General features: G+C 67.7%; 42 protein-coding genes and 1 pseudogene (1 of these 43 running past the window's edge). 17 read left to right on the top strand and 26 right to left on the bottom strand.

Features of this window, described 5'->3' with window-relative positions; all coding sequences use genetic code 11:
* Both CFB35_RS17215 and CFB35_RS34405 read left to right on the top strand, forming a co-directional pair.
* Window positions 1-1,446: the 3' portion of a fimbria/pilus outer membrane usher protein gene (locus CFB35_RS17215; protein WP_059576245.1), read on the top strand. The gene continues 1,158 nt to the left of window position 1, outside the view; 1,446 of the gene's 2,604 nt are visible here — the last part of the coding sequence; its start codon lies beyond the left edge, outside the window; its stop codon occupies window positions 1,444-1,446.
* Window positions 1,447-1,575: 129 nt separating this feature from the next.
* On the top strand, window positions 1,576-2,652 hold the full coding sequence (locus CFB35_RS34405) for a fimbrial protein (protein ID WP_143328734.1): 1,077 nt from the start codon (window positions 1,576-1,578) through the stop codon (window positions 2,650-2,652).
* Window positions 2,653-2,694: 42 nt separating this feature from the next.
* Here the strand turns inward: CFB35_RS34405 and CFB35_RS17205 are convergent, their stop codons facing one another.
* Complete coding sequence (locus tag CFB35_RS17205; RefSeq protein ID WP_059576251.1) at window positions 2,695-5,712, bottom strand: hybrid sensor histidine kinase/response regulator; 3,018 nt, start codon at window positions 5,710-5,712, stop codon at window positions 2,695-2,697.
* Between the two features lie 173 nt (window positions 5,713-5,885).
* Complete coding sequence (locus tag CFB35_RS17200; protein ID WP_059576254.1) at window positions 5,886-6,554, bottom strand: response regulator; 669 nt, start codon at window positions 6,552-6,554, stop codon at window positions 5,886-5,888.
* Window positions 6,555-7,080: 526 nt separating this feature from the next.
* Here CFB35_RS17200 and surE point away from each other — a divergent pair.
* On the top strand, window positions 7,081-7,860 hold the full coding sequence (gene surE, locus CFB35_RS17195) for a 5'/3'-nucleotidase SurE (RefSeq protein WP_059576257.1): 780 nt from the start codon (window positions 7,081-7,083) through the stop codon (window positions 7,858-7,860).
* A gap of 75 nt (window positions 7,861-7,935) precedes the next feature.
* Here the strand turns inward: surE and CFB35_RS17190 are convergent, their stop codons facing one another.
* From CFB35_RS17190 to CFB35_RS17170, 5 genes are all read right to left on the bottom strand, one after another.
* Complete coding sequence (locus tag CFB35_RS17190) at window positions 7,936-8,763, bottom strand: SDR family NAD(P)-dependent oxidoreductase (protein ID WP_060010367.1); 828 nt, start codon at window positions 8,761-8,763, stop codon at window positions 7,936-7,938.
* A gap of 113 nt (window positions 8,764-8,876) precedes the next feature.
* Window positions 8,877-9,344, bottom strand: coding sequence for a cupin domain-containing protein (locus tag CFB35_RS17185; RefSeq protein WP_059576260.1), 468 nt, complete (start codon window positions 9,342-9,344; stop codon window positions 8,877-8,879).
* A 183-nt stretch (window positions 9,345-9,527) separates the two neighbouring features.
* Complete coding sequence (locus tag CFB35_RS17180) at window positions 9,528-10,880, bottom strand: pyridoxal-dependent decarboxylase (RefSeq protein WP_089465314.1); 1,353 nt, start codon at window positions 10,878-10,880, stop codon at window positions 9,528-9,530.
* A gap of 20 nt (window positions 10,881-10,900) precedes the next feature.
* Window positions 10,901-11,200, bottom strand: a complete 300-nt coding sequence (locus CFB35_RS17175) for a helix-turn-helix transcriptional regulator (protein ID WP_059576266.1) — start codon at window positions 11,198-11,200, stop codon at window positions 10,901-10,903.
* 189 nt (window positions 11,201-11,389) lie between these two features.
* Window positions 11,390-12,271: a LysR family transcriptional regulator gene (locus CFB35_RS17170; RefSeq protein WP_059576269.1), complete on the bottom strand. Its 882-nt coding sequence runs from the start codon at window positions 12,269-12,271 to the stop codon at window positions 11,390-11,392.
* A gap of 127 nt (window positions 12,272-12,398) precedes the next feature.
* On the opposite strand from CFB35_RS17170, the gene CFB35_RS17165 reads away from it, so the two are divergent.
* The gene (locus tag CFB35_RS17165; protein WP_059576272.1) at window positions 12,399-13,436 is read left to right on the top strand and encodes an aldo/keto reductase; all 1,038 of its coding nucleotides are present in this window, start codon (window positions 12,399-12,401) and stop codon (window positions 13,434-13,436) included.
* A 119-nt stretch (window positions 13,437-13,555) separates the two neighbouring features.
* On the opposite strand, the gene CFB35_RS17160 is transcribed toward CFB35_RS17165, so the two are convergent.
* Window positions 13,556-13,975, bottom strand: a complete 420-nt coding sequence (locus CFB35_RS17160; protein WP_179231754.1) for a type II toxin-antitoxin system VapC family toxin — start codon at window positions 13,973-13,975, stop codon at window positions 13,556-13,558.
* Window positions 13,975-14,226, bottom strand: coding sequence for a type II toxin-antitoxin system Phd/YefM family antitoxin (locus CFB35_RS17155; RefSeq protein WP_059576355.1), 252 nt, complete (start codon window positions 14,224-14,226; stop codon window positions 13,975-13,977). The genes CFB35_RS17160 and CFB35_RS17155 overlap by 1 nt, the downstream gene beginning before the upstream one ends.
* Before the next feature lie 177 nt (window positions 14,227-14,403).
* Here CFB35_RS17155 and CFB35_RS17150 point away from each other — a divergent pair, with 177 nt between their 5' ends.
* The 5 genes from CFB35_RS17150 to CFB35_RS17130 all read left to right on the top strand — a co-directional run bounded on the left by CFB35_RS17150 (window position 14,404) and on the right by CFB35_RS17130 (window position 19,739).
* Window positions 14,404-15,414 (top strand): hypothetical protein, encoded by a 1,011-nt coding sequence (locus CFB35_RS17150; protein ID WP_059576275.1) that lies wholly within the window; start codon window positions 14,404-14,406, stop codon window positions 15,412-15,414.
* Window positions 15,415-15,794: 380 nt separating this feature from the next.
* Window positions 15,795-16,499, top strand: coding sequence for a cysteine hydrolase family protein (locus CFB35_RS17145; protein ID WP_081066609.1), 705 nt, complete (start codon window positions 15,795-15,797; stop codon window positions 16,497-16,499).
* Between the two features lie 75 nt (window positions 16,500-16,574).
* The gene (locus CFB35_RS17140; protein ID WP_059576278.1) at window positions 16,575-17,486 is read left to right on the top strand and encodes a LysR family transcriptional regulator; all 912 of its coding nucleotides are present in this window, start codon (window positions 16,575-16,577) and stop codon (window positions 17,484-17,486) included.
* 526 nt (window positions 17,487-18,012) lie between these two features.
* Complete coding sequence (locus tag CFB35_RS17135) at window positions 18,013-18,822, top strand: TlpA disulfide reductase family protein (RefSeq protein WP_059576281.1); 810 nt, start codon at window positions 18,013-18,015, stop codon at window positions 18,820-18,822.
* Window positions 18,823-18,887: 65 nt separating this feature from the next.
* Complete coding sequence (locus CFB35_RS17130) at window positions 18,888-19,739, top strand: ion transporter (RefSeq protein ID WP_059576284.1); 852 nt, start codon at window positions 18,888-18,890, stop codon at window positions 19,737-19,739.
* Between the two features lie 54 nt (window positions 19,740-19,793).
* On the opposite strand, the gene CFB35_RS17125 is transcribed toward CFB35_RS17130, so the two are convergent.
* The 10 genes from CFB35_RS17125 to CFB35_RS17080 form a co-directional block, all read right to left on the bottom strand.
* Complete coding sequence (locus CFB35_RS17125; protein WP_059576287.1) at window positions 19,794-20,456, bottom strand: MarC family protein; 663 nt, start codon at window positions 20,454-20,456, stop codon at window positions 19,794-19,796.
* 148 nt (window positions 20,457-20,604) lie between these two features.
* The gene (arsN2, locus tag CFB35_RS17120) at window positions 20,605-21,057 is read right to left on the bottom strand and encodes an arsenic resistance N-acetyltransferase ArsN2 (RefSeq protein ID WP_230951141.1); all 453 of its coding nucleotides are present in this window, start codon (window positions 21,055-21,057) and stop codon (window positions 20,605-20,607) included.
* 220 nt (window positions 21,058-21,277) lie between these two features.
* Complete coding sequence (gene arsH, locus CFB35_RS17115) at window positions 21,278-22,000, bottom strand: arsenical resistance protein ArsH (RefSeq protein WP_059576289.1); 723 nt, start codon at window positions 21,998-22,000, stop codon at window positions 21,278-21,280.
* Window positions 21,997-23,094, bottom strand: coding sequence for an ACR3 family arsenite efflux transporter (arsB, locus tag CFB35_RS17110; protein ID WP_059576292.1), 1,098 nt, complete (start codon window positions 23,092-23,094; stop codon window positions 21,997-21,999). Before arsB ends, arsH begins: the two co-directional genes overlap by 4 nt.
* A gap of 63 nt (window positions 23,095-23,157) precedes the next feature.
* Window positions 23,158-23,652: an arsenate reductase ArsC gene (locus CFB35_RS17105; protein WP_059576295.1), complete on the bottom strand. Its 495-nt coding sequence runs from the start codon at window positions 23,650-23,652 to the stop codon at window positions 23,158-23,160.
* Between the two features lie 22 nt (window positions 23,653-23,674).
* Window positions 23,675-24,022 carry a helix-turn-helix transcriptional regulator gene (locus tag CFB35_RS17100; RefSeq protein ID WP_059576298.1) on the bottom strand — a complete coding sequence of 116 codons (348 nt, stop codon included), beginning with the start codon at window positions 24,020-24,022 and terminating at the stop codon, window positions 23,675-23,677.
* 112 nt (window positions 24,023-24,134) lie between these two features.
* Window positions 24,135-25,145: a serine protease gene (locus CFB35_RS17095; protein WP_230971893.1), complete on the bottom strand. Its 1,011-nt coding sequence runs from the start codon at window positions 25,143-25,145 to the stop codon at window positions 24,135-24,137.
* 181 nt (window positions 25,146-25,326) lie between these two features.
* Window positions 25,327-26,043 (bottom strand): outer membrane protein, encoded by a 717-nt coding sequence (locus CFB35_RS17090; RefSeq protein ID WP_060010375.1) that lies wholly within the window; start codon window positions 26,041-26,043, stop codon window positions 25,327-25,329.
* A 107-nt stretch (window positions 26,044-26,150) separates the two neighbouring features.
* Window positions 26,151-26,810: a response regulator transcription factor gene (locus CFB35_RS17085; protein WP_060010379.1), complete on the bottom strand. Its 660-nt coding sequence runs from the start codon at window positions 26,808-26,810 to the stop codon at window positions 26,151-26,153.
* Window positions 26,807-28,249, bottom strand: a complete 1,443-nt coding sequence (locus tag CFB35_RS17080; RefSeq protein ID WP_060010383.1) for a sensor histidine kinase — start codon at window positions 28,247-28,249, stop codon at window positions 26,807-26,809. The genes CFB35_RS17085 and CFB35_RS17080 overlap by 4 nt, the downstream gene beginning before the upstream one ends.
* Window positions 28,250-28,694: 445 nt before the next feature.
* Between CFB35_RS17080 and CFB35_RS17075 the strand changes: the two genes are divergently transcribed.
* From CFB35_RS17075 to CFB35_RS17060, 4 genes are all read left to right on the top strand, one after another.
* Window positions 28,695-29,507: a response regulator transcription factor gene (locus CFB35_RS17075; RefSeq protein WP_059576313.1), complete on the top strand. Its 813-nt coding sequence runs from the start codon at window positions 28,695-28,697 to the stop codon at window positions 29,505-29,507.
* Window positions 29,508-29,574: 67 nt separating this feature from the next.
* Window positions 29,575-32,571, top strand: a complete 2,997-nt coding sequence (locus CFB35_RS17070; protein ID WP_060010386.1) for a sensor histidine kinase — start codon at window positions 29,575-29,577, stop codon at window positions 32,569-32,571.
* Between the two features lie 201 nt (window positions 32,572-32,772).
* Window positions 32,773-36,402 (top strand): YadA family autotransporter adhesin, encoded by a 3,630-nt coding sequence (locus CFB35_RS17065; protein ID WP_059576319.1) that lies wholly within the window; start codon window positions 32,773-32,775, stop codon window positions 36,400-36,402.
* A gap of 217 nt (window positions 36,403-36,619) precedes the next feature.
* Window positions 36,620-37,315 carry a response regulator transcription factor gene (locus tag CFB35_RS17060; RefSeq protein ID WP_059576322.1) on the top strand — a complete coding sequence of 232 codons (696 nt, stop codon included), beginning with the start codon at window positions 36,620-36,622 and terminating at the stop codon, window positions 37,313-37,315.
* Between the two features lie 90 nt (window positions 37,316-37,405).
* On the opposite strand, the gene CFB35_RS17055 is transcribed toward CFB35_RS17060, so the two are convergent.
* The 4 genes and pseudogenes from CFB35_RS17055 to CFB35_RS35675 all read right to left on the bottom strand — a co-directional run.
* Entirely contained in the window at window positions 37,406-38,131 is a 726-nt protein-coding gene (locus CFB35_RS17055) for a response regulator transcription factor (RefSeq protein ID WP_059576325.1), read from the bottom strand.
* Window positions 38,132-38,458: 327 nt separating this feature from the next.
* Window positions 38,459-39,166, bottom strand: coding sequence for an OmpA family protein (locus CFB35_RS17050; RefSeq protein ID WP_059576328.1), 708 nt, complete (start codon window positions 39,164-39,166; stop codon window positions 38,459-38,461).
* A 102-nt stretch (window positions 39,167-39,268) separates the two neighbouring features.
* Window positions 39,269-48,151 (bottom strand): YadA-like family protein, encoded by an 8,883-nt coding sequence (locus CFB35_RS17045; RefSeq protein WP_373453014.1) that lies wholly within the window; start codon window positions 48,149-48,151, stop codon window positions 39,269-39,271.
* A 405-nt stretch (window positions 48,152-48,556) separates the two neighbouring features.
* Window positions 48,557-48,634 (bottom strand): annotated as a pseudogene (locus tag CFB35_RS35675) (ESPR domain-containing protein); the annotation flags it as partial.
* A gap of 470 nt (window positions 48,635-49,104) precedes the next feature.
* Between CFB35_RS35675 and CFB35_RS17040 the strand changes: the two are divergent.
* Window positions 49,105-52,140, top strand: coding sequence for an ATP-binding protein (locus tag CFB35_RS17040; RefSeq protein WP_089465313.1), 3,036 nt, complete (start codon window positions 49,105-49,107; stop codon window positions 52,138-52,140).
* 746 nt (window positions 52,141-52,886) lie between these two features.
* The gene (locus CFB35_RS17035) at window positions 52,887-53,207 is read left to right on the top strand and encodes a helix-turn-helix domain-containing protein (protein WP_059576333.1); all 321 of its coding nucleotides are present in this window, start codon (window positions 52,887-52,889) and stop codon (window positions 53,205-53,207) included.
* A 108-nt stretch (window positions 53,208-53,315) separates the two neighbouring features.
* Here the strand turns inward: CFB35_RS17035 and CFB35_RS17030 are convergent, their stop codons facing one another.
* Both CFB35_RS17030 and CFB35_RS17025 read right to left on the bottom strand, forming a co-directional pair.
* Entirely contained in the window at window positions 53,316-54,086 is a 771-nt protein-coding gene (locus tag CFB35_RS17030) for a glycosyltransferase family 25 protein (RefSeq protein WP_059576337.1), read from the bottom strand.
* Window positions 54,083-54,400 (bottom strand): hypothetical protein, encoded by a 318-nt coding sequence (locus CFB35_RS17025; RefSeq protein WP_059576341.1) that lies wholly within the window; start codon window positions 54,398-54,400, stop codon window positions 54,083-54,085. Before CFB35_RS17025 ends, CFB35_RS17030 begins: the two co-directional genes overlap by 4 nt.
* 407 nt (window positions 54,401-54,807) lie before the next feature.
* On the opposite strand from CFB35_RS17025, the gene CFB35_RS17020 reads away from it, so the two are divergent.
* Window positions 54,808-55,227: an NUDIX hydrolase gene (locus CFB35_RS17020; RefSeq protein WP_059576363.1), complete on the top strand. Its 420-nt coding sequence runs from the start codon at window positions 54,808-54,810 to the stop codon at window positions 55,225-55,227.
* Between the two features lie 133 nt (window positions 55,228-55,360).
* Here CFB35_RS17020 and CFB35_RS17015 read toward each other — a convergent pair whose 3' ends face one another.
* Window positions 55,361-56,197: a peptidyl-prolyl cis-trans isomerase gene (locus tag CFB35_RS17015; RefSeq protein WP_059576345.1), complete on the bottom strand. Its 837-nt coding sequence runs from the start codon at window positions 56,195-56,197 to the stop codon at window positions 55,361-55,363.
* A 518-nt stretch (window positions 56,198-56,715) separates the two neighbouring features.
* Here CFB35_RS17015 and CFB35_RS17010 point away from each other — a divergent pair.
* A complete protein-coding gene (locus tag CFB35_RS17010; RefSeq protein ID WP_081066550.1) occupies window positions 56,716-57,498 on the top strand; it encodes a carbonic anhydrase in 783 nt (260 codons plus the stop codon).
* Window positions 57,499-57,671: the final 173 nt, after the last annotated feature.

Below are 57,671 nucleotides of genomic sequence, written 5' to 3'. Positions count from 1 at the left end.
TTTTCCGTCGGCTCGCTGCGCAATCCGCAGGGCAGCAGCCATCCGTTGTTCGCGCAGGCCACGTACCAGCGCGGCCTGACAAACCTCATCACGGGCTATGGCGGCGTGACGGCCGCGACCGGCTATGTGTCCGCGATGGTCGGCGCCGCGCTCAATACGTCGATCGGCGCGTTCGGTGCGGACATCACGCATGCGACCACATCGATCCCGGGCGTGAAGCGCTTCAACGGCTCGAGCATGCGGGTCAGCTATTCGAAAACGATCGCGCGGACGAATACCGATATCGCGATCGCGGCGTACCGCTACTCGACGAGCGGCTACTTCGGCCTGAACGACGCGATGCGCACACGCGACACCGTGCGCGAGGGCGGGCTTGTCGACTCGATCTGGCGTCAGCGCAATCGCGCGTCGCTGACCCTCAGTCAGCGCCTCGGCGACAAGGGCGGCCAGCTCGGCGTCACCGCGTCGGCCTCCGACTACTGGAATCGCCAGGGCTCCGACACCAGCTATTCGGTCAGCTACAACAACGCGTACCGCAATATTTCGTACAACCTGTCGGCCGCGCGGCAGCGCAGCCAGGGCGGCGAAATGAGCACGCTGTACTACGTCAGCGTCACGATTCCGCTCGGCCGATCGCGGCCCACGACGGTGTCGGGCAGCGTCACGCACGATACCCGCGGCCGTACGCAGGTTCAGACGACGCTGTCGGATTCGCTCGGCGTCGACAATGCGCTGTCGTACAGCGTCAACGTGAACCACGCGTCCGATACCGGCAGTTCGAGCACCGACGGCGGCGGCAGCGCCACGTACCGTGCACGCTTCGCCGAACTCAGCGCGAGCGCCAGCGCGAGCGGCGATTATCAGCAGGGGTCGATCGGCATCCGCGGCGCGGCGGTCGCGCATGGCGGCGGCATCACGCTGTCGCAGCCGCTGTCCGAAACGTTCGGGATCGTCGAGGCGCCGGGCGCTGCCGGCGCGCGCATCACGAATGCGTCGGGCGTGCGCGTCGACGGTCGCGGTTATGCGATCGTGCCGTATCTGACGCCTTACAACCTGAACACGGTCGAGCTCGACCCGAAGGGCATCTCGATGGATGTCGAGCTGAAGGAGACGAGCCAGCAGGTCGCGCCGCGCGCCGGCGCCGTGCCGCTGCTGAAGTTCGCGACCGATACGGGGCGCGCGATCGTCATCAAGGCGCGGCAGGCGAACGGCGCGCCGTTGCCGTTCGGCGCGACCGTGTACGACCAATCGGGCAAGGAACTCGGCGTCGTCGGGCAGGCAAGCAAGATCTTTGCGCGCGGGCTCGACGCCCACGGCGAACTCACCGTCAAGTGGGCCGACGACGCGAATTCGTCCTGCCGCATCTCGTACGACCTTCCGGTTCGACAGGGCAAGCACGGTTCGAACGGATATAGCCAGATCGCCGGCGTCTGCGCTAAACCCTGACCGGCGTGGTGTGGCCGCGCGTGGTCCGGCGCGGCTGATCGCCCGCGAGCATGCCGTGCACGACATGAACCACGACCCATTCATTTACGAAGCAAGCGTACGCCTTGCTTCTTTTCAAAGGAGCAACGGGTGAAACCATCCACGAAACCTCGCTTATCCGCTTCGCGCGGTTGGAATGTCCTACTGTCGCTTCTTGCATTGGGATGTGCACCGTTCATCCTGTCGGACGCCGCTCGCGCATGTTCGTTTCCCGGCGATGCGCCTCCACCATTGTCTCCGACGCTCCAGACGAGCATTACGAGCAACCGGGACGCGAAAAATCCCGGCACGCTCGTGAATTCGGGCGCACTCAGTGAACAGCAAAGAACCACCTACTTCATAGGCCCGGACTGCGACGGCAAACAGTATAGAGTCCGGTCACCGGGAAAACTGGTTCCCGGCATCACCTTTTCCTATGGAGGAAAATCGCACCCGGTATATGAAACCGGCATTCCCGGAATCGGCTACGCACTCATGGCAGCGGTACAGAACGGCGCCAGCCCGCTATCACCGTGGTCCCCCGTTACTTCGGACTGGACACAGATTCCGGTGTACCCCTCCAGCTCGGACCTCTACGCTCGCGTTGCGCTTGTATTCAGCGGAGCACTCGTTTCGGGCTCCTATTCCATCCCCTATACCAAAATCGGAGACGTTTACTTGGACCAGGGCTCTGGAGGTCGTGCTTCCGCGATTTATATGAACCCGCTCAGGATCAACATCACCGCCACCAGCTGCTCACTGACGTCGGCCACGCAGAGCAGCGTCGCGCTACCGGAGCTGTTTGCCCCCAGGCTGGCTTCGGTGGGCGACGTGTCCACCGAATCCGGCACCACATCGCTCATGGTCAATTGCAAGCAATCGACCGGCGTCTACGTCACGTTGACCGATGTCGTCACGCCAACGAACACTGGAAACGTTCTCAGTCTCGCTCCCGAGGCGACGGCAACGGGTATCGGCATCCAGCTCTTCAAGGAGGGAAGTTCGACGCCGCTCGGTTTCGGCCCCGATTCCTCATTGAAAGGCAACACCAATCAGTGGCTCGCAGGCAGAGTGACGGGAAGCGGCACCCTGACCATTCCGATCGTCGCGAAATACGTGAAGACCGCACCTAAAATCACACCGGGGCAAGTCAACGCGCGGGCGTCCTTTACGCTTTCGTATCAATAGAGCCGAAGCGGATCGGGACAACCAGCCGTGCGCCGCCATCGGTCAGTTCGAGGTACGCGGCGCTCGCGTTTCGGCGCCGGACAACCGCTCCAGCGCGGCCGCGATCGTCGCGCGGCAGGCCGGCCATGCCGGCGCGAGCCCTTCCACGCCTTCATCCATCGCGATACGTTCCGCGCGCGCGCATGCGTCCCGTGTCCGCGTGTCGCCGGCCAGCGCGAAACCGCCTCGCAGCGAGTGCAATTCGGTCTTCAGCGTGCCGATATCGCCGCTCGCCAGCGCCGCGTCGATTGCCGCGAGCGAGCGAAGCGTCGCCTCGCACAGTTTCAGCCGGATCTCGTCGGTCATCGCCGGCTGCTTGCCGTGATCACCATGCTCCACGGCGGGCGAGCCGGAAGCCGCATGCCGCCTCAGCGCGGCATCGAGCGCCGACATCGACAGCGGCTTGAGTACGACTTCCGCGGCACCCACCCGTGCGCAGCGTCGGTAGTCTTCCTCCGTCGCATGCGCGGTCATCGCGATCACGGGCACCGTTGCCCCCTGTTCCCGCAGGAAATTCGTCAGCGCGTAGCCGTCGAGCTCCGGCATGCCCAGATCGGTCAACACGACATCGAACGGATGCTCGAAGAACGCCCGCATCGCCTCCACGCCGTTGCTGACGATTATCGCGTCGTACCCCAGCGCATCGAGCTGGTCGCGCAGCAACGCGCGGCTCGCGGGATGGTCCTCGGCAACGAGCACCCGCAACGGCGCGCGCGTTGGGTCATCCGGTTCCGGCCTGGCGTCGGCCGCCGCGTCGTGCTCGAACGTATCCGCACGCCATCCGGCCGGGGCGGCCGGCAGCGGCAGTGTCGCGGTGAACGTCGTGCCTTCGTCGACGCGGCTGTCGACGGTCAGTTCGCCGTGCATCAGCGTGGCGATATGGCGGCATAGCGGCAGCCCGAGGCCGGTGCCGCCAAAGCGGCGATAGGTCGATGCATCGGCCTGGATGTAGACGTCGAACAAAGCCGGCATGCGGTCGGCGGGTATGCCGATGCCGGTGTCCGCGACGCGTATTTCGAGGCCGCGCCTGTGGGCGCCGATGCGCGCCGGCCCTGCCGAGAGCGTCACGCTGCCGCGTTCGGTGAACTTGATCGCGTTGCTGACGAGGTTCGACACGAGTTGCCGCAGGCGGGTCGGGTCGCCGACATAACCATCGGCCAACTCCGCCGACACGGCGCACTCGAGCGCCAGTCCCTTTGCATCGGCGAGCGGACGGAAAAACGCCGCGATGTCGAGCAGCAGACGGCGGGGGTCGAACGGCATGACTTCCAGCGTCATCTGATTCGATTCCGCCTTCGACAGGTCCAGCACGTCGTTGATCACGCGCAGCAGCGCATCGGACGACGACACGATCGTGCCGAGCCGGCGCCGCAGCGGCGGCGCCATCTGCGCGTGCGCCATCAACTCCAGGTTGCCGATGATCGCGTTGAGCGGCGTGCGGATCTCGTGGCTCATCGTCGCGAGGAACGTCGACTTCGCCTTGTTCGCGAGTTCGGCCGCTTCGCGCGCCTCGCGCAGCTTTTCCTCCGCCTGCTTGCGCACCGTGATGTCGAGCAGCGTGCACAGCAGCACGTCGATGCCGCGGTACTTGGTGCGCGCGATGTGCGCGTCGAAATAGACGATGCCGGCCCCCGCGCGCTCGACGGCCAGCTCTCGCGTCACGCGCTTGCGCGCGTTGCCGGCCGGGGCGCCGTCCCGGTACGCGCGCCACAGCAGTGTGCCGAGCGGCTCGCCCGCCACCTCCCGCTCGTACGCGATCATCGCTTCGTTGCGCATGATCGCCTCGCCATCGGCAAAGGACAACAGCACGAGCCCGGCCGGCGCGGTCCGGATCAGTGTACGGTTGAGCGCCTCGCTTTCGATCAGGCGAATTGCACGGCGATTCGCCGGACGCAGCGCGCGCCGGTCGAAAGACACGATGGCGCCCCACAGCAGCCCAATGGCGAACACGGCGGCCCCGAGCGTCACGCCGAGGGCGGCGGCAATATCGTACAGAACGCCGCGCCACGAGAGCGTCGCCATCAGCACCGCATCCGATTCCCGTATCTGGCTGCCGATGACGAAGTGCGTGCCGACACGACGAACGACCGTTTGCGTGCGGCGCGCGTCGGCGAGCGCCAGGGCGGCTGTCACATCATCGGGTTGACGGCCGACCAGCAGATTGCCGCCGACGTCGACGAGCGCGTAGTCCGCGCCGATGCTCGACGGACGCACGATCTCGTCCATCTGCGGCCGGCTGTTGGTGATGAACCAGGCGACCGGCTTGCCGTTCGCGCCGCGCACCGGTTGCACCAGCCGCAACACGGCGCGCCCGAGCACCGGGTCGAATCGACGGTCGAGCGTGATCGCGTTCGCCGCGGAAGCCGCCGGGGCGGACGCGCCGTCGTTCAGCGGCCGCAGTTGCCGAACGAGTGCCCGCACGTCGAAACCGGCCGGCCACGAGAGCGCTCGCTTGACCACCGGATACCCCATCGCGACAAGATAATCGCCGTTCGAATCGATCAGATAGGACGCGAATACCGAAATCGCCGGTTTCGGCGGCAGCACGCCGGTCGTCTCCACCTGTCCGAGAAAGTTTTCGAGATAGGGCAGGCGCGTATTCGCCGGATCGGCTGACGGGACATCGACGAAGGCCGCGACCGCAACCGGCCCGATCCGGCCGACCAGGGTTTGTTTACCGCGCTTGCCGTCGAACAGCCCGGGCGAGCCCGGCGCAATGACGGGGCCGTGCGCCCAACGCTGCTCCATGTTGTCGACATAGCGATTCTGCAGCGCCTTCATCACCTCCAGCTCGGCAAAGAACTCCGCCTTGCGCTCGGTGAAGTCAACGCGGGCGCGCTCGAGGGATTCCTTCACATCGAGCAGCACGACGAGCGCCGCACACACCAGAATGAACACCGAGATCGCGGCGCCGCTTGCATACAGCAGGAACTGCTGCTGTCGCCTCACGCGAGCCGGTTCGAATGACTTGCGACCCGTCGGCGTGGCGGACGAAAGAAGTCTTTTCAGTTTTGCAGGCATGTCGTGTCGATCTCGTCACACGCGGCCGCGGATGCCGCATCGTTTACCGACCTCCACGCGTCGGCGCCCCGAAAACAGCGTTGTCGCGCGGCGCGCACCGCCGACACGCACATGCATCGTTTCAGCGGCACTGGCCCGCAGCGGAGTCGGAGCACAGCCGGCCCGCGGGCGCGTCACGTCCGCGACGCCTCGTCGTCGGGTGCGCCGTCGAGATCCTGTTCGCCGTTGTAGCGGATCAGATCCGCGTCGCGCACGATACCGAGTTTCTTCATTGCGCTCGACTTTTGGGAACTGACGGTCTGCTTGCTCCGATGAAGCTGCGTGGCGATCTCGCCCACCGTGTAGCCCGCACCGAACAATCGCACCACCTCGATTTCGCGCGTGGTCAATGCGCGCGCGGTGGGCTCGGGTTTGGCGTCGTGCAGGAGTTGCTTGATGTATGGCGACGTGTAGCTCGCACCGACGTACGCGGCATGCACGGCGCCGATCAGGTGCGAGATCGCATCGGACTTGCTGAGAATGCAGCTCACGCCCCGCTTGTGGATCGCGCGCAGCACGCTCGGATTGTCGATCATCGTGATCGTCACGATGCGCAGCGCCGGATAGCGCCGCTGCAGGAACGACAGCAGCACGAGCCCGTCGCCGTACTTGCCGCCCGGCATCACATAGTCGAGCACGAGCACGTCGCTCTGCTGCACGTCGAGCGCTGCAACCAGGTCCGTCGAATTCGAAACGGTGCCCACGAGCCCGATCGTGCTGTTGCCTTGCAGCGCCTGCGACATGCCCAGCGCGGACGCGGGATGATCGTCGGCTACCATCACGCGCACAAAAAATTCTTCCATGTTCCTGTTTCCGCCGAGGCTTTCGGTGATGCGCCGCTTCCCCGCCGCGATGGGAAGCATGCTCCCACCATCGTGTTGCAGGCCGTACTCGGCATACCGGGCAATAGCGGCTCAATTTTAGAATAATTTCCGGTTCGTCCGGAAATCGGCGTGCGGCCGAGCAGCGGACGGTACGCGCACTGCGCCGGCAGTGCACAGGATATGGCCGCACGTCCCCGTCGTGCGGATTTTTCGAAGTTATCGACGACTCGCCGCTTTTTACACGATACCGGAGCCGGCCACGCGCCCGCGAGGCATGGTCGCCACGCTACGTGGCGCGCTTTGGACAGCTCGGCTCGCCGGGCAGTTGCGAATTGCCAGGATGTCGGTGAGGCACCGCATAACGGCATTACCTGAAGGCGAATCGCTGAAATTCTGGCAACATGACTCGAGAAACCGATCCCCGGTCGACGCCGGGAGTCATATCAGCCTCGTGGCTTGCGCCACGCCGCACTTCCCCTCATTGCCTTCCGCGAGGATCGTCCCGATGCAAGAAACCCGCCCGCTGTTCGATCGCGTCCTGCTCACCAACGACGACGGATTCGACGCTCCCGGCCTTGAAATACTCGAACAGGTCGCCACGCAACTCGCCCGCGAAGTGTGGATCGTCGCGCCCGCCGAAGACCAGAGCGGCACGTCGCATTCGCTGAGCCTGCACGAACCGCTGCGCGTGCATCGCAAGGGCGAGCGCCGCTTCGCGGTGCGCGGCACGCCCGGCGACTGCGTCGCGATCGCGGTCAGCCACCTGATGAAGGGCGCGCGGCCGGACGTCGTGCTGTCGGGCGTGAATCGCGGCGCGAACCTCGGCACCGAAACGGTGTTTTCCGGCACGGTCGGCGCCGCGATGACGAGCATGCTGGTCGGCGTGCCGGCCATCGCGCTGAGCCAGGCGTTCACGGATCGCAACGCGGTGCCGTGGGGCACCGCGCTCGCGCACGCGCCGGACGTCATTCGCCGGCTCGCCGCCGCCGGCTGGGACAGCGATGCGTGCCTCAACGTCAATTTCCCGCCGCGGCCGGCCGACGACGTGCGCGGCCTGAAGGTGACGAACCAGGGCGCCGGCACGCTGCAGGGCGTCGAAATCGTGTCGGGACGCGATCCGCGCGAGATCGACTATCACTGGCTGAAGCTCGCGCGTGCGCCGCGCGATGACGATGCGGATTCGGAAACGGTCGCGCTCGGCGAAGGGTATATCGCGGTCACGCCGCTGAAGTTCGAACGCACGCACGACCAGGCGCTCGCGCGGCTGCGGTCGAACCTCGGCTGATCGATCCCCCTGCGAACGAACCCGGCGGTTGCGTACACGATGCGCGCACCGCCGCCGGTTCTCCGCGTCACCCCGTCACGTCAGGTTCAACCCGCCATCGAGCATCACGATCTCGCCCGTCACGTAATCGGACGCGACGAGCATCGCGACCGTCTGCGCGATATCGTCCGGCGTCGCCGCGCGACGCATCGGCGCGCGCTCGCGCCACAGCTGCTGCGCTTGCGTCCAGTCGGCGGTCAACGGCGTATCGACAAGCCCCGGCGCGACCGCATTGACGCGAATCGCCGGCGCAAGCGTGCGCGCGAGCAGCCGCGTCGTGTGATTGAGCGCGGCCTTCGCGGCCGCATACGGAATCGACGCGCCCTTCGGCCGCACGCCCGCATGCGAACTGACGTTCACGACGCACCCGGCACGCCCGTGCGACGCCGCCTCGCGCAGGGCGGCCTGCGCTTCGGCGACGAGCCGGAACGGCGCGATCACGTTGATCTCGTGCATTTCGCGCCACACGTCGGGCGTGGCCGCCGCGAGGTCGTCGTGCGCAATCACGCGGCTGACGCCCGCGTTGTTGACGAGCACGTCGAGCCGCCCGTGCACGGCGAGTGCGTCGCGGATCAATCTCACGCGCTCGGCGTCGTCGGCGAGATCGGCCTGCACATAGGCGCCGCCAAGTTCGCGCGCCATCGCACGCCCGGCGTCGGCCGAGGTGCGCGAATGCAGGATCACCGCGTAGCCGTCGGCCGCGAGGCGCCGCGCGACGGCCGCCCCGATTCCCGACGTCGAGCCGGTCACGAGCGCGACCGGCCGATGCACGCGCGACGCGCGCGGTTCGCCGGCAGCTTCGGCTTCGGTTTCAGGAGCCGTTTCGGAAATCGGGGCAGACATCGGCGGGAGCGGCGCGTCCATGGCGTGGAACCTTTCAGTGGCGTTCCCGCATCATAAGCGCGACAGGGTCGCGAGAAGCGAATTCATCGTGATTGACCGAACGGCCCGCTCCGTCGATGACGTTCGATCCGCCGTCACGGCGCCTTCGGCAGCTCGACATACTCCTCGAGCTGGCCGGCGATATACAGCCGCTTGCCGATACGCGGGTATTCGCACACGTCGTGTTCGAGCCGCTGCCCGCCAACGAGCAGCTCCAGCGGCGCCTCGCCGGTGTTCTGCACCGTATGCGCGTCGCCGCCGCGCGGAAAACCCAAAAAATCGCCGGGCCCGATTTCGCTGGCGTGCCCGCCGATCGTCACCGTGCCGGTGCCGGACAGCACGTACACGAATTCCTCTTCGTACAGATGGCGGTGATATTCGGCCGATTCGTGACCGGGCATCAGCGTGAGCAGATGAACGCCGAATTGCGTCAGGCCGGTCAGGTCGCCGAGTTGCCGCTTCAGACGAACGGCATTGGGATTGAGCGAATGCACCTCGCGCGTCGGTTCCATCTTCGCGATATCGGCGGCCTTCAGCAGTTCCCGGGGAAAGGAAGTCGACATGGGGATCTCGCAAGCGTGAATGCTTCGGTTGAACGCGCGGTGCCGGCGCGGCCCGCGCGATGACTATTGTCCGACATTTTCACGCCTGCGGATGTGTCGCGCGCCCCGCATGCCGCGCGGCACTTCATCGAACGCCAGAAAGTTGCGTACGCAACCGTTACGACGTCGGACGACGCGTGACGCTCAACCCGCGTGCACGCCGCGCAACCTCGTCAGCAATGCGACGAGCCGATCGATGTGCGCATCCTCCGTGCGCCACGACGACACGCTGATCCGGAACGCCGGCCGCCCCTGCCATACGGTCGCGCCGAACCACACGTCGCCCGACGCCTGCGCGGCTTCGAGAATCGCCGCCGTTTCCTCGTCGGTGCCGGCGCGCACGAGCACCTGGTTCAGCACGACGCGATTGATCACGTCGTAGCCGGCCGCACGCAGGCCATCCGCCACGCGCGCCGCCTGCGCGCAATGCCGCTCGACCATCGTCGCGACGCCCGCGCGGCCGAGCGAGCGCAGCGCGGCCCACACGGGAATGCCGCGCGCACGCCGCGAGAATTCGAGGTTCAGATTCTTCTGCGCATCCTGCGCGCCGCTCAGGTACACGGCGTCGCTGTTCATCGCGGTGGCGAGCGCGGCCGCGTCGCGGCAGATCACCATCGCGCCGTCGTACGGCGTGTTGAGCCACTTGTGACCATCGGTCGTCCAGCTGTCCGCGCCGTCGACGCCGTCCGTCAATGCGCGCTTCGACGAGGCCCGCGCCCACAGGCCGAACGCGCCGTCCACGTGGACCCACGCGCCGGCCGCCTTCGCGGGCGGAATCAGCGCCGCGAACGGATCGAATTCGCCGGTGTTCACTTCGCCGGCCTGCACGCAGAAGATCGTCATGTCGTCGAGCGGCGGCAACTGCGCCGGGTCGATCCGGCCGTGCGTATCGACCGGCGCGACGACGATGCGCTTCATCCCGAAGCCGAGTACGCGCAGCGCCTTCTTCACCGTGATGTGCGCGAGCGCGGAGATCACGACTTTCACCTCGGGGGCGCCGATCAGCCCGTCTTCGTCGATATCCCAGCCCTGGCGCGCGAGCAGCGCGCGCCGCGCGGCCACCAGCGCGACGAGCGTGCAGGCCGTCGCGCTCGTGCCGAAACCGACCGCGCTGCCTCCGGGCAACCCGAGCGCCTCGACGACCCAGCGCGCGGCCTGGCGCTCGAGCGTCGCGGCCACCGGCGAATTCGCATACGACGACGCGCACTGGTCCCACGCGAGCATCAGCCGCTCGGCCGCCGCCGCGGCCGGCAGCGTCGCGCCGATCACGAAGCCGAAGTAGTTCGGGCCATTCGATGCGACCGTCGCGGGCGTGCCGCGCTCGTCGAGCAGGCGCAGCACGTCGTCGGCCGGGCGGCCCGTATCGGGCAGCGGCTCGTCGAACGCCGCAAGGCCGGCGAGCGCCCCCGCATCGGGAAACGCGCGCCGTTCGTTCGTCGCGGCCAGATACGCGTGCGCGCGCCGGTCGGCATCGGCCAGCAGTGCAAGTTCATCCATGTCGGTTGCCTCGGTCGGAGTCAGAGTTGCGAGAGATCGCGGCCGAGCTGCCGCAGCGCGCCGTCGATCCGCTTGTAGTACGTGAACTTGCCGACGCGGGTCGCCTGCACGAGCCCGGCATCCGCGAGGATGCGCATGTGGCGCGTGGTCGTGGCCGGCGCGATGCCCAGTTTCTCGGTGATGTACGTGCAGCACACGCCGAGCGCGTCGACATCGCCGTGCGGCTGCGGCGGGAAATGCTTGCGCGGCTGCTTGAGCCAGCGCATCACGGCCAGACGGCTTTCGTTGGCCAGGGCGCTGAGGCGGGTGACGTCGTCCATAGGGTTCGGCTTCGTTTGTCGTTTTGAATATTAGCTAAATGACGAAATGTGGGCAATGAATCCGAGGCGCGCTTTTGGCGCGTGGTGTGGCTCGCCACGCGCCGGCATCGGGCGCCAGCACCGATGCAATCGCAGCGATATCGCCGCCGCAACCGCTCGCCGCTCGTACGCGGCGCAAGCAACGTGCCGCTACGCCAGCGCCTGCGCGAGCCTGTCGATCAACGCCCGCACGCGCCGCGGCTGCGCGACGCCGCCCGGATAGACGATCTGCAGATCTACGTCGCCCGGCGAGAACGCGCCGAGCACCTCGACGAGCGCGCCCGACGCCAGATCCCGCTCGATATCGACCAGCGACTTCAGCGCGATACCGTGCCCCGCGACGCACCACGCACGTACGAGCGCGCCGTCGTTGGCGACGCGCCGGCCGCGCACCACCACGCGCTTCAATGTGCCGTCGATGCTGAACGGCCATTCGGCATACAGATCCTGGCCGAAGCGCATCACGATGCAGTCGTGTTCGGCGAGTTCGTCCGGATGCCGTGGCGTGCCATGCGCGGCGAGATACGCGGGCGACGCGCACACCGCGCGCCGCGCCCGGCCGAGCGAGCGGCTGCGCAACGAGCTGTCGGCCAGCGTGCCGCGGCGGATCGCGAAATCGAGCCCGAGTCCGACGAGATCGACATATCCGTCGCCGAGATGCAGGTCGACCGTCACGCCCGGATGCTCGGCCAGGAATGCGTCGACGATCGGCACGACCCGCTCGCGCCCGAGATCGGCCGGCGCGCTGAGCCGCACGGGCCCCGACAGCGTCTGCATGCCCAGCCGCACACGGCTTTCCAGTTCGTCGGCCTCGGCCAGCAGGCGTCGCGCGCCGTCCACCAGCGTGCGCCCCTCGTCGGTCAGGCTGATCGCGCGCGTCGTGCGCGTGAGCAGCGCGGCGCCGTAGTGGCGCTCGAGCGCCGTCAGCCGTTCGGACACCGTGGCCGGCGACAGGCCGACCTCGCGGCCGGCCGCGGCCAGCCCGCCCTTCTCCACGATGCGCAGGAACAGCGCGAGGTTGTCGAGCAGCATTGTTCGCTCCATCCGAAGGATATTTTCGCCATCTTCCGGATTATCTGGAAAAGCCGCAAACGGTACAGTGATCGCGTGACGATCGACGCGCGGCCGCGCCGCGCTCACACGACGAAAGGAAATGCACATGGAATACCGTACGCTCGGCCGCTCCGGCCTCAAGGTCCCCGCCCTGAGCTTCGGCGCCGGCACCTTCGGCGGCACCGGCCCGCTGTTCAGCGCATGGGGCAATACCGGCGTCGACGAAGCGCGCCGCCTGGTCGACATCTGCCTCGAAGCCGGCGTCAACCTGTTCGACACGGCCGACGTGTATTCCGACGGCGCGTCCGAACGCGTGCTCGGCGCCGCGCTCAAGGGGCGCCGCGACCAGGCGTTGATCTCGACCAAGACGGGCCTGCCGACCGGCGACGGCCCGAACGACGCGGGCACGTCGCGCGCACGGCTGGTGCGCGCCGTCGACGACGCGCTGCGCCGCCTCGACACCGACTACATCGACCTGCTGCAACTGCACGCGTTCGATGCGAGCACGCCGGTCGAGGAAGTGATGTCGACGCTCGACGATCTCGTGCGCGCGGGCAAGCTCCGTTATATCGGCGTGTCGAACTTCGCCGGCTGGCAGATCATGAAGTCGCTCGCGGCGGCCGACCGGCACGGCTGGTCGCGCTACGTCGCGAACCAGGTGTACTACTCGCTCGTCGGCCGCGACTACGAATGGGACCTGATGCCGCTCGGCGCCGATCAGGGCCTCGGCGCGCTGGTGTGGAGCCCGCTCGGCTGGGGCCGGCTCACCGGCAAGATCCGGCGCAACGCGCCGCTGCCCGAACGCAGCCGCCTGCATGAAACGGCCAGCTACGGGCCGCCGGTCGACGACGCGCGCCTGTACGACGTGGTCGACGCGCTCGACGCGATCGCGGAGGAAACCGGCAAGACGGTGCCGCAGATCGCGCTGAACTGGCTGCTGCAGCGGCCGACCGTGTCGTCGGTGATCGTCGGCGCGCGCGACGAGGAACAGTTGCGGCAGAACCTCGGCGCGGTCGGCTGGGCGCTGACCGATGCGCAGATGGCGACGCTCGATGCGGCGAGCGCGGTGGAAGCGCCGTATCCGCATTTCCCGTATCGCCGGCAGGCAGCGTTCGCGCGGCTCGATCCGCCGATGCGCGGGTAAAGGGCAACGCTGACGCGGCGGCGCGACTCGTCGGTCGCGCCGATGTTCGATGCCCGCGAAGACGACTGCGACCAGCGGCAGAATCCGATTTCGCCTCGGGAGCAAGTTGATCTATTCGCTCAATCCCACGGATTCAGAATCGCGACACCGGTTTCAACAAAACCGGCAACGTTGCGCGTCACGACCGTCATGCCATGCACGATCGCCGTCGCAGCAATGAGCGCGTCCCGCTCGGATCGCCGGTCCGGCACATGGAGCCGTGCGCATCGTTGGGCGACGGCGGTATCGACCGGTAACACGCGCCCAGCGAACTCGGGCAGCACGTGCCCGTCAAGCCATGCCCTGAGAAGCGCCCCCTGTTCCGTGCCTCTGCGCTCGACCTGCAAGACACCGGTCTCCAGCTCCATGATCGTGATGGCCGAGACAAACAGCACCGACGCATCGACGGTCGAACACCAGGCCGCCACGTTCCTGTCCGCCTTGCCCGCCCGCACTTTCCGGAGTTCCGAAACCACATTGGTATCAAGAACGAACATCATCAGAAGCCGACCTCCTTGATTTTGACGTTTGCGGGCGGCGGGTCGAACTCAATGTCCTCGACACCCGGCATAGCGAGCGAGTCGGCAATGTTGCGCCGCTGCCGGGTGAGACGCTGGTATTCCTCGAAACTCAGCAGCACATGGGCCGGCCTGCCGCGGTCGGTGATGAACACGGGGCCATCCTTCGTCGCCTTCTTTGCCTTGGTCACGTCCTGGTTGAGCTCACGACTCGAGAGGGTGGTGATGGTCACGATGGACTCCTGCAAGCCATATATGTAGGTATGTTGCTACAAAATGTGAATCCGTGTCACTCCTGGCCCTGTGCGCCGGGATTCCTCGCGATATCTGTAGCAACGTCCTACAGTTACGAGAAACAACCGCACCGCATCCCCTGCTCGGCGATGCGCACCCGAATCCGAGGACTGCCCATGCCGAGTATCTTCGCCGCACCCGCCAATGCCCCGCCGGGCCCCGTCGCGGCGGAAACGCGCATGGTGCACGACGTGGCGACGCTGAAGCCGTCCGACTACCGCTCGGCGGACGGCGCGTCGTGGGTCATCTCGACCATCACGCCGGCCGCTGACAGCGGCGCGAACGTCACGGGCAACACGTATTTCGACACCGCGAAAGGCCGCACCGTCCCGGTACCCGACGCGCGCCGCCGCTATGCGAATCGCGGCACGTGGCAGGTCGTCGCGAGCGCGAGCCCCGCCGTGCCCGCGGCGGGCCGCTACGACTGGCTCACGCTCGCGTGGCTGCCGATCAACCGGCGGCCGCCGCCGCAAACGCCCGAGCATCTGTATTCGCCGTTCATTCGCGGCGGCACGATCGTCTATCGGTGGAATCCGGCCGCCGAAGGCGGCGAGCAGTTCGGCAACGTGCGGATGATCTTTCCGGAGTGGGCGCGGCAGGTGGCCGACGCGTTGCGGTCCGCACCGGCCGCGACGCAAGACGGTGTGTCGTCGGCGTCGCAACCGGCACTCGAGCGCCTGAAAGCGGACACGAATCCGATGACCGCCGTACTCGACTTCGGCGATGCGCTGCGCGAGGAACCCGCGGAGCGGATCGTTGCCCGACTGCCTGCGCTGCTGAGGGTGGAAGACCGGCGTGAACTATCGGCGATCGTGTTCCTGTGCCTGTCCGCCGCGCGCGATGAAGACCGGCCACGCTTCGTCGACACGATCAACGCGACGATCGCGGGAACCGACGACCGCGCGCGCCTGCTGGCGATCGCGTACGGCGCGTTCGCCGCAGGACGAACGCAACCGGTTCCATTCGGCGACAAAGCGCTGAATGCGTTCGTCAACGATGTGTTCGGTGCGCTGAAACAGCGGACGGCGGCGCTCGGCATACCGGTCACGCAAGGGTCGCCGTGGTACGCGTTCTTTACCGCGTATCGGCTCGGTGAGGCGGAATCGGGCAACGGCTCCCGACGCTGACGGCATCACGCTTCGCACTTCCCGCTTCCCGCAAGCCTGCCTGTCTATCAAAAAGCCGCCGCTGCTTGCGGCCGCAACGACGGCCGGCGCTTACGCCGCCTTTCGCTTGCGCGTGTCTCCTGCGTTCGATAAGACCCGCCTCACGGGAATTCCCGCCTGAATCAGCCGGGACCGAGTGATCGATGCGCGCCCGTTTTTTATCCTTGCATGACGCACCGACGGACAGACAACGGCCAGCCGTTCGCACAACGCATCGCCAGGCCGCGGTCCCGCGCGATTCGTTCGCCGTCCGCACAGGTGATGTTTTCCCGGCGGTGGCGCGTATTCGCGGCGACGTCCCTATAGTTCGAGGCACTCGACATTTCCACAGGAGCCCCGTCATGTTTGCATTCTCGATCCGCAACCTCGCCCGCTACGCCGTCCTCGCGTCGGCCGCCACCATGCTGCCGACCGCCGAAGCCGCATCCAGCCTGCCCGCCACGCCGACGATTCGCGCGATGGCCGGCGCGCAACCGATCGACCATCTCGACCCGAAGACGACCGCGCTCGTCGTCATCGATTTCCAGAACGAATACCTGAACGGCAGGATGCCGATCGCCGACGTCCAACAGGCGATGGCCAACGCGAAGCGCCTGATCGACTTCGCGGACCGCAACGGCATGCGCGTCTACCAGGTCCAGCACGTCGCGCCGGCAGGCTCGGCGTTGTTCGCACTCGGCGGCAAGACCGTCGAGTTCATTCCGGAAATGAAGCCGCGCGCGCAGGACGTGGTCGTGCGGAAGGAAACGGTCAGCGTGTTCGCGAGCACCGATATCGACAAGCGCCTGAAGGCGGACGGTATCAAGACGCTGGTGATCGCGGGCCTGATGACGCACGCATGCGTCGCCGGCGCCGCCCGGGATGCCGCGCCGCTCGGCTACGGCGTCGTGGTAGCATCGGACGCCTCTGCGACGCGCGCCATCGCACGCGCGAACGGCCAGTCGATCGACAAGGACACGCTGCACCGCGCCGCGCTCGCCGAGATCGAGGATACGTTCGGCGACGTGAAGACGACGGCCGACATCCTCGCCCTGCCGCTGCGCTGATCGTTCGCCGCACCGCACCCGTCGAAGCGGGTGCGGCGGCCCGATCACCGTTTCTTCCGCGAACCGGAGCCCGACATGGATCAACTGCTCGCGATGCGCGTCTATCGGAGCCTCGTCGAAGCAAAAGGATTCTCGGCCGCGGCCGATCGCCTCGACACGACCCATTCGACCGTATCGCGCCAGTTGAAACTGCTCGAAGCCGGCCTGGGCGTGCAGCTCGTCAACCGCAACACGCGCCATTTCTCGCTGACACCCGCCGGCGAGCGCTATTACGACGCATGCGTCGAGATTCTCGAGCGCGTCGCGGCAGCGGCGGAGAGTGTGACCGATACGCCCGGCCAGCCGTCGGGCGTATTGCGCGTCAGCATGCCGCTGTCGGTCGGCACGCTGGAAATGCCGGCATGGCTGCCCGCGTTCCGCACCGCCTACCCCGACATTCGCCTCGACGTGTCGTGCAGCGACCGCTTCGTCAATCTGATCGGCGAAGGGTTCGACGTCGCGCTGCGCATCAGCGGCGAACTGCCGGACTCCGATCTCGTCGCGAAAACCCTGGCGCTCTCCGACGAAATTCTCGTCGCGGCGCCGGACTATGTCGCGCGCTGCGGCCTGCCGCGCACACCCGCTGAACTGGCGAAACACGATCTGCTCGCCTACAGCGGCGGCGGCGACCGGATCAGTTGGCGCGTCACACCGCCGAACGGCGCACCGGTCACGGTGCGGCTCGACGGCCCGCTGCGCATCGATGCGATCACCGCGTTGCATGCGGCCGCGCTCGGCGGCCTCGGCATCGGCGCCTTCACGCACCACACGGTAAGCAACGACATCGCGCACGGGCGGCTCGTCCCGATCCTGCCCGGCCATACGCTGGCGAAGCGCCGCTACTACGCGCTGTATCCGAAATCCCGGCACGTGCCGCCGAAGGTGCGCGCGTTTGTCGACTTCGTCGCCGCGCTTTACGGCACGCATGCCGGCGGCGACGGCCAGTGAGCAAGCGATCGACAGCCGCCCGCGGATGCGCCGGGGCAGCCGCGACGGGCGTCATGTCGCGAACGCGTGAATGCCCTGTGCTCGCATCTGGCAGCGTTCCTATTCCGTTAAACCAGCCGATATACACCGGAGTGCGGCCGCGCCCACCGACCGCCACAAGGCATTCACGCGTGCACGCACGACGCCAAAAAAAGCGGCCGCTCGCGAGCGGAGCGGCCGTCAAGGAGAGATCCCTGTGCGGGATACCGGCGGACACCACACCAGACCGGCATGCATATTGTTGATGAACGGCACGCTGCTGACCATCGGCCCCGTCTGATTCGCTGCACGCCGACGTGAACGGCATGCAATCCCGGGCTACCCCGCCTGGCGCCTGTCGCTTTCCGCAACACGCCGTTACGTTCCGGAAAGGAACCCCATCCGCGGCAACCGGTCGAAACGCCGCACGACCGCCGACGGCTCGATCGCCGCGGCGGCCATCCGCCTTTCAGCCCCGCTCGATCACGTCCATCATTCTTCCTGCCTCATGCTGAGCATCGGTCCCTTCTCGATCCGCGTCGTCGCGGTAGCCGTCGCCGCGCTGCTGGCGTGGCTCGTCGCGCGCTTCATCCAGCGCCGTCCGCCGGACGGGCATCACAAGAGCGCGTCGAGCCTGATCCTCGACGTGCTGCTGCTCGGGCTGATCGCCGCTCGGGTCGGTTACGTCGCGCAATGGTGGCCGGATTATGCGGCGACGCCGCGCGCGATCGTCGCGCTCGGCGACGGCGGCTTCGACGCGCGCATCGGTATCGCGGCCGCGCTGGTGTTCGCCGGCTGGCGCCTGCGCCGTCTGCCCGCGCTGCGTCGGCCGGTGCTCGCCGGCATCGTCGCGGGCCTCGGTGCGTGGGGTATCGCGCAAGGCACGCTCGCGACGTTGCAGCGCGGCGCGCCGCCGCTTGCCGCGATGCCGCTCCAGGCGCTCGATTCGACGCCCGTGTTGCCGGCGGGCTTCGTCGGCAAGCCGGTCGTCGTGAACCTGTGGGCGACGTGGTGCGCGCCGTGCCGCCGCGAGATGCCGATCCTCGAACAGGCGCAGCGCGACCATCCGGGCATCACGGTACTGATGCTCAACCAGGGGGAAAGCGCGCAAGCGGTGCGCGCGTTCCTCGAACAGCAGCACCTGCGCTTCGATCACGTGCTGCTCGACCCTTCGCTGCACGCAATGCATGCGTATGGCTCGCGCGGGCTGCCGACCACGTTGTTCTTCGACGCGAAAGGCCAACTCGTGGAATCGCACATGGGCGAGCTGACCGCCGCGCGGTTGAAGGACACCGTTACGCAACGCTTCGGGCAGTAGCCCGCAACGCAGGAATCAGACCTGTCCGATAGGCCGGGCGATACACGGCCCGTACACTCGGGCCCATGATTTCGCTGATCCAGTCCGCCTTCGATATGGCGCGCGATGCGGTCGCGCACGTCGCGCGCCGCCCTTCGTTCCTGCGCAAGCTCGACATCGCCGTGCTCGCGCTGATCGTCGCGAGCGTGCTCGTCGTGATGGCCGACAGCGTGCAGGAGTTGCACCAGCAATACGGCCACGCGCTCTACGCGGCCGAATGGGCGTTCACGCTGCTGTTTTCCGCCGAGTACCTGCTGCGCCTCTGCACCGCGAAGAAGCCGGCCGCGTATGCGCGCAGCTTCTTCGGCATCGTCGATCTCGTGTCGGTGCTGCCGACCTACCTCGCGTTCTTCTTCCCGGGCCTGCACGCGCTGATCGACGTGCGGCTGCTGCGGCTGCTGCGCGTGTTCCGCATCCTCGGGCTGTCGATCTATCTCGAGGAAGGGCAGATGTTGATCCGCGCGCTCACGCGTGCGCGGCGCAAGATCTTCGTGTTCATCGGCGGGATGTTCGTGCTCGTCGTGATTCTCGGCACCGTGATCTTTCTCGTGGAAGGGCCGGAGCACGGGATCACGAGCATTCCGGTGGGCGTCTACTGGGCGGCCGTGACGATGAGCACGACCGGATACGGCGACCTGACGCCCGTCACGCCGCTCGGCCGGTTGATCACGTCGTGCGCGATTCTGCTCGGCTACGGGATCATCGCGTTCCCGACCGGGATCATGGGCGCGGAGCTGGTCGCGTCGGCGCTGGAGCACAAGCGGGCCGGCAAGGGCGACATATCCTGTTGCCCGCATTGCGGCGCCACGCTCCCGTCGCATGGGGAAACCGATGCGGCACCGCGCGGGCGCGCGGATGTGCATCGAAACGACACGTAGCCGACATTGCCGCCGGCCTCGAAAGCAGGCCACGACGACGCCCCTTCATCGCGCCTACCCGCCCAGCGTCTGCACGAACGCGGCCACTCCCGTCAGCATGATCTGCACGCCCACGCACAGCAGCAGGAATGCGGAGACGCGCATCGCGACCTTCGTCCCTTCGCTGCCGAGATAGCGCGCGAGCGTCGTCGCGCGGCTGTAGATCTGCCAGATCGCGAACGCGACGAGCGCCGCGACCGCCGCCGATACGACCCCCGACAACAGATAGTCGCTCGCCGTATGCGCGCGGTTCGCGTGCAGTGCGATGCCGGCCGCGATCGAGCCCGGGCCGATCGTCAGCGGCACGGTCAGCGGAAAGAACGCGCGCGACATCAGCTTGTGCAGGTCATCGCCGTGCGCGGCGGCGTCGCCGCCGGCCGGTACGTCCGGCGCGTTCAGCATCGACCAGCCGGCCACGGCCACCGCGAAGCCGCCACCGATCCGCAGCGCCTCCATCGATATTCCGAAGAAATTCAGCACCGGCGCGCCGGCGAAGAAAATCACGAGCAGCGTGGCGAAGACGTTCGTCGCGAGCCGCTTCGACAGAATCGCGCGCTCGGCTTCGGTCAGCGATTGCGTGCGCTCGAGAAACACGAATGCCATACCGACCGGATTGATGATGCCGATCAGGCCGGTGAAGCCGAACAGGATTTCAGGGATCAGACGGTCGAGCTGCATCGATCGTACTCTCCGGTAACGAACAGGAATAAAAAAGCGGCCAGTCGGGAAGACCAGCCGCGAAGAGGAGATATCTCCATGATCCGGCACACGGGGGTGTGCCGGGCCGCAGAACCTGAATTGTCGGGAATATGAACCGGGAAGGAAATCAGCCACGTCCGATTTTTGCGTCGCAGATCATCAGCATCGCGACGGCCGACCCCGGACAGACGCCCTGAAACTGGCTGGACGCCAGCAACGGCGCGGGCACCGCCTCGCGGGCGATACGGACGAAGCCTTGCGTGACGAAGTAGTCTTCCGCCGTCGTGGTCAGCAGCGCGACCGACTGGACGGCACGCGCGCGGCATTCCGCGAGCAGGCGGGCCACCAGCATCCGCCCGACGCCGGCGCGACGCGCGTGCTCGACGACAGCGATCGAACGAATGAGCGCATGGCGTCCGTGGAACTCGATTCCACCACACCCAACGATGCCGGATGCCGCGTCGGCAACGACGAAATGCGGCAGATGTACGGCAACGCCCGCAGTCGGCAAACCGCTGGCACGAAGCAGCGCGTCGATCGCGGTCAGATCGGATTCGGTCGCTTGACGAAGAAACACCATGGTTCCACTCCCGGTTTGCCGTGACATTCCCCGAATCCAGCACACTCGCGCAAATCCGACGCGCCGCGCCGGAATGCGCGCGATGCGCCCGGGTGTCCATTCAATGGCAATCTGTTTACATTTACATGCGGAATGCACATGCGAATGCCCGCTCGCCGCGTTGTGCGCCTTGGCGATACGTCGAGTATTCGGGGCGTCGCGTTCCGTATGTCAACAGACCCTAGATACGCGCTTGATTGACGCGCTTCGACAGTTCCTCCGCGCTTTCCTTGCGCTCGCTGTACCGGTCGACCAGATAGGGGCCGACGTCGCGCGTGAGCAGCGTGAACTTCACCAGTTCCTCCATCACGTCCACCACGCGATCGAAATACGCGGACGGCTTCATCCGTCCCGCTTCGTCGAATTCCATGAACGCCTTGGCCACCGACGACTGGTTCGGGATGGTCAGCATGCGCATCCAGCGCCCGAGCACGCGCATCTGGTTCACCGCGTTGAACGACTGCGAGCCGCCGCTCACCTGCATCACCGCGAGCGTCTTGCCCTGCGTCGGCCGCACGGCGCCCGTCGACAGCGGAATCCAGTCGATCTGCGCTTTCATGATGCCGGTCATCGCGCCGTGCCGTTCCGGCGAGCACCACACCATGCCTTCGGACCACATCACGTGCTCGCGCAGCTCGACCACTTTCGGGTGGCTCTCCGGCGCATCGTCCGGCAGCGGCAATCCGCTCGGATTGAACATGCGCACCTCGGCGCCCATCGCCGTGAGCAACCGCGCGGCTTCCTCGGTCAGCAGACGGCTGAACGAACGCTCACGCAGCGAGCCGTACAGAAGCAGGAACCTCGGCGAATGGGTCGATGGCGCCGCGGGCCGCAGGTGCGCGACGTCCGGCACTTGAAACAGCGTGGCGTCGAGTTGCGGCAGGTCTTTCAGGGAGTCGGTCATGGGGCGGTTCTCTCGTGATCTCGGGCCCGGCACTCGTACCAGCCCTTCGACCGGTTGACGATACGCACGACCAGCAGCATCGTCGGCACCTCGATCAGCACGCCGACGACGGTGGCCAGCGCCGCGCCGGATTGAAAACCGAACAGGCTGATCGCGGCCGCGACCGCCAGCTCGAAAAAGTTGGATGCGCCGATCAGCGCCGACGGGCAGGCCACGCTGTGCTTCTCGCCCACCGCGCGATTGAGCCAGTACGCGAGCGCCGAATTGAAGAACACCTGAAGCAGGATCGGCACCGCGAGCAGCGCGATCACGAGCGGCTGCCGCAGGATCGCTTCGCCCTGAAACGCGAACAGCAGCACGAGCGTGGCCAGCAGCGCGGCGATCGACCACGGGCCGGTCTTCGCCATGGCGGCGTCGAACGCCGCCTGCCCCTTCGCGAGCAGCATCTTGCGCCACAGCTGCGCGAAGATCACCGGAATCACGATGTAGAGCACGACCGACGTGAGCAGCGTCGCCCACGGCACCGTGATGGCCGACATCCCCAGCAGCAGGCCGACCAGCGGCGCGAACGCGATCACCATGATGCTGTCGTTCAGCGCGACCTGCGACAGCGTGAACAGCGGATCGCCGCCCGTCAGCCGGCTCCAGACGAACACCATCGCCGTGCACGGCGCCGCGGCCAGCAGGATCAGGCCCGCGATGTAGCTGTCGAGCTGTTCGGCCGGCAGCATCGGCGCGAACAGATGGCGGATGAACAGCCAGCCGAGAAACGCCATCGAGAACGGCTTGACGAGCCAGTTCACGACGAGCGTGACGCCGATGCCTCTCACATGCCGACGCACCTCGTGCAGCGCGCCGAAGTCGACCTTGACCAGCATCGGGACGATCATCACCCAGATCAGCAGCCCGACCGGGAGATTGACCTGCGCGTACGCCATCCGGCCGATCCGCTGGAACAGGTCGGGCAGCACCTGGCCGAGCGCGATGCCGGCGACGATGCACAGCGCGACCCAGATCGTCAGGTAGCGTTCGAAGAAGTTGATGGAAGGCTTTGCGACAGCCTTGCCCGGCGGGGCGACGTTGGACGTGTTCATCGGACAGGTTCAGCCTCGAAGTCGTTGGCGCTCGCGCGTTTCGGCAGACCGCCGCGCAAATGATCAGGTTTGCGAGATCGCGGTCAACGCCGTCTGGAGTTCGGCATGGCTCATGCGGTCCAGCGGCAGCGCGAGCAACTGCAGCATGCGATAGCCGATCGCCTGACGCGTGAGTTCGAACGCGCGGCGCTTGCCTTCGTCACCGCCCGTCGCATTCGACGGATCGGCGTAACCCCAATGGACTTTGACCGGGCTGCCGGGCCAGTACGGACAGGTTTCCGCCGCCGCGCCGTCGCACACGGTGATGACGACGCGCATTTCCGGCACGCCGTCGCCAACGAACTCGTCCCAGCTCTTGCTGCGGTATCCGGCCACGTCGACGCCGGCGTTCGTCAGCGCTTCCAGCGCGAACGGATTGAGGCGACCGCTCGGCGCGCTGCCGGCGCTGTAGGCACGCACATCCTTGCCGAGCTTCGCGGCCCAGTGATTGAGCATGCCCTCGGCCAGCACGCTGCGTGCCGAGTTGTGGGTACAGAGGATCAGGATGTTGGCGGTCATGGGCGATGCGCGCGAATGCGCGTCAGGATTGCCGGTTGCGGTTGCTCTTTGCCGACGGCGAACAGACGGAAACCGGCGAACACGGATTCCCGCCGCAACAGTTCTCCGTGAGATAGCCCAGCAGCCCGTTCATCGTGTCGAAGTTCGCGCAGTAGAAAACGAAGCGGCCTTCCTGGCGGCTGGTGACGAGCTGCGCATGAGCGAGTTCCTTCAGGTGAAAGGACAGCGACGATGGCGGCACGTCGAGCAGCGTCGCGATCCGGCCGGCCGGCATGCCTTGCGGCCCCGCCTGCACGAGCGCGCGAAAGACGGCAAGCCGGGATTCATGCGCGAGCGCGGCAAGGGCGGCAATGGTCTGGTTCGTTTCCATTGTTCGATAATAATCGAAATATGGAAACCAGGAAAGCGACGCCGAACCACGGCGTCGCCGGAATGGTCTGCCCCCAAGACAATGCGCGCCGTGCCCCGCGCGACGTGCGCCGTCAGCGCCCGATCAACCGCGTGTGACTCGGCAACGCGACCGTGAGATCGGTGTCGCCCGCTGCCGGCCGCGACACGTCACGCGTCGTGGCAAGCCATTGCGCGAACTCGGCGGCGGTCATGCCGACGGCCTCGGCCGAACTCGATGCGGGCGTGCCCGCCGGCTCGCCTGCCGCGTGTGCGGCCCGTTGCGCATGCGTTGCCGCACCACGAGATGGCGGGGCCGCCGGCGCGTTCGACGCCGCGTCCGGCGCCTTTTTGCCGCGCGACATGGCGGCAGGCTTCGCCGCCGAACGCGCGGCGGCAGCAGCCGGCTTCGCGGTGACCGGCGATGCGGGTTCGGCATCCGGCGCCGCGGCTTGCGCCACGACGGCATCCGATGCGATCGCCATCGCCACGGCCACCGGCGCATCGCCCGACGGCGCGCGGCCGGCATGCAGTGCACGCGATGCCGCGGATGCCGCTTCCGCCGCCTCCACCGCAACAGCCGCCGGACCGGCAACCTGGCCGTCCGCGGCCGTCGCACGACCGGCCGGCACGATCGCCACTTCCGCCGCCCTGCCGGTCGCCTGCGCCACCTGCGTCGCGGCAACGGCCGCCGTCGGCGCCGCCAGGATTGCCGCCGAATAGACGGCGCCATGCTCCGCCGCATGCTGACGTTCATCGACGAAATGCGTCGCGAAAACGCACGTCGCGCCGAACAGCGCGCACGCCATCAGCGTGAGCCGCCAGTGGCGGCGCAGCGGGTGCGGCCGGACCCATGCCCGGTTATCCGAGCCGAAATCCTCCGCACGCACCGCCTTCTCGGCTTTGCGCGACTTCGTTGCGTGAACAACCATATCGGCTTGCCCGGCCGCGGGCATCGCCGCGCGGCGCGTGCCCTTCAGGTCGAACACGTTCGGTTTCGGCCGCCGGCTCGCCACGAACGGCCGGCGCCGCCGGCCGTACGGCGGCGGCACATCCGAGAACGGATGCGCGAGCGGAATCGCGTAATGGCCGGTGATGTCCTGCATGCTCATGATGTCGACGACGCATTGCGCGACATCCGCCGCGGCAATCCGTGCTCCCGTAGTTGAACGAATGACCCCGAGTATCGCCGTCGCGCCGGTTTCGGTAAATCGGACTGCGTTACCTTCGATCCGGACCGTAGTCGGCCTGGTCCTACCGATCCGCGGCCGGCCCGGCGGACGGCACTTAGAACCGGCCGCGCAAGCCGATGAACACCTCGTTCGACGACAGCTTCGACTTCAGTTGTTCGTCGCGCGCGTTGATGCGGTTCGCGAACGTGTTGAAGCCGGTCTCGACGTTGCCCATGTCGACATAGCGATACCCGAGGTCGATCGAGAAGCGCTTGTTGATCGCATAGCTCACGCCCGCGCCGGCCGAATACGCGAGATTGGTCTGCGTCTTCGACGCGAAGCGGCGCGTGTCGTTGGTCTGCCAGCCGTCGGCCGACACGATCGCGACGCCGATGCCGAGCGTGCCGTACACGGAGAAGCCGCGGCCGAGATCGAAGTCCTTGAAGCCGTTCAGCATCAGGCGCTGCGCCGACACGTGGAATTCGTTCGCGTTGGCGTCGAACGGCGCCCAGTAGCTGGTGAAGTTGTTGGTGCGCTTGAACACGTATTCGCCTTCCGCGCGCCAGCCGTTGCCGAACTGGTAGCCGAGGCCGAGCGAGCCGGTGACGTTCGAGCCCGTCTCCGGGCCGCCGACGCGGCTCGTGACGCGCGGGCTCGTCAGCTCCATGTTCACCGCGTTGTCGAACGCGCCGATGACGCGGCCCGTCGCGTAGTAGCCGGCGTCGGCGAGTTCGGCGGTCTTCTTCGTTTCCGGCGCGGCGACGGTATCGGCAAAAGCGGCGCCCGAGAACAGCAGGGCCAGCGTGGAAGGCACGGCAAAGCGCTTGATCATGATGAATCGAATCCTTGACGATGGATGACTGGTCGGAGAAGCCCCCATCGTAGGAATCGCGCCGCGATCGTTGAACCCGTTCGGCTACGGGTTGCGCCTCCGTAGCGCTACGGAGGCGCCATGCGATGCGATGGAAGCGCCGAGCCCGCGAGCGCCGCGTAATCGCGCACGAGTTCGACGAGCGACGCGGCCCGCAGCTTGTCGAACACGTTCGCGCGATAGGTCTCGACGGTGCGCGGCGACAGCCCGAGCACGCGCGCGATCTCCTTGTTGCTCCAGCCGCGCACGATGCCGTCGAGCACTTCCCGTTCGCGCGCGCTCAGCGTCGCGATACGGGCCGCGCGCGTCTGGCCCGCATCGTCCTGCCCGCGTTGTGCCGCCTGCCGGCGCAGCGCTTGCTGAACCGTATCGATCAGCTCGTCGTCGTCCACCGGCTTGCGCAGGAAATCGAGCGCGCCGCGCTTGAACGCGCGCCGGCACGCATCGACGTTGCCGTGTCCCGTCATCACGATCACCGGCAGGTCGCGTCGCGCACGCAGTGCGTCGAGTGCGTCGAGGCCGCTCATCCCCGGCATCCGGATGTCGAGCAGCACGCAGCCGAGCGCCGGGTCGTCGGCATCGGCAAGAAACGCCGGCGCGTCCGGATAGCAGCGCGTCGGCACGCCCACCGTGCGCAGCAGCAACGCAAGCCCGTCGCGCACGGCTTCGTCGTCGTCGACGATCGCGACGGCCGCTGCGGCGGGCGCCGAATAAGGCGAGCCATTCATGCGGCCTCCTCTGCCAGCGGCAACGACAGCACGGCCTCGACACCTCCCGACGGCAGGTTGCGCACCGTCAGCGCGCCGTCCTGGCGCTGCGCGAGCGTGTCGCACAGCGGCAGCCCGAGGCCGAGCCCGCGCGCACGCGTCGTGAAGAACGGTTCGAACAGGCGCGGCAGCGCGTCTTCCGGCACGCCGGGGCCGTTGTCGACGACGCTGAAGCGGTAATGCCGGCCGACGCGCGCGCCGCTCACGCGGATCTCGCCGCGCGACGTGCCGGCCCCGGTACCGGCCAGCGCATCGCGCGCGTTCCGGATCAGGTTGTGCAGGATCTGCTCGACCGCGATCGGCTCGGCGAACGGCCGCTCGCGCGGCGCCGCGTTGTGCCAGCCGAGCGCGACGTGCTCGCGCGCGCATTCGTCGCGGTACAGGAACAGCAGCGTGTGCATGATCGCGTCGGGATCGAGCGCGCGGCGCTCGCCGCCATGCGCGGTGGCGACCGCTTCGCGCATGCGTTCCAGGATCGCGGCCGCGCGCTTCGCCTGCGCGACGCTCGTCTGCAGCGCTCGCCGCACGCTGTCGCGCTCGTCGGGTTGATCGAGCAGGCGTTCGGCCGCACGCACGTGGCTGACGATCGCCGCGAGCGGCTGGTTCAGCTCGTGCGCGAGGCCCGCGGCCATTTCGCCGAAGGTATCGAGCCGGCCGAAGCGGTCGAGCCGCGCGCGGGCATCCTCGCGGCGCCGCGCCTCGCGCAGCCGCCACGCGACGAGCGCACCCGCGACGAGCAGCGCGGCCACCGCGTTCCACAACGCGATCGGCAGCCACGGCAGATCGGCGGCCGTCAGCGTGCGCGTGGTGTGCAGCACGAATGCCTGCGGCTGCGCGGGCAAGCGCTTCTCCAGACGCACCGTCCAGCCGGGCAGTGGGCTGCCGGAAGCACGCGACAGCAAGTCGATACGGCGATCGCGCACCGCCAGCGCCGCCGACGAAATCGCCGACGACCAGTCGCCCGCCGGAATCATCTGGCGCGGATCGACACGCACGGCCCAGCCGGAATTCGCCACGAGCCAGTACGCGGCGGCGCCGTCGAACACCATCGCGAACGGTTTGCCGGGCGTCGGCCGCGGCGGCTCGGCCGGCGCCGGTCCGCCGTCGGTTTGCCAGCCCGCGCCGGCGCGCCAGTACGCGAGCCCGTCGACCTGCGGCATCCGCTCGCGCAGGCTGTCGAGCATGTGCGCCGGCGGCGCGGCCAGCGACGACGCGCCGAGCGTCGCGAGGATCGCCTCGTGCTGCGCGGCCTTCTGCGCGAGCAGACGGATCGTGATGCTCGAATCCTGGAAGAAGCGGTTGTACGCGTCGGCGACCGCGCGCGACACGACGAACGCGGTGCCGGCCAGGCTGAGCGCGAGCCACGCCAGCAGCGCGACGAGTCGGACGGAAGGTTTCATGGGCAACGAGGATTCGGCAACGGATGACGGATGGCGCGCAGCGCGGCGCACGGCCCGCGCGATGCGGCGAACGCGGAGAAGCGGTCGCGACGCCGCACGCGATGCGCTCCATTGTCGGCAACTCCGCATGGCCTGTGGTCCGAATGCCGTTATGTTTCCTGTCAGACCGGTCCCAAACATGCGCTTTCCGTGGCAGCGACGCGCAGTTTCGGACTGGACTGATTTTCTTCAGACTCCGAAACGACCACAATCGGCCTGCTTGTTCTCCGTCTCCAGGAGATCAGGCTCCATAGTCGATACTTTTCCCGCCTTCTCCGGCGGGACTTTTTTTGGACGGCATCACGCCACTCCCTGCCCGGAGCCTTCCGGCCATGATCCCGCTTCTTTCCCTCCGGTCGCGAACGCACGCCGCCACCGCGCCGCACCGGCTTCGCCCGCTCGCACCGTGACCGACGCCCCTTCGACCGCGATCGCGATCCTAACGATCGATCATCCGAGCCGCGGCATGTTCGACGACCGGCTGCGCCGCGCGGGCCATGGCTACGATCGGCTGCGCATCGACGACATCCTGCGCCGCGCCGGCTACCGGCCGTTGCGCTTCGAATATCTGACCGATCTGCTCGCGGCCTGCGACACGCGCGCGTTCGATCTCTTCATCGTGCAATGCGAAACGGCCTGCCGCCGCACGACGGACGCGATCCGCGCGCTGCGCGCGCGTTTCGCCGACACCGTGGCGATCATGTCGATCAGCCAGCGCGATGCGGATCTCGCGCAATCGGCGTGTTTCGTGGCGGGTGCGAACGAGCATCTGCCTTACGCCGCGTCGCCCGACGCGCTGATCGGCAGCATCGCGACGTGGCTGCGCTGGTCCCATCACCGTGCGATCCATCATCGCCACTGGCGGATCGGACAGTTCGAGTTCGATACGGCCGCGCGCAGCGTGACCGTCGCCGGCCGCGAGCACGTGCTGACCGAGAAGCACTTCCAGATCGCGACCGCGTTCTTCCTGAACATGGGCCGTGCGCTCGATCGCGCGCACGTGAGCCAGCTCGTGTGGGGCTCGCTCGTCGCGTCGCAAAGCCGGCGGCTCGACACGCACGTCGCGTATCTGCGCGACCGGCTCGAACTCGACGGGCGGCACGGCGTGCGGATGATGACGATGTACGGCTTCGGATACCGGCTCGTCACGTGCGAGCCGGACGATCCGCCCGGGCCGGACCCGCGCCGGGCCGACGGCACGCGCGCCGCGCAACCCTGACGGGCAGCGTTGCGTACCGATCGGACTCCATTATCATGGGGGCACCTTGGCCGACCGCCCCGCCCCGATGGACCACCGCGCCGCACCCGATCGATCCCGCCTCGCCGCCGGCCCGTCCGCCGATCCCACGCCGGCCGGCCGCCGCCAGCGCGCGCTGCTGTATGCCGGCGGCGCCGCCGTGACCGTCGCGATCCTGCTCGCCAGCGGGCTGATGCTGTACACGATGGCGAGGGAAGCGATCCAGGAGCGCTATACGGGGTTCGGCGTGCGGCATTTTCTCGTCCAGTTCGAATTCAAGCTGCGCACGACGGGCATGGACATGCTCACCACCCACGACGAAAGCGTGTGGCACACGCGCGCGGCCGATCCGGCCGCCGTCGCCGCGCTGGCCGCCGGAAACGGGCGGCTCGAACTGCGCGACAACCCGCGATTCCCGTCGATGCTCGTGCTCGCCGACCTGTCGCCCGAGCGGCCGGCCGCGTCCTATGCGCGCTATCTCGCGATGGCGAGCGACATGAGCTACCGGGTCGGCGCGTACGTCGCGAAGCAGGACGCCGGCCGGCCCGTGGCCGGGTACGCGTACAGCCCCGACCGCCGCTTCGCGATGGTGATCCCGAGCCCGGAACCGGGCACGGCCCCGGCCGAACCGGCGCCCGCTCCCGCGTCGGCGCTGCTGGCCCAGGTCGCCGCCGATCTCGATACGCCCGCGCCGCGCCGGTTCGTGTGGCATGCGCCGGCCTACGACCCCGTGCAGCGCCGCGACGTGTTCCGAATCGTCGGCGCCGCGTACGACAACGGCGTGCCGCTCGAAGTGCTCGTCTCGACGCTGCCTGTGGACGTGCTGCGCGCGCGGCTCACGACCGACGTCCCGACCAACGCGGCCATCATCGCGAATGCGCACGGCGACACGCTGCTGCGCGTCGGCGCCGCCGAGCACGACGCGGCGACGGTCGCGGCACTCCAGCGTCTCGCGGCCCGCACGCGCCCGGCGAACGGCAACGGCACGCGCGCCGCTTACGGCGACGGCCTGTTCGCGCTGAGCCAGCCGATCCCCGACACCGGCTGGACGCTCGTGCAGGCGTTCTCGCTGCGCTCGCTGCTCGCGGCGATCGGCGTGCGCGCGGGCGGCTACGCGGCGATCATGCTCGCCGCGATCGCGCTCGTCTGGTGGCTGCTGGTGCGGTTCGACCGCCGCGTGCTGAAGCCGGACGAAGCGCGCCGCCGCCGCGTGATCGACAGCGAGAACCTGAACCGCACGATCGTCGAGGCCGCGCCGTCCGGCATCGCGCTGCTGTCGCTCGCGGACGGCGCGGTGCTGCTGCAGAACGACACGATGCGCGACTACGACGCGCGCCGCGCGGGCGGTCCGTCGCTGCCGGCGCGGCTGCTCGCGCGCTTCGACCGCTCGGCCGATACCGACGCGTGGCAGTCCGGCCTGCATGTGTCGCTGCCCACCGCCGACGGCAACGCGGTCGATCTGCTCGTCAACCTCGTGCGCACACGCTATCGCGACGCCGACGTCGTGCTGTGCAACTTCTCCGACATCACGTCGCAGAAGAACGTCGAACGCGCGCTCGACCACGCGCGGCAGGCGGCCGACGCGGCGAACAGCGCGAAATCCACGTTCCTCGCGACGATGAGCCACGAGATCCGCACGCCGCTGAACGCGATCCTCGGCAATCTCGAACTGATCGGCCGCGAGCCGCTGGCGGACACGCAGCGCGAGCGGCTGCATACGGTCGAGGGCGCGTCGTCGGTGCTGCTCGACCTGATCAACGACATCCTCGACCTGTCGAAGATCGAGGCCGGCCAGATGACGATCGAGGCGATTCCGTTCGATCTCGCCGACACCATCCGGCAGACCGGCGCGATGTTCGAGCCGCTGGCCGCCGCGAAGGGGCTGCAATTCGACGTGTTCGTCGACGATGCGCTGGCGCCGCGCTATCTCGGCGATCCGACGCGCATCCGGCAGATCGCCGCGAACCTCGTCGGCAACGCGATCAAGTTCACGAACCACGGCGAGATCACGCTGGAGGTGTACCTGCGCGACGACGCCGATCCCGCGTCGCCGATCGCGATCGGCGTCAGCGACACGGGCATCGGGATGACCGACGAACAGCGCGCGACGCTGTTCCGCCCGTTCACGCAGGCCGATACGTCGATCACGCGGCGCTATGGCGGCACGGGCCTCGGGCTCGCGCTGACGAAGCAGCTCGCGCAGATGATGCACGGCGCGATCGACGTGAAGAGCGAAGCCGGCCACGGCAGCACGTTCGTCGTCACGCTGCCGCTGCGGGCGGCGACGAGCGAGCAGATCGCCGCGCAGGACGCGGCGCGCGCCGACGATGCCGCGTTGCCGGCCGTCGCCGCGCGCGTGCTGGTGGTCGACGATCATCCGGTGAACCGCAAGTTGCTGCAGGGGCAGCTCGTCACGCTCGGCTATGCGGCGGACGCGGCCGAGGAAGGCGCGGCCGCGCTGCGGTGCTGTACCGATACGCGCTACGACCTCGTGATGACCGACCTGAACATGCCGGGCATGGACGGCTATACGCTGGCCCGCGTGCTGCGCGCGCAGTATCCGGGCCTGCCGGTGGTCGCGGTCACCGCGCATGCGAGCGCGGCCGAGCATGCGCGCTGCGCGGAAGCCGGGATCGTCGCGGTGCTGGTGAAACCGGTGCTGCTCGACATGATCGACCGCACCGTGCGGCGCTTCGCGAAGGGTGCGGCCGCAAGCCGGCCCGCGCAAAACGCGCTGGTCGATCTGGCCGAAGGCCCGTTGCCGCCGGACGTGCACGAACTGTTCGGCGACACGCTCGAGCGTTCGCTCGCGGCGATTCGCGATGCACTCGCGCGCGGCGACGTGCCCGCGCTGCGGGCGGAGCTGCATTCGCTGCGCGGCGCGTTCGCGACGATCCACGAGCATGCGGTGGCCGACGCGGTGCGCGACATGCAGGATGCCGTGCAGGCCGGCGATCCGGCCGCGCTCGACCCGCTGGTCGACCGCACCGAGCGCCTCGCGCGCGACACGCTCCGGCGGCGCGCGGCGCAAGCGCCGCAAGCCTGATCGGCCGCCGTCCGGCGGCTGTCTTTCCTTCCCTCTCGGCTCCTTTCACGACCACCCGTCGCGGCGGCCCGTTCGTGCGTTCACGCGTGTAGGACACGCCCTACAAACATCGCATCTCGAATAGGTTTTGGACGACAGATTCGGACGAGGCCGATCCATACCATGGACTCATCAACCTGACGAACTGAAAGGAGTGGGTCAATGAACAAGACGTATCGCAACATCTGGAACACGGCGACGGGCACGTGGACGGCCGTGGCCGAAACGGCGCGCTCGCGCTCGAAGGGCTCGGCGCGCGCGGCACGCCAGGCCGTGGCAGTCCTCGCGCTGGGCAGCGCATCGATCGGCGGCGCGTTCGCGGCCGATGCGTGCACGACCGAGGACGGGAAAGGCGGTTCGCTCGATGCGGCCGGCGTGTGCAAGGTCACGGCTTCGCGCACGATCGGCACGGATGCGATCGGCACGACGGCGACGCTCACCGACGACTACATCAAGGTCAATAGCACCGGACCCGTGGCGGCCGCTACGGGTGCCAACGCCGTTGCGATGGGCCAGTCGGTGACATCCAGCGGATCCAGTTCCGTGGCAATCGGTTCGGGCACCTCGGCGGACGGGCTTCATTCGATGGCGCTCGGCGCATCGTCGCGCGTCGTGGGCAACAGCAACCTGGCCGTGGGCGACGGCGCAACGGTATCGACGCTCACCGCCCCGCCGACGAACGCCATTGCAATCGGTACTCGCGCCAATGTATCCGACGCCGGCGTAACCGGCGCCACGGGTTCGATCGCGATCGGCAATAGCGCATCGGCCGGCGGCACCGGCTCGATCGTGATCGGGACAAGCACGCGCCATTCCGGCTCCGGCGCGACGGTCGTAGGCGCCAACGCGAGCGCAATGGGCGGCGGTTCAGGCGTGGCCATCGGGAACAGCAGTGCTGCGGCGGGTGCGGGCTCGGTCGCAACGGGCCCGAACGCCACGGCCACCGGCACGGGTTCGGTTGCAATCGGCAGCCAGGCCGCGACCACGAACAACAACAGCGTGGCGATCGGCAATACGGCCTCCGGCAGCGCGATCAATACCACCGCGATCGGCGGAAACGCCCGGGCAACGGGCGACAACGCGACCGTGCTCGGCCAGAGCGGTGCCGCAAGCGGCCTGGGGGCGGTCGGCATCGGTTTCCGTGCCAATGCGCAGGGGGACCGCTCGGTCGCGCTCGGCATGGATTCCGTCGCGGATCGCGACAACACCGTTTCCGTCGGCTCGGCCACGCAACAGCGTCAGATCACGAACGTCGCGGCCGGCACGGCGGGTACGGATGCGGTCAACGTGGAGCAGATGAACGCCGCGATCACGGCGGCCGACAAGTATGTCGACATTCGCACCGGCACGTATGCGGCCGACGTGGCCGCCAGCGCCGGTGACAGTGCGACCGCCGTCGGCGCGAACGCAAGCGCCACGGGCCAATCGGCTGTCGCGCTCGGCGGCAATACGACGGCCAGTGCGGCGAATGCGGTAGCCATCGGTACGCTCTCGCGCGCAACCGGCAACAACGCGGTCGCGGTTGGCGTAGGGGCCGCGGCTACCGGAGCGAACACCTCCGTGCTGGGGCGCGGTGCGTTGGCAAGCGGCAACAATTCGGTTGCGCTCGGGACTTGGTCCCTTGCCGATCGCGACAATTCCGTGTCCGTCGGTTCGTCGGGACTTGAACGCCAGATTACGAACGTCGCAGCCGGTACGCAAGCGACCGACGCTGTGAACGTGAGCCAGCTTCAGCCCGTCGTGACCGCACTCGGCGGCGGCGCCACCATCAACCCCACGACGGGTGCCGTGACCGGCCCGAGGTACACGCTCGCCAACGGCGGCACGCAAACGACGGTCGGCGGTGCGCTCGGCGCACTCGACGGCAACATCACGACGATCAACACCCGGCTCGACGGTCTCTCGAACGGCACGGTCGGCCTCGTCCAGCAGGCCGGCCCGGGCGCGAACATCACGGTCGGCGCGAGCACCGACGGCGCGGCCGTCGACTTCACCGGCACGGCAGGCGCCCGCAAGCTGACCGGCGTCGAAGCAGGCGCGGTCACGGCCACCAGCAAGGACGCAGTGAACGGCTCGCAACTGCACGGCGTGTCGAGCAGCGTGGCATCGGCCATCGGCGGCGGCTCGACCGTGAACGCCGACGGTTCGATCTCGGCACCGAGCTTCACACTCGGCGACGGCAGCGGCGGCACGACCACGGTCACGTCGGTCGGCGGTGCGATCACGAACCTCGACGGTCGCGTCACCACCAACGAAGGCAACATCGCACGCAACACGGGCGACATCGCCGACCTGGCCAGCCAGATCGGTAGCGGTACGGTCGGCCTCGTCCAGCAAGCCGGCGCGGGCGCAAACATCACGGTTGGCGCGAACACCGATGGCGCGGCCGTCGACTTCACCGGCACGGCCGGCGCGCGCAAGCTGACCGGCGTCGACGCAGGCGCGGTCACGGCAGCGAGCAAGGACGCGGTGAACGGCTCGCAACTGCACGGCGTGTCGGACAGCGTCGCATCGGCCATCGGCGGCGGTTCCACCGTGAACGCCGACGGCTCGATCTCCGCGCCGAGCTTCACGGTCGGTGACGGCAGCGGCGGCACGACCACGGTTCACTCGGTCGGCGACGCGGTGACGAACCTCGATGGTCGCGTCACCGTCAACGAAGGCGCGGTCGCGTCGCTGGCCGACCAGATCGGCAACGGCACGGTCGGCCTCGTCCAGCAGGCGGGCCCTGGCGCGAACATCACGGTCGGCGCGAACACCGACGGCGCGGCGGTGAGCTTCATCGGCACGGCCGGCGCACGCAAGCTGTCGGGCGTCGCGAACGGCGTGAACGACGACGATGCGGTGACGATCGCGCAGTTGAGGGCAACCGGCCTCATCGACTACACGGGCAAGGAGATCGCAGCCGTCACGTATGACGACATCTCGCTCGGCAGCGTGACTTTCGGCGGTTCGAGCGGCACGAAGCTGCTCAACGTCGCGCCGGGCCTGATCGCGGCGGGCAGCATGGAAGCCGTGAACGGCGGCCAACTGCACGACCTCCAGGAGCGGTTCGCGCAGGAATACGCACGACTCGACGGCCGGGTCGGTGACCTCGAAACCGGTGGCGGTTCGGGCGGCGGCGGTGGTGGCGGCAACGACAACGTCGGCCGCGGCACGGGCGGCGACGGCTCACTCGTGGTCGGCGACGGCTCGGTTGCGTCGGGCGAGAACAGCACGGCGGTCGGCCAGGGCGCGGTGGCGTCGGGCGACAACGGCTCGGCGTTCGGCCAGGGTTCGGCGGCCAGCGGTTCGAACAGCTCGGCCATCGGCCAAGGCTCGGTCGCATCGGGTTCGGACAGCACGGCCATCGGCCAGGGCTCGAAAGCAACCGGCAACGGTTCGGTGGCGATCGGCGCGGGCTCCGTGGCGGATCGCGACAACAGCGTATCGGTCGGCTCGGCCGGTCACGAACGCCAGATCACCAACGTCGCGGACGGCACCGCACCGACCGACGCCGTGAACGTGCGTCAGCTGGATCAGCGTTTCGGCGAAACGAACCGGATGATCAACGACGTCGCGAAGAACGCGTACGCCGGTGTCGCGGCGGCGATGGCGATGCCGAACCTGACGCCGTCGCAGCCGGGCAAGACCGTCGTCGCGGCCGGCGCCGCGAACTACAAGAGCGGCTCGGCGATCGCGGCAGGCGCGACCTACCGGACGCGCGACGGCAAGTGGCTGATGAACGGCGCCGTGTCCGTCACGTCGACGGGCGACGCAGGCGTGCGTGCGCAGGTCGGCTACGAGTTCTGACCGGACGGCTCCGCGTCGCGCGGAGCCTCGACCCGAAGCGGGGGAGCGATCCCCCGCTCGTTCGGCCGACGGCCGGTGACGGTTCCGCACGAGCCGCCACCGGCCGTCGGCGCAACGGCTTCGCGTGCCGCCGGCTTGCACGCCGCACGCGCAGCCGTACGCACCGATCTCCACCGCGCGGCGCCCACTGCGCGCCGCAACATGCAGGTACACCGACATGCCAGGAAATTTCCCCATTCGCATCGTGATCGCCGACGACCATCCGGCGGTCGTCATCGGCGCACGTTACGAACTGTCCGCGACGAATACGCTCGCGGTGGTCGCGACCGCCGGCAACTCGACGGAACTGATGGAAGCGCTCGCGAGCCAACCATGCGACGTGCTCGTCTCCGACTACGCGATGCCGGGCGCCGAATTCGGCGACGGCCTCGCGATGTTCACCGCGATCCTGAAGCGACATCCGAATCTGCGCATCGTCGTGATGACGATGATGGAGAATGCGGTGGCGCTGCGCGCGCTGATCGAACTCGGCATCGCATGCGTGGTCAGCAAATCCGATATGACGAGCCACCTGACGATGGCGATTCACGCGGCCTATACGAACGGCCGCTATCTGTCGCCTTCGATGGACCGGATCCTGCGCGCCGCCGGCAACACGGGCGGCAAGGCGCCGGCGTTGTCCGCGCGCGAGCTGGAAGTGATTCGCCTGTTCGCGTCGGGCCTGTCGGTCAACGCGATCGCCGATCAGTTAAGCCGCAGCAAGAAAACGATCAGCACGCAGAAGAGTTCGGCGATGCAGAAACTCGGGATCGAGCGCGACGTCGATCTGGTCCGCTACGCGATTTCGTGCGGGCTCGTGTCCGATTACGGTTACGCGACGACGCTGCCGGCCCTCGACGACCATCCGCGCTGACGGTACGACCACCATTCCGGCGCACGGCCGGCCACGCCCATGGCTCGGATGATCGCGCGCCGGGTTCTGCCGATGCGCGAGGCGCTCCGGTCAGTCGGGCTCGGCGCGCCCTTTCTCCTCTCCCACCTGCTCCGCCGCCTTGCCCTCGCCGCCCGACGCGGCGACGATCCCGTTCTCCATCGCGTAGCGCAACAGGTCGATATCCTTTTCCACGCCGAGCTTCTGCATCGCGCGCGCCTTCTGGGTGCTGATCGTCTTCTTGCTGCGGCTGAGCTTGTCCGCGATCTCGTTGACGGTCATCCCCGACGCATACAGCCGCACGACCTCGATCTCGCGGCTGCTCAGGCTCGGCGCCTGGTCGACGATCCGCGCGCCCGAATGCGCGGACAGCGTGCGCACGACTTTCTCGACCGACGGCGAATAATAGGTGCCGCCCGTGGCGGCCGCATGCACGGCTGGAATCAGGTGATCGATCGCATCCGACTTGCTGACGATGCACGCGATGCCGAGCCGCACGAGCGCGCCGACCACCGCCGCGTTGTCGAGCATGGTGAGCACGACCAGCTTGACGGCCGGATAGTTGCGTTGCAGGTAGGAGAACAGCGCGATGCCGTCGCCGTGCACGTTGTCGGGCATCGCGTAGTCGGATACCAGCACGTCGCATACGTTCGCATCGAGCAGCGCGATCAGCTCGGTCGAATTGCCGGCCGTGCCGGTGAGCCGGATCGTCGGCACCGACGAAAGCCCATGCTGAACGCCGACGAGCAATGCCGGGTGGTCGTCGGCCAGTACCACACGTATCTGATAGCTTCCCATAGTCGTCCGAGTGTTCACCGCTGTCGCGGGCGGCCGAACGGCTGCCCGATGGCCGGCGACGGCGCGTGCGCGCCGTTCTTTCTGGATCGTAATTGGGCGCTAGTTTCGCATGAAACCGGGGCCGGCCGCCAAGGCCGAACGGGAGCAGCCCGCCGCGCGGCGCGCCGCCAATGAAAAAAGCCGCCGGCTCGGTGAGAGCGGGCGGCTTGGCATGCCTGCCGGGACAGCGGGGTGCGGCGGTCGATCGCACCCCGCTCCTCCATCGGCTCGTGACCGACGAAGGCCCTGCGGCGCCGGCGAACCGGCGCCGCGCGATACGTCAATGCGTCATTTCACGTCCAGGCGGATCTCGACGCGGCGGTTCTGCGCGCGACCGGCTGCGGTCGCGTTGGATGCAACCGGATCGGCCGCGCCGAGGCCTTCCGCGACGAACGAACGGGCCTGCAGCCCGTTCGCGCGCAGATACTCGACGACGGTGCGCGCCCGCGCTTCCGACAGCGCGCGGTTATGCGCGGCGCCGCCGGTCGAATCGGTGAAGCCCGTGATCGACACGCGCGCGAATTCCACGCCGCGATTGGCCACGATGAAGCGATCGAGATCGTTGCGGGCCTGCGCGGTCAGCGCCGCGCTGTCGGTCGCGAAATTCGCGTCGCCCTGCAGCAGCACCTGGCGCTGCTGAACCGGTTGCGGCGCCGGCTGCTGCGGCGCCGGCGCGGGCGCGGGCTGCGCGACCGGCTGCGGCTTGCCGCAGATGAACGTGATTTCGCGCGGATCCTTCATCGGCGCGCGGCTGTACACGCGGTCGATCATCTCGAGCGGCGTGAAGCCCTGCCCGCGGCAGAACTCTTCGGCCGCGCGCGCACATGCATTCGCGCTGCCGAGCAGCCCGTCGCAACTCACGCGGAAGATGTTGTCCGGCTTGCCCGGCACGGATACCGCGCGAATGTCATAAGTGAGCCCCGATTGCGTCGTACACGCACCGAGCGCCATCGCGAACGCGCCGATCGACGCGACGCGCAAAAGCTTTGAAGTCATGGTCTTGAAATGGCGTCCGCCCGCGGGCGGCCGCACTTGTCTGAGAGGGTTGAAAATCGGAACGGCCCCGCACGGGCGGGGCGCACGGCCCCGCCCCGCGCCTTACCACTGGTACGACGCGCCCACGCCAACCGTGTTGCCGCCGCTCGACAGACCCACGCCGGCCTTCATCTTCAGGTTCTGCGTGATGCGAGCCTCGCCGCCGAACGCCACCGCCTGATAGCCCTTGTAGGTCGCGCCGCCGACACCGAACGACAGCGTCTTGCCCGGATCCACGCCCGGGATCATCGTCAGCGCGGTGGCTGCCGCGATACCCGAGTACGCGTTCCTCGACACATCGTTGATCTGGCCCGACAGACCGCCGACCGCACGGTCGAGCTGGCCCTTCGTCGCGCCGTCGTTCGCGTTGATACCGTCCGCGATGTTCACGACGCGGCGGTTGCCGGTGTCGGTGCCGTCGCCGAACGAAACGGTGTTCGCCTCGTTCGCCACGGCGCCCGAGCCGATCGCCACCGAACCGCTGCCGGTCGCGTTCGAGCCGTGGCCGATCGACGTCGCGTTCTCGCCGTTCGCGGCCGAGCCCGCGCCTATCGCCGTGCCGCCGCCGGCGGCCACCTTCGAGCCGGAGCCGATGGCCGTGCCGTCGTTCACGCCGGTGCCGACCGACGAGCCCGAACCTGCCGCCACGTTGCCGGTGCCGGTGCCGGGGTTCGCCGCCGACGAGCCGCCCGCGGTCTGGTCGGTCGCGCCGAAGTACGGGTTGGTGCCCGAACCGCCGCCGTTGCCGTCACCCGGGTTGCCCGGTCGCAGCTCGAGGCCGCCGACGCGGTCGTCGAGATCGCCGATCTTGTCGTTCAGCGCGCTCAACTGCCCGAAGTTCACCGCGTCGTACTGGCTCGTGCCGTCCGCGACGTTCGTCAGCTTCACCGGCGCCGCACCCGTGCCGCCGAGGGTCACCGAGCCGTAGTTCGGCGTGCCGTCGGCATTCAGGTCGTAACGCACCGCGAGCGAATCGGTCGCGCCGTATGCCGCCGCGGCCTGGATCGCCTGCTCGACCGTCGAGTAGCGGTTGCCCTTGACCTCGAAAGACGCGTTGGCGAGCTTGCCGTCCGCATCGACCGTCGTGCCGCCGCCCAGCGTGTCGGCCACGCTCTGCGCGGTGCCGTGCAACTGCGAGCCGTTGATCGCGTCCGTGCTGGTCGCGTTCACCGCACCCGCGGCCACGTTCGTCAGCGTCGTGCCGTTCGTGCCCTTCAGCTTCACTTCGTCGAAGTTCGCCGATTCGTCCGCGTTCTGGCTGTACGTCACCGCCAGCGACGTCACGCCCGCACCCGGATTCGTCGGATCGACCGGTGCGACGAGGCCAGCGTCCTTCAGCTGCGCGACGTTCACCGCGTCGGTATCGTCCGTGCCGGCCGCGACGTTCTTCAACTGCACCGGGCCGGCCGACTTGCCGCCGCCCAGCGTCACCGCGTTGTAGTTCGGCGTGCCGTTCGCGTTGCGGTCGTACGTCACCGCGGCGATCGATTGACCCGTCACCGGATCCACCAGGCCCGAATCGGCAAGCTGGTTGTTGATGACCGTGATGTTCTGCGTGTTGGTCGCAACACGGCCATCCAGGTTGTCGAGCGCGTCGCCGACGTTGCGGTAGTCGACCTTCGTCGCGGCGTTGGCCGGATCGGTCAGCGAATACGTCGGCGCCGTCACGTTGCCGTTGGCGTCGACGGCCGAGCCGCCGCCCAGCGAATCCGCGACGCTCTTCGACACGCCGTACAACTGCGAGCCGTTCACCGCGTCCGTGCTCGCCGCGTTCACCGCGCCGGCCTGCACGTTCGTCAGCGTCGTGCCGTTCGCGCCCCTCAGCTTCACTTCGTCGAAGTTCGCCGAACCGTCCGCGTTCGTGCCGTACGTCACCGCGAGCGATGCCAAACCCGCACCCGGGTTCGTCGGATCGACCGGCGCGACGAGGCCAGCGTCCTTCAACTGCGCCACGTTCACCGCGTCGGTGCCGTCCGTGCCGGCCGCGACGTTCTTCAACTGCACCGGGCCGGCCGACTTGCCGCCGCCCAGCGTCACCGCGTTGTAGTTCGGCGTGCCGTCCGTGTTGCGGTCGTACGTGACCGCGGCGATCGCCTTGCCGTCGTCGCCGATCAGGCCAGCGCCCTTCAACTGGCTCACGTTCACCGCATCCGCGTCGGCAACACCGGCCTTCACGTTCGCCAGCGTCGTGCCGTTCGTGCCCTTCAGCTTCACTTCGTCGAAGTTCGCCGAGCCGTCCGTGTTCTTGCCGTACGTCACCGCGAGCGACGTCACGCCCGCACCCGGGTTCGTCGGATCGACCGGCGCAACGAGGCCCGAGTCCTGCAACTGACCGAGGTTCACAGCGTCATTGCGGTTCACACCGTCCGCCACGTTCGACAGCGTCACCGGGCCGGCCGACTTGCCGCCGCCGAGCGTCACCGCGTCGTAGTTCGGCGAGCCGTCGGCGTTGCGGTTGTAAGTGACCGCGGCGATCGCCTTGCCGTCGTCGCCGATCAAGCCCGAGCCCTTCAACTGGCTCACGTTCACTGCGTCCGCGTCGGCAACACCGGCCTTCACGTTCGTCAGCGTCGTGCCGGCCGTGCCGCCGCCCAGCGTGACCTTGTCCTTCGTCGCGCCGTCGTACGTCACTGCCAGCGACGTCAGGTTGCCGCTGCCGTCGTCGCCCACCAGGCCCGAGTCCTTCAGCTGACCGAGGTTCAGCGCGTCGCTGTCTTCGGTTGCGTTCGCAACATGCTTCAACTGCGTCGGGTTCGTACCGTCGCCCAGCGTGACCGAACGGTAGTTCGGCGAGCCGTCCGCGTTACGGTCGTACGTGACCGCGGCGATCGCCTTGCCGTCGTCGCCGATCAAGCCCGAGCCCTTCAGCTGGCTCACGTTCACTGCGTCCGCGTCGGCCACACCGGCCTTCACGTTCGTCAACGTCGTGCCGTTCGTGCCCTTCAGCTTCACTTCGTCGTAGTTCGCCGAATTGTCCGCGTTCTGGCTATACGTCACCGCCAGCGATGTCACGCCCGCACCCGGGTTCGTCGGATCGACCGGCGCAACGAGGCCCGAATCCTGCAACTGACCGAGGTTCACAGCGTCCTGACGATCCGTACCGTTCGCCACATGCTTCAGTTGCGTCGCGTTCGTGCCGTCGCCCAGCGTCACCGAACGGTAGTTCGGCGAGCCGTCCGCGTTACGGTCGTACGTGACCGCGGCGATCGACTTGCCGTCGTCGCCGATCAGGCCCGAGCCCTTCAACTGGCTCACGTTCACTGCGTCCTTGTCCGCAACGCCTGCCTTCACATTGGCCAGCGTCGTGCCGTCCGTGCCGCCGCCCAGCGTGACCTTGTCCTTCGTCGCGCTGTCGTACGTCACTGCCAGCGACGTCAGGTTCCCACTGCCGTCGTCGCCCACCAGGCCCGAGTCTTTCAACTGACCGAGATTCAGTGCGTCGCTGTCTTCGGTTGCGTTCGCCACGTGCTTCAGTTGCGTCGGGTTCGTGCCATCGCCCAGCGTGACCGAACGGTAGTTCGGCGTACCGTCCGTGTTGCGGTCGTACGTGACCGCCGCGATCGACTTGCCGTCGTCGCCAATCAGGCCCGAGCCCTTCAACTGGCTCACGTTCACCGCGTCCTTGTCCGCAACGCCTGCCTTCACGTTGGCAAGCGTCGTGCCGTCCGTGCCGCCGCCCAGCGTGACCTTGTCCTTCGTCGCGCTGTCGTACGTCACTGCCAGCGACGTCAGGTTACCGCTGCCGTCGTCGCCCACCAGGCCCGAGTCCTTCAGCTGACCGAGGTTCAGCGCGTCGCTGTCTTCGGTTGCGTTCGCCACGTGCTTCAGCTGCGTCGGGTTCGTGCCGTCGCCCAGCGTCACCGAACGGTAGTTCGGCGTACCGTCCGTGTTGCGGTCGTACGTGACCGCGGCGATCGCCTTGCCGTCGTCGCCGATCAGGCCCGAGCCCTTCAGCTGGCTCACGTTCACCGCGTCCTTGTCCGCGACGCCGGCCTTCACGTTGGCCAGCGTCGTGCCGTCCGTGCCGCCGCCCAGCGTGACCTTGTCCTTCGTCGCGCTGTCGTACGTCACTGCCAGCGACGTCAGGTTACCGCTGCCGTCGTCGCCCACCAGGCCCGAGTCCTTCAGCTGACCGAGGTTCAGCGCGTCGCTGTCTTCGGTTGCGTTCGCCACGTGCTTCAGCTGCGTCGGGTTCGTGCCGTCGCCCAGCGTCACCGAACGGTAGTTCGGCGTACCGTCCGTGTTGCGGTCGTACGTGACCGCGGCGATCGCCTTGCCGTCGTCGCCGATCAGGCCCGAGCCCTTCAACTGGCTCACGTTTACCGCGTCCTTATCTGCAACGCCGGCCTTCACGTTGGTCAGCGTCGTGCCGTCCGTGCCGCCGCCCAGCGTGACCTTGTCCTTCGTCGCGCTGTCGTACGTCACCGCCAGCGACGTCAGGTTACCGCTGCCGTCGTCGCCCACCAGGCCCGAGTCCTTCAACTGACCGAGGTTCAGCGCGTCGCTGTCTTCGGTTGCGTTCGCCACATGCTTCAGTTGCGTCGGGTTCGTGCCGTCACCCAGCGTCACCGAACGATAGTTCGGCGTACCGTCCGCGTTACGGTCATACGTGACCGCGGCAATTGCCTTGCCGTCGTCGCCGATCAGGCCAGAGCCCTTCAGTTGGCTCACGTTCACTGCGTCCTTGTCCGCAACACCGGCCTTCACGTTCGACAGCGTCGTGCCGGCCGTGCCGCCACCCAGCGTGACCGAACCGAGGTTCGGCGTGCCGTCAGCGTTACGGTCGTACGTGACCGCGGCGATCGACTTGCCGTCGTCGCCGATCAGCCCCGAGCCCTTCAACTGGCTCACGTTCACCGCGTCCTTATCTGCAACGCCGGCCTTCACGTTCGACAGCGTCGTGCCATTCGCGCCGCCGCCCAGCGTGACGGAACCGAGGTTCGGCGAGCCGTCCGCGTTACGGTCATACGTGACCGCCGCGATCGCCTTGCCGTCACCACCGATCAGGCCCGAGTCCTTCAACTGGCTCACGTTCACCGCGTCCTTGTCCGCAACGCCGGCCTTCACGTTCGACAGCGTCGTGCCGTCCGTGCCCTTGAGCGTGACCACTTCGAAGTTCGGCGTGCCGTCGCTGTTCCTGCCATAGGTGACGGCCAGCGGATCGGTTCCGCCGCCCCCGCCGCCCAGATTGGCCAGCGCGTCGAGCGCATCGCCCACGTTGCGATAGGTGGTGCCGCCGATGGTGTACGTCGGGTTCACGATGGAGCCGTCCGCGCCCACCGATGCATTGCCGCCGAAGGCCGCCACGGCGTCCTTCAACTGGCTCACGTTCACCGCATCGGTGTTGGCCGTACCGCGCGCGACATAAATGATCTGACGCTGCTGCCCGGTCGAACCCACCGAGACCGAGTTCAGCCGATCCGCCACCGAGCTCGCGCCCAGCGCGACCGAGTTCAATGCCGTGCCGGTAACGCTGGACTGACGGCCGATCGCAATTGAGTTCGTGGCGAGCGGATCGACCTGCGCACCCGTGCCGAATGCCAGGGAGTCGGCCGCGTTGGCGCGCGCCGTATTGCCGAGCGCGAGGGCGTTGACGCCCGCGGCTCGCGCGTTGAAGCCCGCGGCGACCGCGTTGTTGCCCGACGCGTTCGTGCCATTGCCCAGCGCGAGCGCGCTCGTGCCGGTCGCCACGCCGCTTCCGAACGCGACAGCGCCCGTACCCGTTGCCGAGGCACCCGCGCCGAGCGCGACCGAACCGGAGCCCGTCGAACGCGACTGTGCGCCGATCGCGATCGCCGTATCGCCGGTGGCGCTGGCTTCCGCGCCAATCGCCACGCCATACGTGCCCGCACGAACGGATGCGTTGTCGCTGCCGTCGCCGAGACCGTCGACCTGAACATACGGATCGGTGCCCGCGAGCGTGCCGATCGCATCCAGTCGGCTGTTCACGTCCTGAATGGCTTGCGTGGTCGTCGTGCTGACGTTGTCGATAGCCGCCTGCGCGTTCGTCGACGCAATACCCATCAGATCGTTGACCTGACCGACGGTCGCCGCATCGCTGTCGGCCTCGCCGTTCTGCACGTTCGTAATGCGACGTTGCAGGCCCGTTGCGCTGTTACCCACGGAAACCGTGCGGATCTCGTCCGCGACCGAGCCGAGGCCCAGCGCGATGGCATTGAGGCCCGTCGCCTGCGCGGCGACACCCGTGCCGCGCCCGCCGATATACGGGTTGCCGTTGGCCACGGTCTGCTGCAACTGCTGCACGTTGACCGCGTCGGTCGCCGCGACACCCGTGGCCACGTTCGACAGCGTCACCGGGCCGGCCGACTTGCCGCCGCCCAACGTCACCGCGTTGTAGTTCGGCGTGCCGTCCGCGTTACGGTTGTACGTGACCGCGGCGATCGCCTTGCCGTCGTCGCCGACCAGGCCCGAGCCCTTCAACTGGCTCACGTTCACTGCGTCCGTGTCGGCAACGCCGGCCTTCACGTTGGCCAGCGTCGTGCCGTTCGTGCCCTTCAACTTCACTTCGTCGAAGTTCGCCGAGCCATCCGCGTTCTTGCCATACGTCACCGCGAGCGACGTCACACCCGCACCCGGGTTCGTCGGATCGACCGGCGCAACGAGGCCGGAATCCTGCAACTGACCGAGGTTCACCGCGTCATTGCGGTTCACACCGTCCGCCACGTTCGACAGCGTCACCGGGCCGGTCGACTTGCCGCCGCCCAGCGTCACCGCGTCGTAGTTCGGCGTGCCGTCCGCGTTGCGGTTGTACGTGACCGCGGCGATCGCGCTGCCGTCGTCGCCGACCAGGCCCGAGCCCTTCAACTGGCTCACGTTCACTGCGTCCTTGTCCGCCACGCCGGCCTTCACGTTCGACAGCGTCGTGCCGGCCGTGCCGCCGCCCAGCGTGACCTTGTCCTTCGCGGTGCCGTCGTACACCACCGCCAGCGATTCACCCGTCACCGGGTCGATCACGCCACCCCTCGCGAGCGAATCTTCCAGCGAACCGACGCGCGTGTTCGTCGCGAACAGTTGCGCGCCGTTTACCGCGTCCTTGCTCGTCGCCGACAGCGTACCGTCCGCCACGTTCACGATCTTGCGTTCGTTGCCGGCGCTACCGACCGATACCGTGTTGTCCGCCAGCGCGACCGATCCGTTACCCAGGGCGACGGAATTGTTGCCGGTGGCCGATGCATTGGTGCCCAACGCAAGCGCATTCGAACCGGCAAGCGCGTTATTGCCGAGCGACGTGCCGTTCTGGCCGGCCGCCGAACCCGCACCGATCGAAATCGCGTTCGCGTTTTGCGCACGGGCATCCCGACCGATCGCCACGCCATCCTGCGAAGCGACCGCGTCATTACCGATCGCGACACTGTTGGCCATGCCAGCCGTGGCGCTGCGGCCGACCGCGACGCCGCCGTCGACCAGCGTCTTCGCGTTCGAGCCGATGGCCACCGAGCCGACGCCGGTGGCGCTGGCGTCATCGCTGCCGTCACCGGCGCCATTCACCTTGACGTACGGATTGCTGCCGCCGACGTTCGCGATCGCGGCGTTCAGTTGGGCGACGTTCACCGCGTCGGTCCCGGCCGTGCCGGCCGCGAGGTTCGTGATCTGGCGCTGCTGCGTGGCCGAACCGACGGAAACGGTGTTGTTCCGGTTCGCGACGGAATCCATGCCGAGCGCGACCGAGTTGTCTGCCTGCGCATTCGCACGGAAACCGATGCCGACCGCCGACAGGCCGCTCGCGGACGCGCTCTGGCCGAGCACGGTCGCGTTGGTGCCGGTCGCCTTGGCGTTGCTGCCGATCGCGGTGGTATTGATCGCGCTGCCGGCAGCGGTATTGCCGAGCGCCACGCTGTTGTTGCCCGCGGTTGCGGCAGAACTGCCGATTGCAACCGAGCCCGTGCCGGTGGCCGTGGCGTTCGGGCCCGTCGCGACCGACGAGCTGCCCGCGGCAGAACTGCCCGAGCCCACTGCGACGCCTGCACCCCCGCCCATCGCGCTGGCGTTGGAGCCCAGAACCGTCGCACCCGATCCGGTGTGTCGCGCATTGGTACCGATTGCGATCGTGCCCGTTCCACCGGCCGTCGCGCTATTGCCGATCGCGATCGAGCCGGTCGCGCCGGTAATGTCGCCGTCGATGACTCGAGCGTTGGTACCGATGGCTACGCCGCTCGTCGGAACGAAACGGTTGCTCTGCGCGACCGCGGCGCCATCGCCGAGCGCCACGTTGCTGTCGCCGACCGTACTCGCCGACGCGCCGATCGCGACCGAGTGAAAGCCGCCGGCTGCCGTTGCGGATCCGAGCGCCACGGAACTGGAGCCGCTGGACGTCACGTTTTGTCCGATGGCAACCGCATTGGCGCCCGTCGCATTTGCGTGATTGGCGCTGGTGCTGTTGACCATGAAATACGGATCGCTCGCGGCAATCGCGGCGTTCAGCTGATTCACGTTGACCGCGTCCGTACCCACCGTGCCGGCCGCGACGTTCGTGATCTGGCGCTGGCTCGCGGCCGTGCCGACGGACACGGAATTTGCCCGATCGGCAACGGAGAACGCACCGAGGGCGACCGAATTTCCGCCGCTCGCCAACGCGCCGCGCCCCAGCACCGACGCGTTCTGCCCGGTGGCCGCCGCGCCTACGCCAACCGCGGTCGTTTCGGCACTGGTTGCACGCGCGAGCGTCCCGAGCGCCACGGCATTCGTCGCGCTAGCCGTAGTATTGCCGCCGAGTGCCACTGCCGACGTGCCGGCAGCGCTTGCGTTCGCGCCGATGGCGGTTGCACTGCTGGCAGCGCTGGCGGCCACGTCGGCCGCATACGTTCCGGTACTGATGGCCACAAACTTGTCATCCGTCGCCGCGATCGCGGCATTCAGCTGATTCAAGTTGACCGCATCCGTGCCCGCCGTACCGGCAGCCAGGTTCTGGATGCGGTTATTCGTCATGCTGACGGCGTTGGCGAAATCCGTCGTGCCGGTGATGTGAACGCCGTTGGCACCGTAAATCATCACATGACCGTCCCGGCTGCCGGCCACCGATGCGGTGCTCGCCGTCGAGCCGACCCCGGCCGCACCATTCAGATCACCACCATTTCCCAGCACAAAGGAAGGCGCATGCCCCCGGTAGACCGGATTGTTGGTACCAATCACCGAACAGTTTGCGTTCGTCGTTGCGCCGGAGTAGCCGAACGTATGGCCAACCCCCCCGTTCGCTCCCCCGCACAGGTTCAGCGCGCCATTCCCGTTCGCCGTCTGCGCTCCGGCATCGATCGCGATCGCGCTTCCGCCCACGCCCGCCATGACCGCGACCGCAGCCGTTACCGACGAACGCATCGTCGAGTTCGATTTCTTTTGCGAGCGCGCCGTTTCGGCCGCCGCGACCCATGTACCCGTCGTCGGATTCCAGACGGTGCGGTATGTCTTGTTCACGTTGATTGCCTCTATACGAAAGTGTGAGACGAGATTCGAGCTACGTGAGCCAATATATTTTTCGCAACGCCTTTCGATAATCAGACAGCCAGACGCGACAAAACTTATTTACTCAGACTGGTCCGAATATGACGATGCCTGACACTTCCGCGAGGAAAACGCGACACGGCACGCCCGCGAAACGCGCGATCGTTTGACATGCGCGCCGCTCGCACCGTATAAACGCAGCGCGCAGGCTCGCCTCGACAATTAGGACCAGTCCTACCGCCGTTGCCGAATTGCTTCGGACTGCCCTACATACCGGCGGCCCTGCCATCACGATAATTGGCTCGTTCCCCGAGCCGGCAGTGCAATCGCCCGCCATTCCACACGGCTTACGGATATCGCTACGCGCGCGGTCCGCCGACGGCTCTCGCCGTTCGTCTCGCGTGCGGCCCCGATTCGCGCATTGATTTCACGGTATTCGTCCCATGCCCATCCGACACCTGTTCGCGTCCCCGGCGGACGCCAACGCGCCGTTCGCGTCGATCGACGGCGAAGCGCGCGACCTGAGCCTGCTGCACCGCTACCAGCGCTTTACGCTGTACGGCGGGGCCGCGGTGCTGTCGCTCGTGATCCTGTTCGCGACGAGCGTGCTGCTCGACGGCTCGGTGCGCGACTACATCGCGAAGCGGCGCGAGCTGTTCGCCACGCACAAGGCGCTCGTCGAACTCGAGATCGACGCGAAACAGGCGTCGGTGCGGCGCTCGGTGATCAATGCGGAGCTGTTGTGGAACAGCCATCCGCGCCATTCGCACAGCGCGGCCGAGGCGCTCGCGCGCGACGGCCACGTCGTGCTGTCGCCGTTGCGCAACGTGAGCGAAATCTTCGTCGCCGTGACGCCCGACGCGCTGGCCGGCAACGAAACCGACGAATACGTTCAACTGCTGGAGCGGCTCACGATCTCGGTGGCGGCCGCCGAACGGCAATCAGGGATGCCGCTGTCGGGCTACGCGTACAGCCCCGACCGCAACGTGCTCGCGATCACGCCGCCGCCGTCGATGCCCTATCGCGACGTGCTCGAGCGCATCGGCGTGGCCGACACGCGCGCGCTGATCGACCGGCTCGCGTTCAACGTCGCCGACTGGTCGAACCCGGCCGTCGCGCGCTACTGGCGCGCGACGCGGCGCATCGCGTGGGAGCCGCCCGCGATCGACCCGCTCACGGGCAAGAAGGTGTTCCGCCTCGTCGAGCCGGCGTTCGACGGCCCGCGGCATTTCATGACCTTCGTCAGCGATCTCGACGTGAACGTGCTCGACGACCGGCTCAAGCAGGCGCCGGAAGACGCGGTGGTAATGCTGGTCGACCAGGCCGGCCGCGTGCTGCTGGACGAGGACCGCACGCGCGCGTCGATCGACGGCGCCGCGCTGATGCGTCACGCGCTCGCCGAGAACGGCTGGCGGCGCGGCCTCGACTGCTTCGACGAAAGCTATCTGCACGGCGTGTTCACGATCAGCGACCGGATCGCCGACACGGGCTTCGCGATCGTCTATGCGTACTCGTGGCGCACGATCGCGATCGCGATCTGGCCGACGATCGTGCGCGAAACCGGCGTGGCCGCGCTGATCCTGGCCGTGCTGTGGGCGCTCGTGATCGCATTCGACCTGAAGGTGTTCGCGCCAGTGTTCCGCCGCTCGCGCCGCGTGTTCGAGACCGATGAAATGAGCCGCGCGATCATCGCGACGTCGCCGTTCGGCATCGTGCTCGTGTCGCTCGACACCGACGCGGTGCTGCTGCGCAACCGGATGCACGAGCTGTACGAAAGCGCGGCCGGCGAGCCGCCGCTGCACGAGCGCCTGCTCGCGCGCTACCGGCACGGCATGGGCAGCGCACCGGTGCAGCTCGACGTGGAATTCCCGGTGACGCTCGACGACGGCCGCGCGCGTGACCTGCTCGTCAACTTCGTGCGCGTGCGCTACCGCGGCAAGGACACGCTGCTGTGCGGCTTCTCCGACATCACGACGCGCGCCGACACCGAGCGCGCGCTCGACAGCGCGAACCGCGCGAAATCGACGTTCCTGGCAACGATCAGCCACGAGATCCGCACGCCGCTGAACGCGATGCTTGGCAACCTCGAACTGCTCGACAAGGCGCCCGACCGCAATCGCGAGAAGTCGCGGCTGCACGCGGTCACGTCGGCCGCGCGGATGCTGCTCGACATGCTGAACAACGTGCTCGACATGACGAAGATCGAAGCCGACCGGATGACGCTCGAGGCGACCAGCTTCCGCATCGACGAGCTGGCGCGCGACATCGCCGAGCTGTTCGAGCCGGTCGCGCGTGCAAAGGGCGTCGCGCTGCGCGTGGACGTCGATGCGCAGGCGGCGCGGCCGTATGTCGGCGATCCGCTGCGGGTGCGGCAGATCGTCGTCAATCTCGTCAGCAACGCGATCAAGTTCACCGATCGCGGCGCCGTCGCGCTGTCCGTGACGGCGCCGGTGGCCGACGGCACGCCGGTGATGATCCGCGTCAGCGATTCCGGCATCGGCATGACGCCCGCGCAGCTCGAACGCGTGTTCGAGCCGTTCGCGCAGGCCGACGAATCGATCGCGCGCCGCTTCGGCGGCACGGGCATCGGCCTGCCGCTGAGCAACAAGCTCGCGGAATCGATGGGCGGGCGCATCGCCGTGGACAGCGTGCCGAACGTCGGCTCGACCTTCGTCGTGTCGCTGCCGCTGCCGCTCGACCATCAGCACGGGATGCAGCCGGCGCCGGCCGGCGGCGACACGCCGGACCTGCGCGTGCTGTTCGTCGACGACAACCCCGTCAACCGCTCGCTCGTGCACGATCAGCTCGACGTGCTCGGCTATCGCGCCGACGTCGCGTCCGGCGTGGCGCAGGCGCTCGATCTCGTCGAACGGCACGACTACGCGATCGTGATGACCGACCTCAACATGCCGGGCCTCGACGGCTATGCGCTCGCCCGGATGCTGCGCGAACGCGGCCGCGCGCTGCCGATCCTGGCCGTGACCGCGCATGCGGAGCCGGACGAGTTGCGGCTGTCGAAGGAAGCCGGCATCGACGAGATCGTCACGAAGCCGACGTCGCTGCGCTCGCTCGAACAGGCGATCGCGAAATACACGGGCCCGTGGCGGCCGGGCCGCGCGATCGCGGCGGCGCCCGCGAGCACGCGCGGGCCGCTGCCGCGCGACCTGTGCGCGGCGCTGGTCGATGCGACCAACCGGGCCAATGCCGCGATCGTGCGTGCACTGGAATACGGCGACCTGAAGGCCGCCCGTGCGGAGATTCACAGTATGCGCGGCGCGTTCGCGATGATCGGCGAGCGCGATGTGTCGGGCCTCTGCGCGTCGCTGGAAGCGCTGGCGCTGGCCGGCGACGCGGTGGCGTTCGCGCGGGAGTTCGAGCAATACCGCGGCTGCGCGCAAGCCGCGCTCGCGCGGCGCGCCGGCGACCACGCGCAGCAGCGTGGCGATCCGCTTGCGGCCGGAGTGAAGCATGGAGCATGAAGGAGGCGCGAAGCGGGAGGACGGCTTGCTTCGCGTCATCTGAACGATGAGCGGAAGAAGTGCGCGGCAACCGCCGGCGGGGATTCGACGCTCGCATAAGGCAGCGTGAGGAGTAGTGCTACAACCAACGTAGCTTCGCGCAACGGCCGGGCCCAGCGACCGCCGTCGAATCCATGCCACGGCACCGCGCAAACCCAGCTTAACGTCATTGGACCCTGCATCCAATAGGACTGAACCGATTCGTGCTGGGATTTCTTCCCGTCGGTGAAAACGGTTCGTCAGGGTGCCTCGACGCGGCCGATCGACACGCTTTTCAACACATCGGTGAAGAAACGACGAATCGGCCAGCCGACGCAGCCGCCGCGAAATCGTTGAGCAGCAAGGACGCGAGGCACTGACCTGATGGTCAACGCGGCTGAAACCGCGCGCACCCGTTGCCCGCGGCCGTTCAATCTTGGCTAAAGTAGTTGCACGTTTTCGCCTGGATGAAGTAACGATCGACATCCGCCGCGTCAACGAGCGCGGCCTGCGGGTGGGTAAAACACCTGCAGGCCGCTGACCACCACCAACTCAACAGAGGAGTTGACCATGGCTGACGCGAATCATAGCGCACCCATTCGTTTCCGGGACTGCTTCGTCAACACGCAAACATCCATTCAATCTCGCCGCGTCGTTCCGCATGTCAGGCTCGCCGATAGGGCGCCGCTCGATGCCGCGCAGTGTTCGGCGATCACGGGAGAAGCACGATGAATTACGACGATCAGGATGACTACACCGGCGCCGTGCCGGCCGATTTCGATTTCTACGACGTCGGGGAGCTGGAGGCCAAGTCCGTCCTTGCGCTGAAGCTCAACGCGCTGATTGCGTCGCGCGGCCTGAGTGACGAAGATGCCGCGGCGCTCGCGGAAATGGCCCGGCCGGTGGTCACGCCCGAGCAGCGCGAGCGGCTCAGGAACGTTTCGCTGGATCAACTGATGCTGACGCTGGCGGCATTTGGCCAGCATGTGGAAATCGTGGTGCGGGCCGCGGGGGAATCGGGCCCGGCCGGTATCACGGCGACGGTCTGACCGCGCGTCGCGCAACGACGAACGGGGCGGCAGCCGAAGCGTGCCGGTGCACGTACGAGGCAAGCGCCCCTTTCGATTCAACGTCGCCGGTTGTCGCGTCCGATCGGGTCAGGCCTGAATCGTCGACGTCTCGCGTGCATTCATCGTCACGGCGAGCGGCGGAAAGGTGGCCGCGCTATGCATCGCGCCGTAGAACTTGTTCATCACGATGTCGATGCCGTAATTGTCGAGCGTCCGGCCCAGCCCGTACGAGTAGAGCGTCTCCGGCCGCAGCGGAAAGCAGCGATCGAGCAGGAAGCGCGCGCCGGCCGGCGAGATCGTGTACGCACAGATCCCGTAGAACTCGAGCAGGTTCATCACCAGCACCGGGCCGCGGTCGTTCCGGAAATCGCCGATCGCGCCGTCGAGCGCCGCTTCGTCGAAGCGCATCGTCACCGGCGCGCGGCTGTTGAAGATCGAACCGCGCAAGATCGAATCGAAGTTGTAGCCCCATGCGATGAAATCGTGCCGGCCGCGATCGTCACGCAGGAATTGCAGCGTGGCGTCGTGGAAATCGGGCCGGAAGATCGCATCGTCCTCCGCGATCGTTACCCGCTCGCGGCCCGACGCGATGTCGCTCCACAGCCGATGCGTGGTCATCGCGATGCCGAACGCACCGCGCGTGTACGGCAACCCGGGCGCGAACAGGCCGGATGCGGTGATTGCGGCGTCCGAGAGTGCGTGTCCGTCGATCGCGTCGACGAATTCGAAATCCAGATGCGGGTTGTTCGCGCGGAACGCGTGCCGGCGCGCGTGGCTGCGGCGCAGCGAAATGACCTTGACGGTCGGGCGCACGGCCGGGTCCGCCGCAAGCAGGGTGGGCGCGTTCGTCGCCATCATTGCCAGCCCGTCACGACCGAAATGCCGAATACGATGCCGAGCACGATACCCACCGCACGGCCTTGCAGGATCGGCTTCAACGCCTCGGGCTCGAAGAACGGATCGATTGCGTTCATCCGGTTGCGCCATGCGGCGAACGCTGGCGGCACGAGCAGCACGAACGCCATCAGCACCGCCGAGATCAGCGTCACCGCCAGGCCGCCGGCGCTCCAGCGCGTGCCGGCCTCGATCACGAAGTGCACGAGCGCGACGGTCGCCGCGCTCGCGATCGTGCCGACCACCGCGCCCTTGACCACATTATCTGCATCACTCATCGATTGTCCTCCATCGCCAGTTCATGCCGCTTGATATCGGCGGATGCTGCGTATTACAGGCGAGTCGGACGCGAATCTCTATCGGACGGGTCTTATTGTCCGGCGGCGGGGCGAAGGAATCGGACGAGGCCTACACGGCGTACCGGAGTCTATGTGGCCTGCTTCCCGGCCGGCGGCCCGCCAAGCGTCATCTGTCGACGCTTTTAAGACTGGGCCGATTGAGTGGCCGACAGCGTGTCCATAAAGTGGAACGCGTCACGGCGCAAGGCTGTCCGCCGCAACCGGCATGACGCCCGCGACGCCCTCGCATCGGAAACGTCTCGACACGAACGTCTTGACGGCGCTTCCCCGAAGCGACGTTTTTTCCCAACCGCGGCATTCGCCGCATGCCATCGGACGACACCATCATGAAACAACGCGCCACCGTCCTGTGCCGGCGCGGCGACCGGATTCTGCTGGTCGCCCGACCGCACGCCCGCTGGACACTACCCGGCGGCCTACCCAAACCGGGCGAATCGCTGAGCGACGCCGCTCGCCGCGAACTCGCGGAAGAAACCGGGCTCGTCTGCCGGAACCTGCGCTACCTGTTTCGCGCGGCCGGCAAGCACAAGCTGCATCACGTGTTCCTGGCGGATCTCGATGCGCACGCGCGAGCGCGTCCGTCCGCGGAAGTCGCGCACTGCGCGTGGTTCGACCGGATGGAAATGGCGTCGATCGATTGCAGCGGGCCGACGCCCGCGATCGTCGAACTCGCACTCGACGGGACGCGCGTCGCCGGGCCCGTGGCCTTCATGATTCACGTCGAAGCGGAGACCGCAGTGGGATGACGTCGTTGCGATTGGCGCACGGCGCGGTTCCGGTGACGGGAAAAAGGCGGCCGATTGCCGGCGAAACGACGCACGGAACAAAAAAGGCTCGGCGGGCTCACAGCCGGCCGAGCCTCGTTTTCTTCGGCGCCTGTTACTGCTCGATCGTCGCCTGCGCGGCCAGCTTGTCGACCAGCGCGGCCATCGCGTTTTGTCGCGCCTGCTGCTCCAGTTGCTGTCGCAGCACCGGCTTGGCCTTGTCGAAGCTCGGCACGACCACCGGGCGCTTGTCGGCGAGCTTCACGAACGCATACGCATTGCCGATCTGCACCGGGCCCGACACCGCGCCCGGCTTCAGCGACGTCATGGCCTGCGCGAGCGGCATCGGCAGCCCGGCCGTGTGGCCTTCGGCAAGCGGCGTCTTCAGTTCGCTCCACTCGGCCACGCCAGCGTTCGCGGTCGTGTTGTACTTCTTCGCGACCGCATCGAAGGCCGCACCCTGCTTCAGCTCGGCGGCCACCGCATTCGCCTTCGCGGCATCGGCCACGGCCACCACTTGCGCGCGGTATTCGAACTGCGCGGCATTCGCGACGATGTAGTCGTAGCGCGCCTTCACCTGCGCATCGGTCACGCGCTGCGCGCCCAACGCATCGCGCAGATACAGATCGGCGGCCGCGCTCGCACGCGCGCGCGACACGATGCCCTGGACTTCGGGCCGGCTGCCGTAGTTCGCCTTGTCGGCCGCCTGCTCGATCAGTTGCCGCACGATCAGGTCGCGCTTCACCGCATCGCGCAACGCAGGCGTATCGGGCTGGCCCGACGCCTTCACGATGGTGTCCACGTCGCTCTGTACGATCGGCGCGTTGTTCACGACCGCGACGATGCCTTTCGGCAGCGGGGCCGCGCCGGCTTCGGCGGCGACCGCGCCCGTCATGCCGGTGGCGCAGACGAGTGCGATCACGGCGGGAATGGCTTGAATACGAGTCTTCATGATGGAGTCCTTGATAATTGACCGCGCACGAAGGCTGCGCGTATGAACGATGAAGCGTGATGGCGCCGACGGCGTCGGCGCTCGAGGGTGTATCGAAATCGTCGACGACGTCGCGCGTATTCCCTGTCTGCCCGCGGCGCGCCACGTTCGTTGCCGTGCGTCGAACACGGAAAAAGGACGCCGCCCCACCTCGGGCGGCGTTCGGAACGAAGACGAGCTTCGGATACGAGGTATCGAACGGATCACCATGCAACCGTTCGACCGGCACATTGTGGGCAGACGCAGACGACGACACAATCGGCCTGGTCCTACATCGGCGCACGTTTGCGTCGCACGCTCGATCCGCACGATCCACACGAATCGCGACGCGCCGCATGAATGGCGCTTGAATCAGACGAGTCTGATTGGAACGCATCGGGCCGATACGAATAATGAATTGATCCCGGCTTTCGGTCGCGCAGGCATCTCGCACCGGCCGCGAGCGATTTCCTTTCACCTTCCCGTATCGAGGATCCCGTTTGAATCATCGAATCAACCTGACGCAGGTCGTCACGGCAGTCCGGCGTGCGACGCTGCCGGTGTTCGCCGCGGCAATCGCGAGCGGCGCGACCGCGGCCGCCGCCGCCGCACCGACGCAGAACCAGCGCGACTTCGATTACGCGCATCAACAGGCCTGGCAGATCGAGTCGGGCGATTCGCAATCGCCGATCGACATCCGGTCGGGCACCGTCGTGCAGGCCGAACGCATGCCCGGCGTGAACGACGCGATCGTCGTGCACGTCGCCACGGGCGGCGCGACCGTCGTGGACAACGGCCACACCGTGCAGGTCGTGCCGAAGCAAAGCGACGTGATCATCCGCGGCCGTCACTTCCGGCTGCTTCAGGCGCACTTCCACGCGCCGGCCGAGCACACGATCGACGGCCGGCGCTATCCGCTCGAAGGCCATTTCGTGTTCCGCGCGCAGGACGGCCGGCTTGCCGTCGTCGCGGTGCTTTATCGCGACGGCAACGAGAACGCGCAGTTCGCGTCGATCGTGCGCGCGGCGCGGCGCGGCGTCGCGTCGCCGCTGGCGTCGTTCGACGTGGCGGCGCTGATGCCGGACGATCTCGACAGCTATTACCACTACCTCGGCTCGCTGACGACGCCCCCGCTCACCGAGAACGTCGAATGGTATGTGCTGCAGGACACGATGGAGCTGTCCGCGGCCGACATCGACGCGTTCACGCGGCACTACTCGCACAACGCGCGCGCCACGCAGCCGCTGAACGGACGCCCGCTGTTGAAGTACCAGCGGCACTGAACCCACACAACATCGCTCATCCAAGGAGAATGTCCATGTCGAACCCATCGAAGTGCCCGTTCAACCACACCGCAGGCAGCGGCACGACGAACAAGGACTGGTGGCCGAATCAGCTGAACCTGAACGTGCTGCATCGGCATTCGGCGCTGTCCGATCCGATGGACCCGGATTTC

It is taken from the genome of Burkholderia sp. AU16482 (genome assembly GCF_002223285.1).
GTDB lineage: Bacteria > Pseudomonadota > Gammaproteobacteria > Burkholderiales > Burkholderiaceae > Burkholderia > Burkholderia semiarida.
Note: the sequence above shows the minus strand (reverse complement) of the source record. Positions and strands in the feature narration are given on the sequence as shown.

Excerpts from the sequence above, each read along its gene's own strand:
- CFB35_RS17205 (WP_059576251.1), bottom strand. The coding sequence starts at position 5,712 with ATGCCTGCAAAACTGAAAAGACTTCTTTCGTCCGCCACGCCGACGGGT.
- CFB35_RS17200 (WP_059576254.1), bottom strand. The coding sequence starts at position 6,554 with ATGGAAGAATTTTTTGTGCGCGTGATGGTAGCCGACGATCATCCCGCG.
- surE (WP_059576257.1), top strand. The coding sequence starts at position 7,081 with ATGCAAGAAACCCGCCCGCTGTTCGATCGCGTCCTGCTCACCAACGAC.
- CFB35_RS17190 (WP_060010367.1), bottom strand. The coding sequence starts at position 8,763 with ATGGACGCGCCGCTCCCGCCGATGTCTGCCCCGATTTCCGAAACGGCT.
- CFB35_RS17185 (WP_059576260.1), bottom strand. The coding sequence starts at position 9,344 with ATGTCGACTTCCTTTCCCCGGGAACTGCTGAAGGCCGCCGATATCGCG.
- CFB35_RS17180 (WP_089465314.1), bottom strand. The coding sequence starts at position 10,880 with ATGGATGAACTTGCACTGCTGGCCGATGCCGACCGGCGCGCGCACGCG.
- CFB35_RS17175 (WP_059576266.1), bottom strand. The coding sequence starts at position 11,200 with ATGGACGACGTCACCCGCCTCAGCGCCCTGGCCAACGAAAGCCGTCTG.
- CFB35_RS17170 (WP_059576269.1), bottom strand. The coding sequence starts at position 12,271 with ATGCTGCTCGACAACCTCGCGCTGTTCCTGCGCATCGTGGAGAAGGGC.
- CFB35_RS17165 (WP_059576272.1), top strand. The coding sequence starts at position 12,399 with ATGGAATACCGTACGCTCGGCCGCTCCGGCCTCAAGGTCCCCGCCCTG.
- CFB35_RS17160 (WP_179231754.1), bottom strand. The coding sequence starts at position 13,975 with ATGATGTTCGTTCTTGATACCAATGTGGTTTCGGAACTCCGGAAAGTG.
- CFB35_RS17150 (WP_059576275.1), top strand. The coding sequence starts at position 14,404 with ATGCCGAGTATCTTCGCCGCACCCGCCAATGCCCCGCCGGGCCCCGTC.
- CFB35_RS17145 (WP_081066609.1), top strand. The coding sequence starts at position 15,795 with ATGTTTGCATTCTCGATCCGCAACCTCGCCCGCTACGCCGTCCTCGCG.
- CFB35_RS17140 (WP_059576278.1), top strand. The coding sequence starts at position 16,575 with ATGGATCAACTGCTCGCGATGCGCGTCTATCGGAGCCTCGTCGAAGCA.
- CFB35_RS17135 (WP_059576281.1), top strand. The coding sequence starts at position 18,013 with ATGCTGAGCATCGGTCCCTTCTCGATCCGCGTCGTCGCGGTAGCCGTC.
- CFB35_RS17130 (WP_059576284.1), top strand. The coding sequence starts at position 18,888 with ATGATTTCGCTGATCCAGTCCGCCTTCGATATGGCGCGCGATGCGGTC.
- CFB35_RS17125 (WP_059576287.1), bottom strand. The coding sequence starts at position 20,456 with ATGCAGCTCGACCGTCTGATCCCTGAAATCCTGTTCGGCTTCACCGGC.
- arsN2 (WP_230951141.1), bottom strand. The coding sequence starts at position 21,057 with ATGGTGTTTCTTCGTCAAGCGACCGAATCCGATCTGACCGCGATCGAC.
- arsH (WP_059576289.1), bottom strand. The coding sequence starts at position 22,000 with ATGACCGACTCCCTGAAAGACCTGCCGCAACTCGACGCCACGCTGTTT.
- arsB (WP_059576292.1), bottom strand. The coding sequence starts at position 23,094 with ATGAACACGTCCAACGTCGCCCCGCCGGGCAAGGCTGTCGCAAAGCCT.
- CFB35_RS17105 (WP_059576295.1), bottom strand. The coding sequence starts at position 23,652 with ATGACCGCCAACATCCTGATCCTCTGTACCCACAACTCGGCACGCAGC.
- CFB35_RS17100 (WP_059576298.1), bottom strand. The coding sequence starts at position 24,022 with ATGGAAACGAACCAGACCATTGCCGCCCTTGCCGCGCTCGCGCATGAA.
- CFB35_RS17095 (WP_230971893.1), bottom strand. The coding sequence starts at position 25,145 with ATGCAGGACATCACCGGCCATTACGCGATTCCGCTCGCGCATCCGTTC.
- CFB35_RS17090 (WP_060010375.1), bottom strand. The coding sequence starts at position 26,043 with ATGATCAAGCGCTTTGCCGTGCCTTCCACGCTGGCCCTGCTGTTCTCG.
- CFB35_RS17085 (WP_060010379.1), bottom strand. The coding sequence starts at position 26,810 with ATGAATGGCTCGCCTTATTCGGCGCCCGCCGCAGCGGCCGTCGCGATC.
- CFB35_RS17080 (WP_060010383.1), bottom strand. The coding sequence starts at position 28,249 with ATGAAACCTTCCGTCCGACTCGTCGCGCTGCTGGCGTGGCTCGCGCTC.
- CFB35_RS17070 (WP_060010386.1), top strand. The coding sequence starts at position 29,575 with ATGGACCACCGCGCCGCACCCGATCGATCCCGCCTCGCCGCCGGCCCG.
- CFB35_RS17065 (WP_059576319.1), top strand. The coding sequence starts at position 32,773 with ATGAACAAGACGTATCGCAACATCTGGAACACGGCGACGGGCACGTGG.
- CFB35_RS17060 (WP_059576322.1), top strand. The coding sequence starts at position 36,620 with ATGCCAGGAAATTTCCCCATTCGCATCGTGATCGCCGACGACCATCCG.
- CFB35_RS17055 (WP_059576325.1), bottom strand. The coding sequence starts at position 38,131 with ATGGGAAGCTATCAGATACGTGTGGTACTGGCCGACGACCACCCGGCA.
- CFB35_RS17050 (WP_059576328.1), bottom strand. The coding sequence starts at position 39,166 with ATGACTTCAAAGCTTTTGCGCGTCGCGTCGATCGGCGCGTTCGCGATG.
- CFB35_RS17045 (WP_373453014.1), bottom strand. The coding sequence starts at position 48,151 with ATGACGAATAACCGCATCCAGAACCTGGCTGCCGGTACGGCGGGCACG.
- CFB35_RS17040 (WP_089465313.1), top strand. The coding sequence starts at position 49,105 with ATGCCCATCCGACACCTGTTCGCGTCCCCGGCGGACGCCAACGCGCCG.
- CFB35_RS17035 (WP_059576333.1), top strand. The coding sequence starts at position 52,887 with ATGAATTACGACGATCAGGATGACTACACCGGCGCCGTGCCGGCCGAT.
- CFB35_RS17030 (WP_059576337.1), bottom strand. The coding sequence starts at position 54,086 with ATGATGGCGACGAACGCGCCCACCCTGCTTGCGGCGGACCCGGCCGTG.
- CFB35_RS17025 (WP_059576341.1), bottom strand. The coding sequence starts at position 54,400 with ATGAGTGATGCAGATAATGTGGTCAAGGGCGCGGTGGTCGGCACGATC.
- CFB35_RS17020 (WP_059576363.1), top strand. The coding sequence starts at position 54,808 with ATGAAACAACGCGCCACCGTCCTGTGCCGGCGCGGCGACCGGATTCTG.
- CFB35_RS17015 (WP_059576345.1), bottom strand. The coding sequence starts at position 56,197 with ATGAAGACTCGTATTCAAGCCATTCCCGCCGTGATCGCACTCGTCTGC.